Raw genomic sequence first — 55,438 nt, 5'->3', positions numbered from 1 at the left:
ACCGTGCCGGTCACGTCGCGCAGCGCGTACAGCTTCTTGTCCGCGGGCGCGAGCCCGTCACCGGCCGCGCAGATCACCGCGCCGACGTCCTCGAGCTGGCTCATCATCTCCGCGTTCGACAGCGCGGCCCGCCAACCCGGGATCGACTCCAGCTTGTCCAGCGTCCCACCGGTGTGCCCGAGCCCGCGCCCGGACAGCTGCGGTACGGCGACACCGCAGGCCGCGACCAACGGTGCCAGCGGCAACGTGATCTTGTCCCCGACCCCACCGGTCGAGTGCTTGTCCGCGGTCGGCCGGGACAGCTTCGCGAAGTCCATCCGCTCGCCGGACGCGATCATCGCCGCGGTCCAGCGGGCGATCTCGCGCCGGGTCATCCCGTTCAGCAGGATCGCCATCGCCAGCGACGACATCTGCTCGTCGGCGACCGCGCCGCGGGTGTAGGCGTCGATCACCCAGTCGATCTGCCCGTCGCTCAGCTCACCTCGATCACGCTTGGTCCGGATGACGTCCACCGCGTCGAAGCTCACTAGTCCTCCAGGTTCTCGGGCCCGAAGGCCTCCGGCAGCAACTCGCGGAGCGGTCGGCTGCCGGTCTTCGATTCGAGCAGCAGGTTCGGCCCGCCGTGCTCGTGCAGCAACTGCCGGCAGCGCCCGCACGGCGTCAGCAGCTCTTCGTCGTGGTCCACGCAGGTGAACGCGACCAGCCGTCCCCCACCGGTCGCGTGCAGTGCCGACACCAGTCCGCACTCGGCACACAGCGTCAGTCCGTACGACGCGTTCTCCACGTTGCACCCGGCAACCACCCGGCCGTCGTCCACCAGGGCGGCCGCTCCTACGGCGTACCCGGAGTACGGCGCGTAGGCGCGGCGCATGGCGTCGACCGCGGCCTGCCTGAGGGCAGGCCAGTCGACGTCCTCATTCCGTGACGTAGGGCTCACCATCCGCCTTCGGTGCTCTGACTCTGCCGACCAACCCCGCCACGGCGATGACGGTGGCCAGGTACGGGGCCATCAGCAACAACTCGCCGGGGATCGGCGTCTGGATGATCTGGAGCTGCGACTGCAGCTGCGTCGCGAAGCCGAAGAACAGGGCGGCGACCATCGCGCCGATCGGGTGCCAGCGGCCCATGATCAGCGCGGCGAGCGCGATGAAGCCGTTGCCCGCGGTCATCTCCTTGGAGAACGACCCGGCGTACCCGACGGTGAAGAACGCACCACCGAGACCGGCCAGCACGCCCGCCCACAGCACGGCCGAGTAGCGGACCCGCTTGACCCTGATGCCGACCGTGTCGGCGGCCTTCGGGTGCTCGCCGACCGCGCGGACCCGCAGGCCCCAGCGGGTCTGGAAGAGCACGAACGTGACGACGGCGACCGCGATGTAGGTCAGGTAGACCAGGATCGTCTGGTTGAACAGGATCGGCCCGATGAACGGGATGTCACCCAGCCCGGGGATCTTCACCGCCGAAAGGACGCTCGGCGTGTTCAGACTCTCCGCGTCCTCCTGCAGGAACTGGTCGAAGAGGTACCCGGTGATGCCCGAGGCGAAGACCACGAGCACGACGCCGAGCACGACCTGGTTCACCAGGTACTTGATCGAGAAGATCGCCAGCAGCCACGCCATCAGCACGCCACTGACAGCGGCAGCGATCAGCGCCGCGACCGCGCTGCCCGTCGTACTGGACACGACGGCTGCCGTGAACGCGCCGACCAGGAACTGTCCCTCGATCGCGATGTTGATCACGCCGGCCCGCTCGCACAGCACCCCGGCGAGCGCGCCCAGGACCAGCGGGGTCGCGAAGTTCAGCGTGCCCTGGAACTGGTTCGCCAGCGGGAAGGTCTTGCCCGCCGCCGCCCAGCACAGGAACGCACCGATGAAGCAGATCCCCAGTACGACGGCCAGCCAGCCCGAGTACTTCTGTGGCACCCGGCGCACCACGTAGGCGCCCGCGGCAACCAGTCCGAGCAGCCCGAGGAAGATGGCCACCGGCTGAGCCGGTACGCCGAGCAGGTTGTTCTGCAGGTCGCCCGAGACGAGCTGGAAGGTCGCCTTGCCGCCGTTGGTGAAGATCGCCAGCCCGAGCCCGATCAGCGCGAACACCAGCATCAGCCCACCGACGCGCAGCCGGCGCGTCCGGTCCGCCGGAGCCTCGATCGCCGCCGGTGCGGGCTCGCGGACCGCGTCCTGAACAGTGGAGGTCATCCGTTCCAGCCTTTCGCGAGGACGGCGCCGATCCCGCGTTCCTTGGGCAGGAAGCGGAAGACCGAGCGCACCAGCGCCGGGGCCGCGACGAACAGCACGATCACGGCCTGCAGGACGGTGGTCAGGGTGAGCGGGGTCTGCGTCTGCAACTGCATCTGCAGACCGCCGGCGTTCAGCGCACCGAAGAGCAGCCCGGCCAGGACCGTGCCCACCGGCGTACCGCGGCCGAGCAGTGCGACCGTGATCGCGTCGAACCCGATCGACGCGGCGACACCGTCGGTCAGCGGCAGGTCGGTGCCGAGCACCTGCTGCGTGCCGGCCAGACCGGCGAGCGCGCCGGCCACGACCATCGCGACCAGGTAGGCCCGGCCGACCGACATGCCCGCCGTACGGGATGCGTCGGCGTTGGCGCCGACCGCGCGCAGCTCGAAGCCGATCGTCGAGCGGTTCAGCAACCACCAGACGAAGACCGCGGCCAGCAGCGAGAGCAGGAACCCGACGTGCAGCCGGGTGTCGCCGAACTGCGGGTACTGCGCGTTGGCGTCGACGATCGGGCTGATCGGGTCCTCGCGGCCGGGCCGCTTGAACGTCGTTGTCGTCAGCAACCACTGGAGCAGGTAGATCGCGACGTAGTTGAGCATGATCGTGACGATCACCTCGTGCGCGCCGGTCCGGGCCTTCAGCAGGCCGACCACACCGCCCCAGATCGCGCCACCGACCAGACCGGCGACGATCGCCAGCACCAGGTGCAGGACCGGCGGCAGGTGCCACGCGAACCCGACGTACGCGGCCAGGATCGCGCCGATGATCAGCTGGCCCTGGGCACCGATGTTGAACAGCCCGGTCCGGAACGCCAGCGAGACCGCGAGGCCGCCGCAGATCAGCGGCGTCGCCTGGGTCAGCGACTCCGCGATCGGGTTCAGCCCGCCGAGGGCGCCGACGGCCAGCGCCTTGTACGCCTCGCCGACCGCGCTCACGGCGGCCGACAGGGTGTCCAGCGGCGCGGCGCCGAAGTACCCGACCGCGGTCTTCACCTGGTCGTCACCGACGATGATCAGGATCGCGCCGACGACCAGCGCCAGCACGATCGCGCTCAGCGAGACCAGCCCCTGCACCGCCCAGGACGGCAGCCCGCTCGCGGCCGGCTCCTTCACCGGGCTCGCGGGCGCCGGCGTCTGCTCCGGCTCGGTGGCCGTGTCGTTGCTCATCTAGATGGTTCCCAACGTGGTCGGGTTCTCGGTCGCCTCGACCTCGGCCTCGCGCTTGGACGCCCCGGCCATCATCAGGCCGAGCTCGTCGCGAGGGGTGTCGGACGGTACGACGCCGACCACCTTGCCGCGGTACATCACCGCGACCCGGTCGGACAGCGCGGCGATCTCGTCCAGCTCGGTGGACACGATCAGGACGGCGGTGCCGTTGTCCCGCTCCTCGACGATCCGGGTGTGCAGGAACTCGATCGAGCCGACGTCGACTCCGCGGGTCGGCTGGGAGGCGACCAGCAGCTTCAGCGGCCGGGACAGCTCCCGGGCCAGCACGACCTTCTGCTGGTTGCCGCCGGACAGCGACGAGACCGGCAGGTCCGCACCCTGCGTACGGATGTCGAACTCCGCGATCCGGGCGTGGGCGTTCTTCTCGATCTCGTCGGTGCGCAGCGACAGCCCGCGGCCGAACGGCTCGTTGCGGAACAGGTCGAGCACCAGGTTCTCGGCGACCGTGAAGCTGCCGACGAAACCGTCGTGGCCGCGGTCCTCGGGCACGTACCCGATCCCGGCGTCGAGCCGTTGCCGCGTGCTCCGGCCGGTCAGGTCGGCGCCGTCCAGCGAGATCTTGCCGGCCGCGATCGGGGTGAGCCCGAGCAGCGCCTCGGCGAGCTCGGTCTGACCGTTGCCCTGGACACCGGCCACCGCGAGGATCTCGCCGGCCCGGACCTCCAGGTCGACCCCGTCGACGGCGGTGAACCCCCGCTCGTCGATCACTGTCAGGCCCTCGATCGTGAGCACCGGCGCCCCCGGCTGGGCCGGTTCCTTGTCCACCACCAGATCGACCGCGCGACCGACCATCAGCTCGGCCAGCTCTTCCTCGGACGCCGACGGCTCGGCCTGCCCGACCACCTTGCCGCGGCGGATCACGGTGATCTTGTCCGCGATCGCCTTGACCTCCTTGAGCTTGTGGGTGATGAAGACGATCGAGGTGCCGTTCTCCTTCAGCTGCCGCATCACCGTGATCAGCTCGTCGATCTCGGCCGGGGTCAGGACCGCGGTCGGCTCGTCCAGGATCAGCACCCGGGCGTCGTTGGTGAGCGCCTTGATGATCTCGACCCGCTGCTGCACGCCGACCGGGATGTCCTCGACCAGTGCCTCGGGATCGACCTCGAACCCGTACCGGTCGGACAGCTCGCTGACCAGGGCGTGCGCCTTCTTGCGGTCCAGCACGCCGCCGGGGTGGGTGTTCTCCCGGCCGAGCATGATGTTCTCCGCGACGGTGAAGACCGGGACCAGCATGAAGTGCTGGTGCACCATGCCGATCCCGTGACCGATCGCGTCGCTCGGCGAGGTGATCGCGACCTTCTCGCCGTCGATCACGATCTCGCCGGAGTCGGGCTGCAGCAGCCCGTAGAGCATGTTCATCAGGGTCGACTTGCCGGCCCCGTTCTCACCGAGCAGGCAATGGATCTCACCCGGTTCGATGACCAGGTCGATGTGGTCGTTGGCGACCAGCGAGCCGAAGCTCTTGGTCAGGCCGGACAGCTCGAGATGCATGCGGGCAGCCTCTCTTCAGACGGCGAGCCAGGAAGGCGGCCCCGGTCTGGGGCCGTCGTCCTGGCTCGCACCGTACTACGCGGTCTTGCGGTAGGTCAGGAGGCCTTCGGCTGTGCCTTCGAGGCGACCGGGACCTTGCCGCTGACGATGTCCTTCTTCAGCTGGTCGATCTCGGTCTTCAGCTCGGCCGGGATCTTGCCGTCGAACTCGTGGTACGGCGACAGGCCGGTCCCGTTGTTCTCCAGCGTCCCGACGTACGGCGTGGTGTCGAACTTGTCGTCGACGGCCGCCTTGATCGCGTCCTGGACCGAGACGTCCATGCCCTTGAACACGCTGCTCAGCAGCACGCTGCAGTACTCCGCGGCGCTCTCGCAGCCGTCGGTGTCGACCCAGATCGCGTTGACCTTGCCGTTGCTGGCCTTGGCCGCCTGCAGACCGCCCAGACCTGCCGGACCGGCGACCGGGAAGATGATGTCGGCGCCCTGGGTGATCAGGTTCTGCGCGGTGTTCTGGCCCTTGGCCTTGTCCTCGAAGTCACCGGCGAACAGGCCGGCCTGCTTGGCGTCGTCCCAGCCGAGCACCTGGACGTTCTTGCCCTTGGCCTGGTTGTAGTAGCGCACGCCCTCGGCGTAGCCGTCCATGAAGATCGTCACGGTCGGGATCTTGATCCCGCCGAAGGTGCCGACCTTGCCGGTCTGGCTCATCCCGGCGGCCAGGTAGCCGGCCAGGAAGCTGGACTGCGCGGTGTTGAAGGCCAGCGGCTTGACGTTGTCGGCCTTCGGCAGCGTCGCCAGGTCACCCGGGTCGACCAGCGCGAACTTGATCGCGGTGTTCGCCTTGGCGGCCTCGAAGGTGGAGTCGTTCAGCTTGAAGCCGACCCCGACGATGATGTTGCACTTCTGCGTCACCATCGCCTGCATGTTGGTCGGGTAGTCGTTGTCCGACTTCGACTCCGCCTTGGCCTCGGTGACGCCGAGCGACTTGACCGCGTCCTCCAGGCCCTTGTACGACGTCTGGTTGAACGACTTGTCGTCGAAACCGCCCGAGTCGGAGACCATGCACGCCTTGAAGTCCTTGTTGGCGTCGTTCCCCCCGCCGGCGGTGTCCTCCGCCGGCTTGCTGCCACACGCGGCGACGGCGAGCGTCACCGCGCCCACGATCGCCAGTCCCCGCACGTACTTCTTCACCGGACGTCTCCTTCGTCGACCAAAACCTGTCCCCGGCACGCCTTCCCCAGCGTGCCGCATCCGCAGACTATAGGGGCCACCCCCGCTTTCTTTGAACGTCACGAGAGCCTCGATACCGGAAAGTGACCGGCCGCCGCGTCACACCGCCGCAATTCCTCCGGTCCGTCGCGGCCGGTCACCGTCCGTGATCATCTCCCAGTGACGATCTCATGACAGTTGATCACTCTGCGTAGTGCTTGCCTGCAGCAACGTGCAGAATCATTGCCTCAGGCCCATAACCCGGTGTGGGCTGATGCCTACTGGGTGCGACCGCGATCGGCGGTCGCCGGTTCGAGGGGAAACCACGATGAACGTACGCAGCAAACGACTCGGTGCCGCCGCGGCGGGCCTGATGGTCGCCGTCACCGGTCTCACGGTGGTCCAGGCGCCGGCCGCGAGCGCCGCCACCAGCTGCAAGTCAGGGACCCACTGGAAGGCCTGCAGCACGATCACGCAGCGCGTGCCGGTGTCGTTCGTGGTCGGCTACCGCGACTCCTTCCAGAACGGTCTGAGCCAGCAGGCGACCGGAAACTGTGCGGCGACGACCAGCAAGACCGTCTCGTTCGGGGTGAGCGTCGGCGTGAAGGCCGAGGTCAAGGCCGCGATCTTCGCGAGCATGGAGGTGTCGCTGAGCGCCGACATCTCCACGTCGATGGCGACCGGCTACACCGGTACCTTCACTTTCCCGGTCAAGGCCAAGACCACCGTGTACTGCGACCGCGGCGTGTACAGGGAGAACGTCAAGGGCACCAGCACCTACTCCTGGTACGGCGGCGGCGCGGGCACGACGCGGCAGTCGTGGACAGCGAGCGCCCCCAGCCGGGCGCAGTGGCGCATCTACCCGGTCTGAGGCCGGAGCAGCCATGACGATGAGGCGCCGGATCGGCTTCGGCGAGCATGCGGTCCGCACCGGCGCCGTGGTTGCCGTGCTGGCGCTGGTTGCCGCCTGCGGCAACCAGCGCGAACTGGGCGGGACGCCACCCACCGCCGAGTCCACGCCGCCACCTTCGGTGCCGGTCGAAGCCGGCCCGCCACCCGGTGACGACGTGACGCTCAGCCTTCCACCGACCGACCAGGCGGTGGTCACCCGCGGCGGCACCACCCCTGTGACGACGGTGATCAGCGGACGGTACGGGCCGGAGTACCAGCTCTACGCGCGCTGCCGCGGGCCGGTCGAGCTGAAGGTGACCGGTCTCCCGAACGGGCAGTGGGTGGCTCCGTGCGACGGCGTCCCGTCGCGAGTGACGGTGCTCACCGAGAGCCCGGCAGTGAGCCTTCGGCTGACCGTCCCGGCCGGGGCGACGTGGAGTTTTGTGGTCGCCCGAAGCAAGGCCGCGTCCGCTGGGTGATCCAGGTGTCCCATCGGCCGGATGAGATGATCGGCCGATGGGAAACTCGCGCCACCTGTTGCTGTCCGACGTCGCGGCTCGCGTCGAGGAGGTGCGGGAGCAGTCGATCGCCGTACGGCGTGACCTGCACGCGCACCCGGAGCTCGGGTGGCACGAGGTGCGCACGACCGAGGTGATCAGGCAACGACTTGTCGACGCGGGGTTGTCGCCGCAGGTGCTGCCGACGGGGACCGGGCTGATCTGCGACATCGGGGCGGGCGACTCCTGCGTGGCGCTGCGGGCGGACATCGACGCGCTGCCGGTGCCGGACGCGGTCGACAACCCGTGGCGCTCCACGATCAACGGCGTCGCGCACGCCTGCGGGCACGACATCCACACGTCGGCTCTCGTCGGTGCGGCGCTCGTGCTGGCCGGGATGGCCCGCGACGGGCTGCTCGACCGGCGGGTGCGGCTGATCTTCCAGCCCGCCGAGGAGGTGATGCCCGGCGGCGCGCTGGGTGTGATCGCCGCCGGCGGTCTGGACGGCGTACGGCGAATCTTCGGGCTGCACTGCGATCCGCGGCTGCAGGTCGGTCAGGTGGGCCTGCGGGTCGGCGCGTTGACCGCTGCGGCCGACCGGATCCTCGTCCGGCTGACCGGTCCGGGCGGGCACACGTCCCGCCCGCACCTGACCGGCGACCTCGTCTACGCCTTGGCGGCGCTGGTCACCGAGCTTCCCGCCGCGCTGTCCCGCCGGGTCGACCCGCGTGCGGGGATGTCGCTGGTCTGGGGCCGGATCACCTCCGGCTCGGCCGCGAACGCGATCCCGGCCCGCGGCGAGGCGGAAGGCACGCTGCGCTGCCTCGACGTGAGTGCCTGGCGGCTGGCCGCCGAGCTGATCCCGGGGCTCGCCGAGCAGCTGGTCGCGCCGTACGGCGTACAGGTGGACACCGAGGTCACCCACGGCGTCCCGCCGGTGATGAACGACGCGGCCGCGATCGAGGTGTTCCGCACCGCGGTCTCGCAGACGCTGGGGGAGGACGCGCTCGCGCAGACCGATCAGAGCCTCGGCGGCGAGGACTTCGCCTGGTACCTCGAGCACGTTCCGGGCGCGATGGCACGGCTCGGCGTACGGCCTGTTGGTCAGGACAGCGCGGCCGACCTGCACACGCCGGGCTTCGACCCGTCCGAGGACGCCATCACCCTCGGGACGAAGGTCCTGGTGTCCTCGGCGCTGCTCGACTAGAACGCATCGGTGGGGACGTAGACGCCCCAGACCTCGCGCAGCGCGTTGCACACCTCGCCGACCGTCGCGCGGGCCTGCAGGGCTTCCTTCATCGGGTAGAGGCAGTTGTCGTTGCCTCGGGCAGCGTTCTGCAGATCGGTCAGCGCCTTGTCGACGGCGGCCTGGTCGCGTTCGGCGCGCAGCTTCTCCAGCCGGGCGACCTGCTGGGCCTCGATCGCCGGGTCGACCCGCAGCGGCTCGTACGGCTCTTCCTCGGCGGCCTTGAACTTGTTGAGCCCGACAACGACCCGCTCGCCGCTGTCGATCTCCAGCGCGATCTTGTACGCCGACCGCTCGATCTCCTGCTTCTGGAAACCCTTCTCGATCGCGGCCACCGCGCCGCCGTACTCCTCGACCTGATCCATCAGCTCCCGCGCCGCGGCCTCGACCTCGTCGGTCAGCGCCTCGACGACGTACGAGCCGGCGAACGGGTCGACGGTCGCGGTCACGTCGGTCTCGTACGCGAGCACCTGCTGGGTGCGCAGCGCGAGCCGGGCCGCCTTCTCGGTCGGCAGGGCGATCGCCTCGTCGTACGAGTTGGTGTGCAGTGACTGCGTGCCACCCAGTACGGCGGCCAGGCCCTGCACGGCGACCCGGACCAGGTTGACCTCGGGCTGCTGCGCGGTGAGCTGCACGCCGGCCGTCTGGGTGTGGAAGCGGAGCATCAGCGACTTCGGGTTCTTGGCGCCGAACTCGTCCCGCATCACCTGCGCCCAGATCCGCCGGGCGGCGCGGAACTTCGCGACCTCCTCCAGCAGCGTCGTCCGGGCGACGAAGAAGAACGACAACCGTGGCGCGAACGTGTCGACGTCGAGCCCCGTGGCGACCGCGGCGCGGACATACTCGATCCCGTCGGCCAGCGTGAACGCGATCTCCTGCGCGGGCGTCGCCCCCGCCTCGGCCATGTGGTAGCCGGAGATCGAGATCGTGTTCCACCGCGGCAGCTCGGCCTGGCAGTAGCCGAAGATGTCGCTGATCAGCCGCAGCGACTCCTTCGGCGGGTAGATGTAGGTGCCGCGAGCGATGTACTCCTTGAGCACGTCGTTCTGGATCGTCCCGGTCAGCTTGTCCCCGCTGACCCCCTGCTCCTCGGCGACGAGTTGGTAGAGCAGCAGCAGCACGGACCCCGGCGCGTTGATCGTCATCGAGGTCGACACCTGGTCCAGCGGGATCTTGTCGAACAGGATCCGCATGTCGTCGATCGAGTCGATCGCGACCCCGACCTTGCCCACCTCGCCGTGCGCCAACTCCGCGTCAGAGTCGTACCCCATCTGCGTAGGCAGATCGAAGGCGACCGACAACCCCATAGTCCCCGCGTCGATCAGCTGGTGATACCGCTGATTCGACTCCTTGGCCGTCCCGAACCCGGCGTACTGCCGCATCGTCCACGGCCGCTGCGTGTACATCGTCGGGTACACACCCCGGGTGAACGGGTACTGCCCCGGCTCCCCCAGCTTCTCCGCCGGATCAAACCCGTCCAGCGGCCCGTACACGGGCTGAAAGTCCGATCCGGACTCGGTCTGATGGCTCATCCCCCCACGGTAAGCCGCCCAGTGCTCCCACTGGTACGCCCCACCCCGTGACATCCAGCACGCACGGTGAGCGGGGTCTCATCTCTGTCCACCCTGGCGAGCCAGCTCCCTGACCGCGAACTCGCGCACCACGGCGTCCTCGGAATCCAGCACCCGCTGGAGCGCCGCAAGGGCCTCTTGCCCCGGCACGGCACCGAGCGCACGTACCGCCTTCCGGGCCAGCGCGCGATTCTCGTCGAACTCCAAGTACGCAGGCACCCACCAGGTCGCGTGGTATAGCGGATCCACCGCAGCAGGATCCTGGAATCGCCCCAGCACCGCGACAACATCCTCATGCTTCACGTGCCAGTCCGCGCCGACCAGCCCAACGAGTAACTCGACATGCTCCGGTCCGAACCCGAACACGCGCACACAATCAATGCGGACTCGACCTCGACAGCGTCTTGACGCTCCATGGCGTCGCGCAACAGCGCCAGCCCAAGCCCGCGTCGGTCATCGGCCCCAAAGCGTCTCAAAAACTCCCCGGGTGACAGTGGGTCCCCTCCCCCAGGGACCCTCACCAGGGAGAACACCAGCCGCTCCTGTGCCGGCGTCACCGCAGTCTCCCCACGCCAGTGCCGCCGTCAGTTCCAAGTCCACGACAAGGGACAGAACCTACGCACCCCGGAAGCGGGCGGACGTCAGCACTCTTCTCTGTCACCCCAAGCCCCTCAGGAATCTCGTCGTTCAACCAGTACTGCGCTGTTCCAGGCGGGTTCGGTGTCGACCGGTACGCCGAGCTGCCGCAGGTAGTGATGAACCATCACGCCGGACAGCCGGTCGGACCTGCGGCGGCGCCGGTACGCGGCGAGATCCTCGAACGCGAACGGTGGGCCGCTCGTTTCGAACACCCAGCGTCCACCGTCGTTCGCGGCGCCGACGGAGCGCCGCAGGGCCAGCGGTGAGTCGGTGTCCGGACCGTAGACCTCGAAGATGCGTGCGGCGTACCCCGGATCGTCGTCGGCGACGTACACGGCACGTACCGCCCGGCAGCCGGACTCGCGTGCGGCGTAACTCGGCAGGATGCCGACATCGGTACCGTTCGGCCCGTTGTTCAGCATCAAGGTCCAGCCGCCTAGTTCCACGAAGGCGTAGCGACTGATGGGTGCCGCCGGAGTCAGCGAGGCAGCGGCGTCCTGAAGCGAGGTCCACTCCGGATCGAGGACTGACCATGCCTCGTCCGAGTCTGCGAACCAGTTGGCGAGCAGCACGTGATCTGCCCGGAAGTAGTCGACCTCCTGGGTCGTGGTTCCGGCAACGCTCGAGGGCAGGGGCGCACTGGTCACTCGAATTCCTTGGAATCGTAGAGGTGGTCGAGCCTAGAGGGCGTGGCCGACAAGTGTCAGTACCTTCGCGGGCGGTCGTGGCGCCCGGTGTTGGGGTGGGCGCTACCGGCGATCGTCTGGGTGTTACCGGGAAGTCACGCGGTGGCCCGGACAGTGTCGACCACCTATCGGCAGCCGGTCATGAAGCTGTCGCCGAGGGTTCACCGGGGGTGGGGAACCTTCGAGGCGTGCGCATCGTGATGGTCGCTGAGTCCTTCCTGCCGCAGATCAATGGCGTGGCGAACACGGTTCGTCATGTCGCCGACCGGTTGCTCGCGCGGGACCACGAGCTGCTGATCATTGCCGCCGGCCCCGGGCCGGACAGTTACCACGGGGTGCGGGTGCTGCGTGCCCGGAGCTTCGGGATCCCTGGGTACAAGGAGTTTCCGGTCGGGCTGCCGGATCCGGGGATCGAGCGGGCGATGGCCGAGTTCCGGCCGGATCTCGTGCATCTCGCGTCGCCGTTCATCTTGGGGGCGTACGGGCTGCGGGCCGCGCGCAAGCTCGGGCTGCCGACGGTGGCGATCTTCCAGACCGACATCGCCGGGTTCGCGCGGCAGTACCCGTGGTTCGCCAAGACCGACCGGGCTGTCTGGGCCTGGCTGCGGCGGACGCACTCGCGCGTCGACCGAACGCTCGCGCCTTCGTCCGCGGCGATGCAGCAGCTGGTCGAGGCCGGCGTACCGCGGGTGCAGCACTGGGGTCGTGGCGTGAACCTCGACCTCTTCGATCCCTCCCACCGGTCGGACCAGTGGCGCCGGGAGATCTCGCCCGACGGCCGGCCGATCGTCGGGTACGTCGGCCGGCTGGCCGCCGAGAAGAAGGTGCGCCGGCTCGCCGAGCTCACCGGGCTCGGTTGCCACGTGGTGGTCGTCGGCGACGGCCCGGACCGCACCTCACTGGAGCACAACTTGCCTGAGGCAACATTTCTGGGGATGCGTCGCGGCGCCGAGCTGGCGTCGATCTTCGCCGGGCTGGACGTGTTCGTGCACACCGGTGAGCACGAGACGTTCTGCCAGACCATCCAGGAGGCGCAGGCCTCCGGGGTCGCCGTGGTCGGCCCGGCCGCCGGTGGGCCGCTGGACCTCATTCAGCCGGGCGAGAACGGGCTGCTGTTCGAGCCGGGCAAGGCCGGTTCGCTCAGGGACGCGGTGGCGTTCCTGCTCGACAACCCCGACGCGCGGGCGTCGATGGCCGCGCACGGGCTGCGTCGCGTGCAGACCCGGACCTGGCCGGCGGTGGTCGACGACCTGGTCGACCGGCACTACGCGGAAGTCCTCGCCGCCCGCCACGAGGCGACCCATGACGACGCGGCCGGCCGTCGTACGGCGAAGGTCCGGTGGGTCGCATGACCCACCTCACGCCGTACGGCGAACGACCGCGCACCTCAGGCCTGCGCATCGCCCAGCTGGCGAACTTCGTCGGCCCCACGTCCGGCGGCATGCGGACCGCGATCGAGCACCTCGGCCAGGGCTACGTCGAGGCCGGCGCCGAACGGATCCTGATCACCCCGGGCGAACGCGACAGCGTGACCCGGACCGAGCACGGCACGATCGTCCGGATGAAGGCGCCGAAGGTCGGCGGCGGCTACCGCCTCATCACCGACCCGTGGCGGGTGATCGAGACGCTGGAGCGCTTCGAGCCGACCACGGTCGAGATCTCCGACAAGTCGACGCTGCTGCCGGTCGCGCGCTGGGCCAAGAAGAACGACATCGGCTCGGTGCTGTTCAGCCACGAACGCCTGGACGCGATGCTGTCGCTCAGGACCGGACGGCAACTAGGTGTTGCGGCCGGAGTCGGCGCGCTCTACAAGCTGCTCAGCCGTACGTACGACGCTGTAGTGGTCACGTCCAGATATGCCGCCGCCGAGTTCGACGAGGTCACCACCCCGCTGATCCGGATCCCGCTCGGCGTGGACCTGGAGACCTTCCACCCGTCCCGCGCCGAGCCGGCCGACGACGGCCTGCTCAAGCTCGTGCACGCCGGCCGTCTGTCGCGGGAGAAGAGCCCGCACCTCGCGGTCGCGACGGCCGCCGAGCTGCACCGCCGCGGCGTACCGCTGCGGATGGACGTGTACGGATCAGGCCCGCACCTCGACGAGCTGATCGCGATCGCCGGCAGCGCGCCCGTCCACTTCCACGGGTACGTCGACGGCCGGACGACGCTGGCCCGGCACCTCGCCGAGGCCGACATCGCCCTGTCCGTCTGCCCGGGCGAGACGTTCGGCCTGGCCGTGCTCGAAGCACTCGCGGCCGGCACCCCGGTCGTCACCGCGAACACCGGCGGTGCCCGCGAGCTGGTCGACCCGACCTGCGGCCGCTGGGCTCCGGCGAACCCGAAGGCACTCGCGGACGCCGTACAGGAACTGATGACCGTGCCCGGCCGCAGAGCCGCGGCCCGGAAGCGGGCCGAGCTCTACGGCTGGGACTCCTGCGTGCAGCACATGCTCAGGCTGCACACCCAGCTCACCCAGGGCAGGCTCGCGGCCTAGCGGCTGAGCCCGCTCCGGGCGGGCTCAGCACCTGCCCGGCTCAGGTCAGGTGGTCGTAGTCCCCGCGGACCCACGCAGCATGCCGGTCCGCGGAGAAGCGGACGACCTGCTTGGCGTCGACCGGGATCGCGCCGCCGAAGTTGCCGTACAGGCGGTCGTACGGGAAGACGTCCAGCGCCTTCGCGACCCGGTCGACCACGGCACCCGAGAGCGGGACCCGGTTCGGGTACGAGCGCATGAAGCTCACCGAGGTCCGGTCCGGGTTCGCGAACAAGGTGTCCCCGGCAAGGATCACACCCTTGCCCTCGGCCCCTTCCGCCCAGTGCACGACGGCGCTCCCCGGGAAGTGCCCACCGGGCTGGATCAGCGTCACACCCGGGAGCAGGTCGAGCTGCCCCGACCAGGTCCGGATCGCCGGGTCCTGCCGTGCGACCCACTCGGCATCGACTTCGGACACGTAAACCGGTACGCCGCCGAGGCGCTTGCTCCACTCCACCTGTACGCCGTACATGTGCGGGTGACTCGCCACGATCGCCTTCACCTCGCCGAGCGCCCGCACCGCCTCGACGGCCGCGTCGTCCACGTACCCGATCGGGTCCCAGAGCAGGTTGCCCTCACCGGTCTGCACGAGCATCGACTGCTGGCCGATCCCCGCGCCCGGCTCGGAGGTGATCCCGTGCAGGCCGGGCTCGACCTCCTCGAGCTTCACCGTGTAGCCGGCCGCGGCCAGCTCCTCCAGCGTGGTCCAGTGCTGGCCGTCGGCCGGCACCCACTGCCGCTCGTCGGCGCAGATCGCGCAGACCTCGACCTGCTCGCTGTGCTCGACCGCGCAGGTCGCACAGATCCAGAAGTTCACCGTTCGTCCCCTCTCCGTGGCTTCCCAGCCAACACCGTCCTGCCGACAGTAGGCCCGGAAAGGGCGCTTCGGCCGGGCCGATCCGGTGAGAATCACGCGGTCCAGTGAGCCCGATCACTGCCCGCGACACCTGGGAGATCGATGTCACATGAGGACCGTCAGGAAAGGGTTCGGCACAGCGATAGCATCAGAAACGGTCTGGTTCCCTTCCGGACCGAGCCGATCGCGGCCAGCTGCTGAGTCCCCCGCCCCCTGGAGTCGCGTCCGACGGCTCTCGGTCTGTCGTCCGATCGGAGGATCGGTTTGCCCAGCAAACCAGCCGGCACCCTGTACCGCGGCCGCGAGGGCATGTGGTCGTGGGTGGCGCACCGGATCACCGGCGTCGGGATCTTCTTCTTCCTGCTGGTGCACGTGCTCGACACCGCGCTGGTCCGGGTCTCCCCGGAGGCGTACAACGAGGTGATCGGCACCTACAAGAACCCGGTCGTCGGCGTGATGGAGGTCGGTCTGGTCGCGGCGATCCTGTTCCACGCCTTCAACGGCATCCGGCTGATCCTGGTGGACTTCTGGGCCAAGGGCCCGCGCTACCAGCGCCAGCTGATGATCGGCGTCGGCGTCGTCTGGGTCGTGCTGTTCGTGCCCTTCGTGATCCGTCACCTGATGCACGTCTTCGGAGGCTGAGCTGTGTCATTTCCTCGCCTCCGGCTCGGAGGGTCATCGGGCTTGGTCTCCCGGTCTTCCCTCGTCGCTTCAGTCGCTTCGCTCCCTACGCTCCTCAGTCCAGACCGGGAGGCCCGATGACCACGCCGGAAATCGCTCAGCCACGTTCTTCGAGTAGATCTCGCTCGCTCAAGGGCGGCGGCCGCAACCGGTCCGGACAGACCAACTTCGAGCTGTACGGCTGGCTGTTCATGCGGCTGTCCGGCCTGGCGCTCGTCGTACTGGTGCTCGGCCACCTGTTCGTCAACCTGATGCTCGGCGGCGGCATCACCGCGCTCGACTTCGGTTTCGTGGCCGGCAAGTGGGCCAACCCGCTGTGGCAGGTCTGGGACCTGCTGATGCTGTGGCTGGCGATGCTGCACGGCACCAACGGGATGCGCACGATCATCAACGACTACGCCGAGAAGGACCAGACCAGGTTCTGGCTGAAGGCCCTGCTGATCACCGCCTCGATCGTGATCGTCGTGCTCGGCACCCTGGTGATCTTCACCTTCGACCCCTGCCTAGACCCGAACAGCACGCTGTCGGTCTGCAAGTAAGGAAACCTTCGATATGCAGCGGCACCAGTACGACGTAGTGATCGTCGGTGCGGGCGGAGCGGGCATGCGCGCCGCCCTGGAGTCCAGCAAACGGACCCGGACCGCGGTGCTCACCAAGCTCTACCCGACCCGGTCGCACACCGGCGCGGCCCAGGGCGGCATGTGCGCCGCGCTGGCCAACGTCGAGGAGGACAACTGGGAGTGGCACACCTTCGACACGGTCAAGGGCGGTGACTTCCTGGTCGACCAGGATGCGGCCGAGGTGATGTGCCGCGAGGCCGTCGACGCGGTGCTCGACCTGGAGAAGATGGGCCTGCCGTTCAACCGGACGGCCGAGGGCAAGATCGACCAGCGCTTCTTCGGCGGCCACACCCGCAACCACGGCGAGGCCGTCGTACGGCGCTCCTGCTTCGCCGCGGACCGCACCGGCCACATGATCCTGCAGACGCTGTACCAGCAGTGCATCAAGCAGAACGTGGAGTTCTTCAACGAGTTCTACGTGCTCGACCTGCTGATGGTCGGCGGCCGCTCGACCGGTGTCGTGGCCTACGAGCTGGCCACCGGTGAGCTGCACATCTTCTCGGCCAAGTCGGTCATCTTCGCTTCCGGCGGCTTCGGCAAGGTCTTCCGTACGACGTCCAACGCGCACACCCTGACCGGCGACGGCATGGGCATCGTGTGGCGCAAGGGCCTGCCGCTGGAGGACATGGAGTTCTTCCAGTTCCACCCGACCGGCCTGGCCGGCCTCGGCGTGCTGCTGTCGGAGGCCGCTCGCGGTGAGGGCGGAATCCTGCGCAACAAGGACAACGAGCGCTTCATGGAACGCTACGCGCCGACCGTGAAGGACCTGGCGCCCCGCGACATGGTCGCTCGCGCGATGGCCAACGAGGTCCGCGAGGGGCGCGGCTGCGGCCCGGACGGCGCGTACGTGATGCTCGACCTGACCCACCTCGAGCCCGCGCACATCGACGCGAAGCTGCCCGACATCACCGAGTTCGCCCGGACCTACCTCGGCGTCGAGCCGTACACCGAGCAGATCCCGGTCTTCCCGACCGCGCACTACGCGATGGGCGGCATCCCGACCAACATCCGCGGCGAGGCGCTGGCCAACAACGACGACGTCATCCCCGGCCTGTACGCCGCCGGCGAGGTCGCCTGCGTGTCCGTGCACGGCGCGAACCGCCTCGGCACGAACTCGCTGCTCGACATCAACGTGTTCGGCCGCCGGGCCGGTATCGCGGCCGCGGAGTACGCCGAGACCGCCGAGTTCGAGGAGCTGCCGGAGCAGCCCGAGGACTTCGTCGTCGACCTGGTCGAGGGGCTGCGCAACGCCACCGGCGGGGAGCGGGTGGCCGCGATCCGGACCGACCTGCAAGCCACGATGGACATCAACGCGCAGGTGTACCGGACCGAGGGCTCGCTGAAACAGGCGCTGCTCGACATCGAGGGCCTGAAGACCCGGTTCGCCAACGTCGCCGTACAGGACAAGGGCAAGCGGTTCAACACCGATCTGCTCGAGGCCGTCGAGCTGGGCTTCCTGCTGGACCTGGCCGAGGTGCTGGTGTTCTCCGCGCTGGAGCGCAAGGAGTCCCGCGGCGGGCACTTCCGCGAGGACTACGACAAGCGCGACGACGTGAACTTCATGCGGCACACGATGGCCTACCGCGAAGTCGATGCCGAAGGCAACATCAACATCAGGCTGGACTACAAGCCGGTCGTCCAGACTCGCTACAAGCCGATGGAGCGCAAGTACTGATGGACGTCAAGGTCAAGATCCTCCGCTACAACCCGGAGGTCACCGAGGACTCCGAGTGGATCACCTACTCCGTCACCCTCCAGCCGGGCGACCGCGTGCTCGACGCGCTGCACAAGATCAAGTGGGAGCAGGACGGCACGCTGACCTTCCGCCGTTCCTGCGCGCACGGGGTCTGCGGCTCGGACGCGATGCGGATCAACGGCCGCAACCGGCTGGCCTGCAAGACCCTGATCAAGGACCTGAACCCGGACAAGGAGATCATTGTCGAGCCCATCAAGGGCCTGCCGGTGCTCAAGGACCTGGTCGTCGACATGGAGCCGTTCTTCGACGCCTACCGCGCCGTGATGCCGTTCCTGGTCACCGACGGGCACGAGCCGAGCCGGGAGCGGATCCAGTCCCAGTCCGACCGGGAGCGCTTCGACGACACCACCAAGTGCATCCTCTGCGCGGCCTGTACGACGTCCTGCCCGGTGTTCTGGTCCGACGGCCAGTACTTCGGCCCGCAGGCGATCGTCGGCGCGCACCGGTTCATCTTCGACAGCCGCGACGAGGGCACCGAGCAGCGGCTGGAGATCCTGAACGACAAGGAAGGCGTCTGGCGCTGCCGGACCACCTTCAACTGCACCGACGCCTGTCCCCGCGGCATCGAGGTCACCAAGGCGATCCAGGAGGTCAAGCGCGCGCTGATCTTCCGCCGCGTCTGAGCTGTCCTTTCCAGCGGCCGGCTCCCGTCGTACGGCGGGAACCGGCCGTTGCGCATTTGTGAGGTTTGCCGGGGACGGCAGCTGGTAACCATGTCCCGTTGGGTACAGAACTGTCGCCCGCTGCACCTTTTGATGATGGGGAAGGTACTTCCCGTGCTCACGACGCTCGACGCTCGACCGTCCACTGCCACCGACCAGCCGGCCGCCCCGCACGCCGCCCTCTACGCCCTCGTGGACCGCCCGCGCCGCCACTGGCTCCGCCTCGACCGCCGCTGGCTCGCCGAGGTCCTGGTCGCCGCCGTCGCCCTGACGCTGGCCGTCACCGCGTTCGCCCTCGGCAGCCAGTTCTAGCCCTTCTCTTCCGACGACGGCCGGCCGGCCCTTGCCGGCCGGCCGGCCGTCGTACGTTCGGGACCTCTCAGTTGCGGATGACGTTCTGCTGCTCGCTGCAGTCCTTCGCGTCACCGATGCCGGTGTAGCAGATCTGGACCCGGACCCGGTCCGGGCTGCCGGCCATCACGAACCGGTAGGACTTGCTGAGGTGTTCCGAGGTCCGGGTCTGGGTGCCGATCTTCTTGCTGCCGCGGAAGGTCTCGAAGGAGACCGTCGCGTAGGCCGCCGAGTCGAAGTCGTACACGGTGCCGCTGATCGTCGCGTTCCGGCTGGTCCAGGCGACGCCGCCGTAGGCCCGCTGGTAGCAGTTGGACAGACAGACCGCGAACCTGTCGTTGGCGTACTGCGCGCTCTGCGTCGCGGCGGTCGCCACCGTCTGCCCGGTCACCGCCACCGCGGCCGCCGCCGCGAGCACCGCCACACCACGCCGTACTGATCCCGTCACTGCGACTCTCCCCTGCTCCGAGTTTGTTGCCGTCGGCCCCTAGTCTGCCTGCTGAGCACACCAGGTGACCACTCGATTGCAGGAAGTGACATCGACTGGGCTCTTTCACGCGCGCGTACCCCTCCGGGCGCGGGTGAACATGTCGACCAGGCAACGATCGGTCGGCGTCCGGATCTCGGGACGAGCACGGGCGTGTGCCGACAGTCAGCTGACAGTGGACTGACACCGGGAAGTCCTTGGCTGGAAGGCGTTCCGTTAGATCCGCTGACATGAAGGAGCGACATGTACCGCAAGCGTGTAGCAGCCACTCTGGTGTGTGGACTCGCCGTCGCGGGGTTCGGCGCCATCAGCCCGGCGAACGCCGCGGAGAACGCGCCGGCGGCCGGCAACGTCCGGATGTGGGAGGACCCGGACTTCACCGGCAGCCAGTACGTCGACGCGACGCCGGCCAACTGCCCGGACGGCTGCGACATCGACGGGTGGGACGGCGACAACGAGATCTCGTCGGTCCGCAACGAGACCACCTGCACGATCCGTCTGTACGCCGACGACAACTTCGGCGGCCGTTCGGTCGACCTGGCGCCGAACAAGTCCTACTCCAACCTGGAGCAGGTCGGCTTCGACAACGACGCGGAGAGCTTCCAGTTCGTCTGCTGACCTGATCAATGCGGCGCCCCGGAGACCCGTCGGTCTCCGGGGCGCGGTGCTGTGCTCCTGCAACAACCGGCAGTACCTGCAACCAACCTGCCACCCCCAGGAGTCGTCCCACCGTGAACAGCGAACAGGGGTGGGTGTGAATGACTCAGGACGAGAGCCTGCGGGACCTGTACGACGGCTGCTACCGCCGGCTGGTCGCGCAGCTGTACGCGATCTGCGGGAACCTCGGCGAGGCCGAGGACGCCGTCCAGGAGGCGTTCGTCCGGGCAGTGGAGAAGCCACGCCGGTTCGCCGCTGTCGACAACCCGGAGGCCTGGTTGCGGGTGGTCGCGCTGAACGTGGTGCGCAGCCGCTTCCGCCGGTTGAGCCGGTACCGCGGGCTGCTCGCCAAGGAGGCTGCCTCGACGCCGGCGACCGACGTACCGGGTCTGTCACCTGATCACGTCCACCTGGTCGACGCGCTGCGGCAACTGCCGCTGGAGCAGCGGGAGGCGATCACGCTGCACCACATCGTCGACCTGCCGGTCCGGGAGGTCGCGCTCCAGCTCGGGGTGCCGGAAGGCACGGTCAAAGCCCGGCTGACGCGGGGGCGGGCACGGCTCGCACCACTGGTCCAGGAGTTCGCCGACGACATCGAGGAGGTCGGTCATGTCTGAGCTGAAGGAACTGTCCTGGTCGGTGCAGGAGGCCGTTCGGCCGGTGCCGTTCGAGCAGCTCGTACGCCGCGGCGTACGGCGTCGACGCCGTCGGCAGGCCCTGACCGGAGCTGGGGTGGCGGCCGTCGTGGCGGCCGTCATCCTCTCGGTGGTGCTGCCGTTCAGTGGCGCGAACAAGACACAGCCGGTCGCACCGGCGCCGACCACACCGGGCACTGCATCGCCGGAGCCCGAGACGTTGATCCAGGGCAGGAACGCCAAGCTCGAGTCCGCCACCGTGGTGACGCCCCAGCGCTGGTCGTCCTCCTGGGCGGACTGCACCGGCGGCCCCTGCCGGTACGCCGCCAAGGTCACACGCGACGGGCAGTCCGCGACGACGCCGATCCGCCCGTCGAAGGTGACCACCCTGCGCATCGGTGACGAAGCCGTGGCCGTCGCCGGGCCGACCGGCCAGACGTTCACCGCCGAGGACCCGAGCTGGTCGCAGACGATCCTGCTCCGGCTCACCGGCCAGGAAGAGCTGCGCACCGTCCTGCGGTACGCCGTACCGACCAGGACCTTCACGGCCGGCGAGATCCTCACCGGCGAACTCCGTCCCGGCGGGCAGCTGCTTGTCCTCAACCTCAAGAACTCGACCCTGCGCCGGCTCGAGATCGACGGGCAGACCAATCCCCGCTCGCCGGTGCAGGACTCGACCGGGCGCTGGTGGGTGATCACCGGTGAGTTCCCCAGCGGGTCGCGCAGCGAGGTCGCCTGGACCGACGACGGCGGCCGGACCTGGGAGCACGCGCTCCTGGACTCCCAGAACCCGGGCACCGCGCTGTCCGTCAGCGAGAACGGGCAGACGGTGGTCGCGACCTCGTGGGGTGACGGCGCGACGCTGGAGAAGATCGAGGCCGTGCGCCTGTCCACCGACGCCGGCCGGACCTGGCGAACGGTGCAGGACCCGCCGGACTTCCGGGACGGCGGCCCGGTGGCCTTCAACGACGGCACAGCGCTGCTGATCGCTCGCGAGAGAGACGAGAACAAGCCGTCCGGCTACCGGATCGACCCGAGTGGCAGCTTCAGCCAACCGTCCGCGGTCGCGACCCTGAGCACTCTGCAGGGCGACGGCAAGTTCCTCTACGGACTGACAGCCACCGGTCCGTTGAACTGGGACCCCGGCCAGTCGGTTGCCACCAGCACCGACCGGGGCGCCCACTGGACGACCTTCTCCCCAAGGTGACTCAGGGGTGCATGCGCGCGCCCTTGAGGACCTTGTCCACCGCGTTCTTCGGGCCGTGCAGGGCGATACCGACCAGGTCGAGTTCGCCCTGCCGGACCGCCTTCACGGCCGCGCGGTTGTCGCGGTCGTTGCCGGTGGTGAAGAGGTCGGCGGTGAAGACCGAGTGGGCGATCTCCCGGCCGAGGGCTCGGCCGTGCGAGAGGGCCATCTGTTCCTTGGAACCTTCGAAGACGAGCACGGGCTGCCGGAACATCGGGAGGTACGGCGTACCGTCGGCGTCCTCGTACGGCAGTCCCATCAGCTCGGGCTGGGTCGCGGCCAGGCCGGAAACCAGGAACGCGGTGACGTTCAGCCGCTGCCAGGTCGCCAGGTCGTCGCGCAGGAGCACCGCGATCTTGGTGCCGAATCTGATCTGTTCTTCATCCACAGGCTCCAACTTGCCGTGCCGAACGGCCCTGCGGCTTGTACGTTCTTAGCGAGTGGCCGGTACGGGGTGTCAGCAGTACGGCGGGTTGCTCGTGACCGCGGTGGCGACGCGGAGGTAGAGGTTGAAGAGGCGGTAGAGGTGGAGCATGTCGCCTTCGGTGGTGATGGTGCGGTCGTCGGTCTTCTCGAGGCCGGGGATCGCGAGCAGGTGGGAGGCGACGGAGGCTGACTGCCAGCGGACGGTCAGTCGGTGGGCGGTTGTGGAGGGGACCGGGAAATTACCCTCCGCGGCGGCGGGGGCGGGGGCGGGCCCGGTAGGGAGAGTTGTGAGGGCTGTCCGGACGGTTTGCTCGATGCCTGCGCGGGACTCGGCGACCGGGACCAGTTGGGCGGCGAAGCGGTCCTTGGCCTGCTTGACCGGGTAGGCGTGGATCTTCGGGTCCCAGGCGGTGGCCTCGGCACAGGCGGTGTCGTCGCCGGTCAGGGCTGCGACAGGGACGCCGTACGCCGCCGCGGCCGCGTGCAGCAGGCCGATCTCGCCGGTGAGCTGGTCGTCGAGCCAGATGTCCTCGATCTCGTGGCCCATGAAGCTGTGGCTCAGCACGCCCAAGACGCCGGCCCGCGAGTGGAAGCCGACGCAGACGACCGCGTCGAAGTCGGGGGTCAGACCCTCGATCATGCCCATCGGCTTCGGGCGGCCCTTGATCAGCAGGGCGCGGGAGTCGAGCAGCTCGGGCAGCAGGTTGCGCATCGGCCCGTGGGCATCGTTGACCAGCACGTACGACGCGCCGGCGGCGTACGCACCGCGGACCGCGGCGTTGACGTCCTCGGTCATCAGCCCGCGGCCGCGCTCGTAGTCGCGGCCCGGTGGCTGGACGTCCTCCGCGTCGACCAGACCGGTGATGCCTTCCATGTCCGCGCTGATGTAGACCCTCACCCGTTACCCCAACCCTCTTCACCGTCGATGCACGCCCCGGCGGCCCTTCTGACCCCATGCAGTACGGGCCGGCGCCCACTCGTACCGCCTCAGCGGGCAAGCGTAGTGTTCTGGAGGGTGAGCGCGAGTGCGCAGGTACGGGCCTGGCGACCGGAACTGAACGGTGTCGTCGAGGTCCTGCACGCCTACTTCCCGTCGCACGCCTACCCGAGCCACACCCACGACGCCTGGACCATCCTGCTCGTCGACGAGGGCATCGTCCGGTACGACCTGGACCATCGCGAGCACGGCCTGAGCCGCGCGCAGGTGTCGATCCTGCCGCCCAACGTGCCGCACGACGGCCGCTCGGTCCGCCCGGAGGGCTTCCGTAAGCGGGTGCTCTACCTCGAGCCCGACCGGCTCGGCACCGACCTGACCGGCGCAGCGGTCGACCGGCCCGAGTTGCTGGACCCCCTGCTCCGGCAGCGCATCGAGCAGTTGCACGGCGTACTGGCTGTTGGGCAGGAGCCGCTGGAGGCCGAGAGCCGACTGACGCTGATCGAGGAACGCCTGCGGCAGCACCTGCGCCGCCAGGTCATCACCCCGCCGGACCGCCGGGAGGCAGGAGTCGCCACCCGGCTACGGGAGGTGCTGGACGCGCACCTGCCCGGCGGGATCACGCTGGACCAGGCATCGACGCTGGTGCACGCGCACCCGGCGCACCTGGTGCGCGCGTTCAGCCGGGAGTTCGGCATGCCACCCCACCGGTACCTGACCGGCCGCCGCGTCGACCTGGCCCGCCGCTACCTGCTGGAGGGCCGCCCGGCCGCGGAGGTCGCGACACTGGCCGGCTTCTACGACCAGTCCCACCTGACCAGGCACTTCCGCCGCATGCTCGGCGTGACGCCCAGCCGGTTCGTCAAACCCTGACGGCCGTACGGCGTACTACAGCGCGTCGACCTTCGCGGGCGACGCCTTCGAAGCCTTGTACGCCTTCACACCCCACGTGCCGAGCAGCCCGGCGATCCCGAGGTTGACCACGATCAGCACCGTGTGCGCGACGTAGTACCCGGTCGGGCGGTCGTCGGTGGCAGCCAGGTTCTTGATGAAGGTCACGTACGTGACGACGTTCCAGACCGCGATCGCGACGAGCACCAGGGCATGTTTGCGTTCCAGTTTCACCCTGCCAGTGTGCACGTAGGGGGCGGCCGCGCCTCACTCGGCCGCCCCACAGAGGGGCGAGCTCTCTACGTGAGACCGACCCTGCTCGACGGCCGCGCCGACTAGCAAGCGAAAGAAGCTACTCACGGGTCACATCAAGGGTTTACCTGTGCCCGAGGCCCTAGGCCGTCTCCCACGGACAGGTGTTCAGGCGGCCGCACGCTCGCCGCGGGGCCGCCGCCGCTCGGCCAGGTTCACGCTGGGGACGTAGGCGACGTCGTTCGGGCCGGCGTCGGTCCCCGGCGGGGCGATCTCGTCGATCCGGTCCAGGACGTCGTCGTCCAGGGTGACGTCGGCTCCCGCGAGCAGGTCGTCGAGCTGTTCCCCGGTGCGCGGCCCGATGATCGCCGACGTGACGCCGGGATGAGCGATCGCGAAGGCCATCGACAGGTGGGTCATCGACAGGCCCGCCTGCTCGGCGAGCGGAACGAGCTGCTCGACCACGTCGAGCTTGCGCTGGTCGGTGAAGTGCTGCGGCATCGCGCCGGCTCGCTGCGTCCCGGCCGGCTGCCCGCTCCGGACCCGGCCCGTGAGCAGACCCTGGCCGAGCGGACTCCAGACCAGCGCGCCCATCCCGTAGCGCTGGACAACGGGCAGGATCTCGCGCTCGATGCCGCGGTTGACGATCGAGTACGGCGGCTGCTCCGTGCGGTAGCGCTCCAGACCACGCCGTTCCGCGATCCACTGGGCCTCGACGATGTCCGAGGCCGGGAAGCTCGAGGTCCCGATCGCGCGGACCTTGCCGCTGTGGATCAGGTCGGACAGCGCCGACAGGGTCTCCTCCGGATCGACCGACGGATCCGGGCGGTGCACCTGGTAGAGGTCGAGGTGGTCGGTCCGCAGCCGGCGCAGGGAGTCTTCGACCGCGGTGACGATCCAGCGCCGCGAATTGCCCCCGCGGTTCGGGCCCTCCCCCATCGGGTAGTGCAGCTTGCTCGCCAGTACGACGTCGTCGCGCCGGCCCTGAAGCGCCTTGCCCAGGATCTCCTCGGACTCGCCGGCCGAGTAGACGTCGGCGGTGTCGACGAAGTTGATGCCGGCCTCGAGTGCCCGGTGGACGATCCGGATCGAGTCGTCGTGGTCGGCGTTGCCCATGGCCCCGAAATTCATCGCGCCCAGGCAGTAGGCGCTGACCTCGATGCCGGTGCGTCCCAGCGTGCGGTACTTCATCGTTCTCCTTCGGAAGGGTGCCGGTTCGGCCTACTTCCAGGGAACCAAGGGCGTGATCACCGGACCAGCAAGTTCCTCTCGCCGGCTTGCACGATCCTGGCGATGGTCACGGCAGTACGGCGAGGCCGCCGCGCAGCCGGGCCGCGTCGATGCTGGGTGGGGCGCCGAACTCGCGGCGGTACTCACGGCTGAACTGGGACGGGCTGTCGTAACCGACCTCGTGACCGACCCCGGTGACATCGTTCGGCCGGTTCACCAGGAGCAGCCGCGCCGCCTGCAGGCGGATCTGCTTCTGGAAACGGATCGGGCTCATCCCCGTCACCACCTGGAAGTTCCGGTGGAAGGCGGAGGCGCTCATCCCGGACCGGCCCGCGACCTCCTCGACCCGGAACGGCTCGGTGTAGTGGTCCCGGATCCAGCGCACCGCCCGCGTGACATGAGTCAGGTTGCTGTCGGCGAGACCGAGCTGGCGGACGGCGTCACCCTGCTCACCGGTCATCAGCAGCCACAGGATCTCGCGTTTGATCAGCGGGGCCAGCGTCCTGCGGTCCCGCGGCCGGTCGAGCAGACGCAGCAGCCGTACGACGGCGTCGAGCAACTCGGCCGGTGCGTCACTGACCGCGAGCCCCGGCCGGGCGGCCTCCGAGGTCTCGGGCAGGTCCGCCGGTCCGGCCTGCAGCAGCAGGTCCGCGATGACGGCGGGCTCGAGCGTCATCCCGAACGCCAGCGCGGGACCGGCCGGCGTGGCTTCGACGAAGTGCCCGGTCACCGGGAGGTCGAGCGAGGCGACCAGGTACTGGCCGGCACCGTACTCGAAGAGGTCTTCCCCGAGCGCCAGCCGCTTGGTGCCCTGGGCAACGATCGCCAGGACCGTGCCGGTGGTGCCGGACTCCGGCGCCACCTCGCGGTCGGCCCTGCACAACCGGACACCGTCGATGGCCGTCGTCAGGTCAGGTCGCGCATGCCGCTGCACCAGGTCCCGAAACTCCTTCACGGCACCATTTCAGCACGCGCTCAAAGGCAGCGACTCACGAGTTCGGGCCCCGGTCCACCGTCCGCAGCAGCTGCGTACGGTTCGCGACGCCGAAGCGGCGGTAGAGGCGGGTGAGCTGGGACTCGACGGCCTTCACGCTCAGGTAGAGCGCGGCGGCGATCTCGCGGTTGGTGGAACCGTCGCGGACCATCGCGACGATCTGCAGCTCGTTGTCGGTCAGCTCGGACGGCTGCCGGCTGCGGCTGGGGACGTCGAGGCGGGCGAGCTCGGTCTCGGCGACCTCGCGCCAGGCGGGGGCGCCGTACTGCTCGAACTGCTCGATCGCGTCCAGGAACGCTGTCCTGGCCACCGAGCGCCGCCGGGCCTGACGGGCGACCCGGCCTCGGGTGAGCTCGCAGCGGGCGAGGTCGAGCGGGTACACGTGGTCGCCCGCGGTCGCGATCGTCTTCTCCAGCAGGTCGAGCGCCGCCGCCGGGTCGCCCTGCTTGGCGATCAGCAGCGCCTCGGACCGCGCCAGCCCGACCCGGACCACCTCGCGGTCGAGCGTGTCGGCCCGCTCGCGGATCTCCGCGATCAGCGCCGCCGCGTCGTCTAGCCGCCCGGACGCGACCAGCGCCTCGGCGTAGTCCGCGTGCCAAGGGATCACCGCCGGGTCGTACGGCATCGCGGCCTCGCCCGACTCCGCGATCGCGTCGAACGCCTCGACCGCGCGCTGCGGATCACCGACCAGTACGCCGACCAGCCCGACCGCCGACAGCGCCGGACCGGTCCACTCGTCGTTGCCGATCACGCGGACCGCCTCGAGCGACGCCTCGGCCATCTCGCGCGCCATCGCCGCCGTACCGCCGGCCCATTCGGCGCGGGCCGCGATCACCATGCCGACCTCGGGCTCGTCGCCCAGGTCCTGCATCAGCTGGAGGCACTCGTGCCCGGACGCCAACGCGGCGGCGCCACGGCCGCTGCGCTCGTAGATCGCGGTCGCCGAGATCAGGATCCCGGCCAGCCAGCGCACCGCGCCGCCGACCCGGACCTCCTCGACGAGCGTGCTGATGCCCTCGATCGCCGCCGCGTTGTTGCCGCGGAACAGCTCCCGCATCGCGGCCATCTGCCGCGCGTGCACGACGCTCTTGGTCAGCGGCAGCCCGATCGCCAGCTCGCCGGCCTGACCGAGCAGCCGGTCCGACGCCTGACCGCCGCCGACCGCGATCTCGACCGGGTGCGCCGCGCTCAACGCGTCGACCAGCGCCTCGGTATCGCCGCTGCGACGGGCCAGCTCCTGCGCGACCCGGGCGTCCTCGCGGGCGTCGTCGAGCCGACGGTCGAAGTACGCGCTGTGGCTGCGCATGATCCGCACCCGCGCCTCGAGCCGGTCGTTGCCCTGGGCAGCTTCGAAGGCCTCGGCGAGCAGCTCGATCCGCTGGTCCTGCTCCGGCCAGGCAGCGTCGACGAGCAGCAGCAGCGCCGGCACCTTGACCTCGGCAACCGTCGCAGCCTGTACGGCGAGCCGAGCCATCTCCGCCGACTCCACCAGGTGCCCGGCCGCGGCCGCGTCGTCAGCGGCTCGGGTCAGCCGCCGACCTCGGTCGTCCGGCGCGTCGGCCGGAGTCCTGTCGGCAGCCAGCTTCCAGAGTGTCGCGGCGGCGCCCAGCGCTCCGCGAGCGCCTGCCGTCGTACCGGCTTCCTCCAGTGCGGCCGCGAGGTCCGCGTCGGCCTCCTGGGTCGCCAGGGCCCGGTGGGTCGCGTTCTCGACCGGCTCCTCGACCACAGCGGCCAGCCGGGCGTGCGCCTGGCGTCGCGCGGCGGACGTCGCCTCGGCGTACACGAACTCGCGCAGCAGCGGGTGGTTGAACCGCAGCCGCTCCGACGAGACATCGATCAGCCCGAGCGCCTCCGCCTCCGCGAGCTCGGTGTCGACCGAGTGGCCGAGTGACGCGGCCAGCTGCGAGGTGGTCGGGCGCGGCGAGGCGGAGGCGTGCAGGAGCAGCTCGTGCGTCGCTGGGCTCAGGTCGGCGAGGCGGTCGCCGAGCAGCGTCTTCAGCCGGCTCGACACCGGGAGCGGGTCGTTCGGCGAGACGCCCTGTGGGTGCCGCAGCACCGCACGGCCCAGCTCGAGCGCCATGAACGGGTTGCCCCCGCTGGCCGTGTGGATGCGCCGGGCGGTCCGCACCGGGAGCGGACTGGACAGCCGGTTGCGCAGCAGAGCCAGTACGTCGGGCTCGGCCAGCGGCGTGACCTCCAGCTGCAGCACCGGCTCCGGGCAGGCCTCGGCCATCGCCGGGAGGTCACCGTCGGCCACCTGCTCGGTCGCCAGCATGTGCACGCCCTCGGTCAGCCGGCGGGCGCAGAAGGTCAGCACTTCGAGACTGGACGGGTCGACCCACTGGATGTCGTCCACGACGAGCAGCACCGGCCCGGACGCCGCCAGGCGCCGTAGTACGTGCAGTACGGCGAGGCGCACGGCCAGCTCGTCCCGGACGGTGTCCGGCGCGCTGGCCTTGAGCAGGGCGACCTCCAGCGGCTGGCGCAGGTGGTCGGGCAGCACCTGCCAGGCCAGCTCGAGCTGGTTGGACAGCAGGTCCAGCAGCGTGACATAGGGCAGGCCGGCCTCGCTCTGGGACGGCGCGGCGCTCAGCACGCGCCAGCCGGAGCGGGCCCGGTCGGCGACGAGCGCCCGGCCGAGTGCGGACTTGCCGATTCCGGTCGGGCCGTAGAGCAGCACGGAGCCACTGGTCTCGAGCTGCGTCCGCGCACGCTCGACCAGTCCGGCGCGCCCGACCAGCTCGTCGTCAGTCATCGATCAACATTCTCCCCGAAGGATTACATTCGCGGACATCACAGTCGAGTGCCACTGGACACGGCGAGTGTCACACACGGATATCCGGTCGCCACCCCTTCGTTACCCATCTGTTCACGCCGGGCCCCGTTCGGCCGTGCACAAACGTCCGGCGTGTCGCCCGTGAGCACGCCACATTTTCCTGTTCCACGGTCAGCTCAGAAAGGCCCGGAGCAGCGCCGCGGTCCCGGCCAGGTGCAGCTGCATCGCCGCGCGCGCCGCGGCGGGATCGCCGGCGAGGATCGCGTCGACGATCTGCTGGTGCTGCTCGTCGGAGTGCACGATGTTGCGTTCGAGCAGCGGGATCGCGTCCAGCAGCGCGTTCAGGCGCATCCGTACGTCGGCGACCGCCGAGGTGAGCGACGGCGAGCCGCTGACCTCGGCGACCGCGAGGTGCAGGCGGGAGTCCATGCGGCGGTAATCGGTCAGCTTGGCGGCCGCGGTATCGGCGAGGCAGCGGGTGAGATGGTCGCGCTCCTCGACACCGAGAGCGCGAGAGGCCGCCGCCTCGGCCGCACCGACTTCCAGTGCACCGCGAAGGACCAGGGCGTCTTCGAGGCCGTCACCGAGCTCTCTGACCAGCTTCTTCGCCCCGACGCGCTTCGGCCTCGGCAGGCGGGTGTTGACGAACGTTCCGCCGTACCGGCCGCGGCGGGACTCGACGTACCCGGCCTCGGTGAGCGCACGGATCGCCTCGCGCAGGGTCTCCCGGGAGACGTTCAGCCGGGCGGCGAGGTCGCGCTCGGACGGCAGCCGCTCCCCCGGGCCGACCACGCCGAGCTTGATCGACTGCAACAACCGCTCGACGGTCTCCTCGAACGGGTTCCCGGCCCGCACCGGCCGGAACAGCGCCTCACCGGCCCGCGCCTCCTCGACCACACCGCCACCTCTCCCCGTCAGACCCCTCACCCTAGATCGCCCGCCTCCCCGACTTTGTGCACCGGCCAGCCGCTCTCCCCGCGATTTCGTGGCCGGCCGGTGCTCAAAGTCGGCTTCAGAGCGGTGTCACGTAGGCGCCGGAGATGCCGCCGTCGACCAGGAAGGTGTTGGCGGTGATGAACGACGAGTCGTCGGAGGCCAGGAACGCGACCGCGGCGGCGATCTCCTCGGGTTCGCCGAACCGGCCCATCGGGACGTGCACGAGCCGGCGCTCGGCGCGTTCGGGGTCGGCGGCGAACAGCTCCTGCAGCAGCGGCGTGTTCACCGGGCCGGGGCACAGCGCGTTGACGCGGATCCCCTGCCGGGCGAACTCGACGCCCAGCTCGCGGCTCATCGCGAGCACGCCGCCCTTGGACGCCGAGTACGAGATCTGCGACGTCGCCGCACCCATCACCGCCACGAACGACGCGGTGTTGACGATCGAGCCCTTGCCCTGGCGCTGCATGTACGGGATCGCCGCCTTGCAGCACAGGTAGACCGAGGTCAGGTTGACCTCCTGCACCTTGCGCCACGCCTCCAGCCCGGTGTCCAGGATCGAGGCGTCCTCCGGCGGCGAGATGCCCGCGTTGTTGAACGCGATGTCGACCGAGCCGTAGGTGTCGAAGGCCTGCTGGAAAAGGTTGTCGACCGCGGCGGCGTCGGTGACGTCGGTCGGCACGAACAGCCCGCCGACCTCGTCGGCCGCGGTCTTGCCGGCCACCGGGTCGAGGTCGCCGATCACGACCCGCGCGCCCTCGGCCGCGAGCCGCCGTACGCTCGCCAGACCGATGCCGCTCGCGCCGCCGGTCACCACCGCGACCCGGCCCTCGAGGCGGTGCGCGTGCACGTCTGTCATAGGTCAGTCCTCCGTGGAGATGAAGATGTTCTTGGTCTCGGTGAACGCGGCCAGCGCGTCCGGGCCGAGCTCGCGGCCGAACCCGGACTGCTTGAAGCCGCCGAACGGCGTGGAGTAGCGCACCGACGAGTGCGAGTTGACCGACAGGTTGCCGGCCTCGATCCCGCGGCTGACCCGCAGCGCGCGCCCGACGTCCCGGGTCCAGATCGAGCCGGACAGCCCGTACGCCGAGTCGTTGGCCCGGCGGATCGCGTCGGCCTCGTCGTCGAACGGGACCACCACGACGACCGGGCCGAAGATCTCCTCCGTCAGCGCCGGCGAGTCCTCGGCGAGCCCGGTCAGGACGGTGGGCGGGAACCAGTACCCCGGCCCGTCCGGCGCCGTACCGCGAAAGGCGACCGACTCGGAGTCGACGTACGACGCCACCCGCTCGCGCTGCCGCGCGGAGATCAGCGGACCCATCTCGGTCCGGTCGTTGCTCGGGTCACCCACCCGAACGCCCTTCACCGCGGGCTCGAGCAGCTCCAGGAACCGGTCGTGCACCGACCGCTCGACCAGGATCCGCGAGCGTGCGCAGCAGTCCTGCCCGGCGTTGTCGAACACCCCGTACGGCGCCTGCGCCGCGGCTTTCTCCAGGTCGGCGTCGGCGAAGACCACGTTCGCGGACTTGCCGCCGAGCTCCAGCGTCACCCGCTTCACCTGGTCGGCGCAGCCCGCCATCACCCGCTTGCCGACGCCGGTCGAGCCGGTGAACACGACCTTGCGGACCGCGGGATGCATGACGAAGCGCTGCCCGACAACCTGGCCCGCACCGGGCACGATCTCCAGCACGCCCGGCGGGATCCCCGCCTCCAGCGCGAGTTCGCCGAGACGCAGAGCGGTCAGCGGGGTGAGCTCCGCGGGCTTCAGTACGACGGTGTTGCCGGCTGCCAGCGCCGGCGCGAAGCCCCAGCCGGCGATCGGCATCGGGAAGTTCCACGGCACGATCACGCCGACCACGCCGAGCGGCTCGGCCACGGTCAGGTCGATGCCTCCGGCAACGGGAATCTGCCGGCCGAAGAGGCGTTCGGGCGCGGCCGCGTAGTAGTGCAGGACGTCGCGCACGTTGCCCGCCTCCCAGCGGGCGTTGCCGATCGTGTGGCCGGCGTTCTCGACCTCGAGCGCGGCCAGGTTCTCCAGGTCGGCGTCGACCGCGTCGGCGAACCGGCGCAGCAGCCGGCCGCGGTCCGCCGGAGCGACCGCGCGCCAGGTGGTGAACGCCTCGGCGGCGCGTCGGATGGCCGCGTCGGTCTGCTCGACGCTTGCGAGCTCGATGGTGCGGACCACCTTCTCGGTGGCCGGGTTGATCACGTCGTACGTCACGGGGTTCTTCTCCTCGCTGCTTCGGCGACCAGGGCGGTGAACAGCCGCAGGTCGTCGGGGTTCTCCTCGGGGTGCCACTGGACGCCGAGCGCGAAGGCCTTGCCCTCGACCTCGGCGGCTTCGACCGTGCCGTCGCCTGCGCGGGCCGTCACGTGCAGGTCGTCGGCCACGACGTCGAGGGCCTGGTGGTGGTAGCAGTGCACGGTCGTTCGGTCGCCGAACAGTTCGGCGGTGCGGGAGCCGGGGTCGATCTTCACGTCGGTACGGCCGAAGATCGCCGGTGACGGCCGGTGCTCGTCGTGGCCCACCGCCTCGGGCAGGTGCTGCTGCAGGGTCCCGCCGAGCGTGACGTTGAGCATCTGCAGGCCGCGGCAGATCGCGAGCAGCGGGAGATCTCTGTCGAGGGCGGCTTCGATGAGGACCTTCTCGTGGTCGTCGCGGCCGGGTCTGGTGTCGACGGTCTCCGAGTGCGGCACAGCGCCGTACGAGGTGGGGTCGACGTCGCAGCCGCCCGCGATCACGAGTCCGTCGAGGATGTCGAGGATCGACGGGTCGGTGCCGACCGGTGGAAGCAGGATCGGTGTGCCGCCGGCAGCGACGACGGAGTCGAGATAGACCCTCGGGAGAAGTGCGGCGTCACGTTCCCACACACCCCAGATGGTCGGCTCGAGGTAGGTGGTGATGCCGATCCTCGGCCTCTCAGAGCCGTTCGAAGCCACGGACGCGCTCCCAGTCGGTGACGGCGGCGTCGTACGCATCCAGCTCCACCCGGGCCGCGTTGACGTAGTGGTCGACCATCTCGTCGCCGAACGCCTCGCGGGCCATCTTCGACCCGCCGAACAGCGCCGAGGCCTCGCGCAGCGTCGTGGCGACGTGCGGTTTGTCGCTGGTGTAGGCGTTTCCGGCGAGCAGCGGCTCGAGCTCCAGCTCGTTCTCGATGCCGTGCAGGCCGGACGCGATCAGCGCGGCGACGGCGAGGTACGGGTTCACATCGCCGCCAGGCAAGCGGTTCTCGACCCGGAGCGACTGGCCGTGACCGACGACGCGGAGCGCGCAGGTGCGGTTGTCGAGGCCCCAGGCGACCGCGGTCGGCGCGAAGCTGCCGGGCTGGAAACGCTTGTAGGAGTTGATGTTCGGCGCGAGCAGGTAGGTGAGCTCGGGCAGGCACGCGAGCTGGCCGGCAATGAACTGCTCCATCAGCACGCTGAACCCGTGCTCGCGATCGCCCGCCAGCACCGGATCTCCGTCGGCCCCGCGAAACGAAAGGTGGATGTGGCACGAGTTGCCCTCGCGCTCGTCGTACTTGGCCATGAAGGTCAGGCTCTTGCCGTGCTTGACCGCGATCTCCTTCGCGCCGGTCTTGTAGATCGAGTGGTTGTCGCAGGTCTTCAGCGCTTCGTCGTACCGGAAGGCGATCTCCTGCTGGCCGAGGTTGCACTCACCCTTGGCCGACTCGACGTACAGGCCGGCGCCCTCCATCGAGTTGCGGATGTCGCGCAGCAGCGGCTCGATCCGCGCGGTGCCGAGCAGCGAGTAGTCGACGTTGTACTGGTTCGCGGGATCGAGGTCCTTGTAGGTCTTGGACCAGGCCTGCTCGAAGGTGTCGTTGAACACGATGAACTCGAGCTCGGTGCCGACGTACGCCGTGAGGCCGCGCGCGGCGAGCCGGTCGAGCTGTGCCTTGAGGATCTGCCGCGGGCTGGCCGGCATCGGCTTGCCGTCGAGCCACTGGACGTCGCAGAGCACGAGCGCGGTGCCGTCGAGCCAGGGCAGCAGCCTGAGTGTGTCGAGATCGGGAGCCATCAGCAGGTCGCCGTACCCGCTCTCCCACGACGACATCGCGTAGCCGTCGACCGTGTTCATGTCGACGTCGACCGCGAGCAGGTAGTTGCAGCCTTCGGTGCCGTGCTGCAGCACCTCCTCGAGGAAGTAGCGCGCACCGCAGCGTTTGCCCTGCAGGCGGCCCTGCATGTCGGTGATCGCGACCAGCACGGTGTCGATCGCGCCTTCCGCCACCAGGTCCCGCAGTTGCTGCACGGTCAGCTTGCCGGTGCTTGAGGCCACGGTCTCTCTCCCGGAGTTCTATTGGTCTGCGGTCAGTCCATTGACGCAAGGCTCCGGCGCGATGTCAATGCGGAGTTTCCCTTGACAGCGGGTCGCGGCGCGAGGAACCTCGTGGCCATTCCTAGTGGTATGCCCATAGACCATTGGAGCCACGATGAGCCGGAAGACCTCGCGCGTCGACTACCAGCAGGTGGGCAAGGAGTACCTGGAGCAACGCCAGCTCCGCCGGGGCGCGGCGGGCTGGGTGCTGCTGGCCGGGCTGGGCGTCGCCTACGTCATCTCCGGCGACTTCGCCGGCTGGAACTTCGGCCTGGCCGAGGGCGGCTGGGGCGGGCTGCTGATCGCGACCGTGCTGATGGCGACGATGTACACCTGCATGGTGTTCGGGCTGGCCGAGCTCGCGTCGGCGATCCCGGTCGCCGGGGCGGGCTACGGTTTCGCCCGGCGGGCGCTCGGGCCGTTGGGCGGCTTCGCCACCGGTACGGCGATCCTGATCGAGTACGCGATCGCACCGGCCGCGATCGCGACGTTCATCGGCGGGTACATCGAGGCGCTCGGGCTGTTCGGGCTCACGTCGAGCTGGCCGGTCTACCTGGGCTGCTACGTGATCTTCATCGGCATTCACCTGTACGGCGTGGGCGAGGCGCTGCGGCTCACGCTCGGCATCACCGCGGTCGCGGTGGTCGCGCTGGTGGTGTTCGTGGTCGCGATGGTCCCGCAGTTCGACGCCGACAAGCTGTTCGACATCGTGCCGAACGACGCCGCGGGGGCGAGCGAGTTCATCCCGTTCGGGTACGCCGGCGTACTCGCTGCTCTGGTCTACGGGATCTGGTTCTTCCTCGCCGTCGAGGGGGTGCCGCTGGCCGCTGAGGAAGCTCGCGATCCGGTCCGCGACATGCCGCGCGGGATCATCACCGCGATGGGCATCCTGCTCGTCTTCGCCGCGCTGATGCTGGTCTTCACCGCCGGCGGAGCTGGATCGTCTGTTGTCGCCGACTCGGACAACCCGCTGCCGCTAGCCCTTCGTACGGCGCTGGGCGGTGACCCGTGGGTCGCCGACTTCGTCAACTACGTCGGCCTCGCCGGGTTGGTCGCGAGCTTCTTCTCCATCGTCTACGCCTACTCCCGCCAGCTCTTCGCGCTCTCCCGCGCCGGCTACCTCCCGCGCTTCCTGTCGGTCACCGGCAAGCGCAAGACGCCGTACCTGGCCCTGCTCGTCCCCGGCGCCATCGGCTTCCTGCTCGCCGCCATCACCCAGGACGGCGCCCTCCTGATCAACATCGCGGTCTTCGGCGCGACGGTCTCGTACGTCCTGATGACCCTGTCCCACATCGTCCTGCGCGTCCGCGAACCCGACCTCGCCCGCCCCTACCGCACCCCCGGCGGCGTCGTCACCACCGGCATCGCCCTGTTCCTGGCCGTCATCGCCGTCGTCGCCACCTTCTTCGTCGACAAACTCGCCGCCGGCATCACCGCCGCCCTGTTCGTCGTAGCCCTCGCCTACTTCTGGTTCTACAGCCGCCACCACCTGGTCGCCACCGCCCCCGAGGAGGAGTTCGCCGCCATCCACCAGGCGGAATCCGAGCTGTCGTAGAATTGAATAGAAAGAAGAAAAAGCAGAACAACAACAAGCGACATAGAAATTGAGATAATAGAAAGTATAAATAAGATTCTGTGGCTGAGGTCTGCGAAATACCACGACGGACAGCTGCACGAACGCCGCCACAAAGCCCACATTCCTCAGAGGGAAGATTGACGAGGAGGCTGTCCAGACAGGGACTGGGGAGTCAGCTACCGAGTCGCGACAGTCCACTCACCCACGCACGGAATCCCGCCCTCGGTCCAGCGGCCGTCGATCTTGACGGTACCCGCACCTTGGATCGGAATCAGAAGCCACTGCATCTCCGAGCGAGGGTGAACCGTCACCGGCCCATCCGGTCCATCGAAGTGAAAGAGACCCTCCTCGCCAGCCAACGATTTGACAGTGAAGGTTAAATCTTCAGCTGCAACGCTGGACTCATTCACAACAATCAGGTCATTAACTCTAGTTCGATACTTGGCTTTGCCGTTCCGATCTGTACCGGTGAGCTCGCGCTCCTGCCGATGACTCCATCGGAGTTGGGCCCCCACTCGCGAAGTACTCGCCAACTGCCCCGCCCAGCCATGCTCCGTAATATCGTGCTGCACTGCGTACTCAATCTGCCCCGCAAGATCAGCCGGGTCGCTGTACTCACCCAGAAGGCCCGCCTGCTGCAGTTCGCCCTTGAACGCTCGCAGGGCGGCAAGCTGATCCAAGTCCGCTTCGCGCGGGAGGGGCTCAGTCGAGAAGTACACGTGTACCGGCTTACCAGCCCCCACAGCGCGGCGAATCTCTTCGGCTGTGCCTGAGACGTCGACGCCGGTGCTCGACCCGAGCCTAGAGTCGAAGAAAGCAACGACTATGTCCGCTTGGTCTACTGCCTGCGCGTTGATCAGCGCCTGAGGACGACCACCCATCGCCGGGACCGCATGCCGTTCGTAGAGCCAGGGCATGAGAACTACGCCTTGCCTACGGCCGTGCTTGATGCTCCAGTCGTTCAGCGATTCGCGGACAGCAGCACGCTCCTCAGCTGCGTCGCCGGGTGATGCGACGACAACGAGAACGGAGTTCACCGGCTCTGGCATACGACCTCCCCTACCATGGCGCGCCCAGCCGCCATCCGCGGCGACCGTGCAGCACCACCGTAGCTGTTCTTGGTCGGGCAACAGATTGGCGAGACAGATGGGCCGGCGGTGCGGGGCCGAGAGGATCGTCTTGACCTCAGCCGGCCGCTTGCTGCAGGTCGGCGTGGGCCTTAGCCACTGACTGCGCTCCGAACTCTCTCTTTGTCCTTGTCCTTGTCCTTGGTTGTTGGTTCTTGTTCTTGTCTCTCCTGGATCTCTCTTCTTCTGTGTCTGTGGCGGGCTTTCCCTTTTAGCGGCGCAGTACTGCCGTGGCACTGGCGGGTCTTGGAGTGACCCGGGATGGTGCTGAAAATCGGGGGATTCGGCCGCACCGCCCAAGCGGCCCGATCTGGAGGAGCGCGTCATGCGATCTTTCGTCACCCGTCCCCGCGCGTTCGCCGTACTGCTGGCCGGTACGGCGCTCGTGTTCAGTCCGCTCGGCGGTCAGGCAGAAGCGAAGCTGCCGGCCGACGCGACCGGTACGCCGTGCTACAGCCCGGCCGAGGCGACCTCGGCGCGAGGTGGTCAGGAGGCCGACCACCGGGAGCTGAGCCTGGCCGAGCAGAAGTCCATCGACGCGCGGACCGCCGAGCTGGTCGCGGCCAAGCGGGCCCGCGGGCTGGCTCCGGCGCCCGGCAAGCTGGCCGCGGCGAGCGTGCCGGTCTACATCCACGTCATGCGCAGCAGCTCCGGCGCCGGTGACGTGACCGCGAGCCAGATCACCCAGCAGATCGCCGAGCTGAACCAGAACTTCGCCGGTGGCGAGTCGAGCGCGGCCGCGAACACCGGGTTCAGCTTCTACCTGGCCGGTACCTATCGGTACAACAACAACACCTGGCACACCGACGGCCAGAGCACGACGTACCGGTCGCAGACCCGCAAGGGCGGCAAGAACGCGCTCAACATCTGGCTGGTCAACTTCAGCTACCTCGGCATCGCCACCTTCCCGTGGGACTACTCCGGCAACCCGTCGATCGACGGGATCCGGGTGCAGTACAGCTCGCTGCCCGGCGGCTCGTCGACGAACTTCAACCTCGGCAAGACCGCGACCCACGAGGCCGGTCACTGGTTCGGGCTTTACCACACGTTCCAGGGCGGCTGCACGTCCACGAACGACTCGGTCTCCGACACCCCGGCGCAGGGCAGCGCGAGCAGCGGCTGCCCGACCGGCCGGAACTCGTGCTCGCTGCCCGGCGTGGACCCGATCCACAACTACATGGACTACTCCTACGACTCCTGCTACAACCAGTTCACGCCGGGCCAGAGCAGCCGGATCAGCAGCATGTGGACGGCGTACCGCGCCTGATGCCGACGGCCGCGGGCTTCCTCGTCGTACAACCTTTCGCCGGTACCGTCGCGTCAGGACGGGTAAGTGACCACCGAACGAAGGAGAAATGCCTTGAGGAAGTCCGCAGTCTTCGTGTCCGTCCTGGCCGCGAGCGCGCTGGCCGCCGTACCGGTCGCGGCGCACGCCGCTCCGGCCGCGGCGGGGACCACCCAGCCGTACACCCACCTCGTGACGGGCAAGACCTGGACCACGGGTGGCACGTACGTCGCCAAGGGCGGCGAGATCAAGCTCACGCTGAAGACGCTGCCCAAGGCGACCGACGTCTTCGTCGAGGAGTGCGAGAGCGCGGACCTGGGCGACGTCAAGACCTTCACCCCGCAGGCGAACAGCCAGGTCCTGGCCACGGGAGTGGCCAAGGGCACGTGCTTCGTGGTGCTCCTGAAGCCGCACGCGGGCACCGGCGACTACCAGGTCCGCGGGACGCTCGGCTACTGATCCGAGGGGCCCGTACGGCGCCTGATATGCCAACCTTCGCGTGACTGATGGCCTGGAGGTTGTCTAGAGTGCCGCCGATGCGTGTGCTCCTGACGGCGTGCGCGACCACCGTGATGCTGGTGGCCGGCCCGCTCACAGCGACCGCCGCCGCCCAGGGCTCCCGGAGCCCGGTCGGTGGCCTCCAGCTGACCTCGGAGTCGACGGTCGTCGCCGTCGGCGCGACCCCGCCTGCGGTGCAGGCGGGGTCGTTCGTCGTCGCCGACCTCGACACCGGGCGGGTACTGGCCGCCAAGGCGCCGCACGCGAAGCTGCGGCCGGCCAGCACGCTGAAGACGCTGACGGCGCTGGTGCTGCTGCCGCGGCTGAACAAGGCCGACGTCGTGGTCGGGTCGGACCGCGACGCGGGGATCGAGGGCAGCAAGGTCGGGGTGTACCCGGGGCTGCGGTACTCGGTCGATCTGCTGTTCCAGGGGATGTTCCTGGCGTCCGGGAACGATGCCGTGCACGCGCTGGCCGAGCACGACCAGGGCGGGACCGCGGCGACCATCGACCGGATGAACAAGAAGGCCACCGAGATCGGTGCGCTCGACACGCACGTGACGGACCCGACGGGGCTGGACGCGGACGGGCAGGTGTCCTCGGCGTACGACCTGGCGCTGTTCGCGCAGGCCGGGCTGGGGCGGCCGGACTTCGCGAAGTACGCGTCGACGAAGTACACGAACTTTCCGCTGGCCAAGGCGGGGACCTACCAGGTCGCGAACCAGAACAAGCTGCTGTTCAACTACGACGGCGCGCTGGGGATCAAGACCGGCTACACAACGCTGGCCCGCAACACGTTCATCGGCGCCGCTCGGCGCGGCGGGCACACGCTGGTCGTCACGTTGATGAACGCCCCGCACGGCATCACCGAGGACGCCACGAGGCTGCTCGACTGGTCCTTCAGCCACTACACGGCGCTCAGCCCGGTCGGCACGCTGGTCAGGCCGGCGACGGCGGCCAAGACCGGCCCCAACGTGTCGAAGAAGTCCGCCGCCGGTACGCCGCTGCCGAAGCGTACGCAAGCGGCTCTGATGCCGGCCCTGGCCGTGCAGTCGCTGGCGTTGAGGATCCCGTCCTGGGCGTACGCCGCGCCGCTGTTCCTGCTGCTGGCCCTCTTCCTGCGCAGACCCAGAGCGCTGAAAATCCACACCAAGCGACGCAGGAGCAGAAGGCACTAGCTGCCGAGCACGTGGTTCAGGGAGGGGGGCGCCGTCCCGGCCGCTGCCTCCGGCGCGGGAGCACGGCGGCGCGGGGCTGCCGTACGCATGCGTCCGACGAAGCCGCATGCGTCCGACGAAGCCGAGGCTATAGCGCACCCTTCTTCGGACGCACGCGAGTTCTTCGGACGCTGCGCTGCGGAGATCGGCGCCCGCGTCAGCGGCGGAGGGAGCGGGCTGCTTTGGCCAGCTGGAGTGTGATGGCGGAGGCTGTGACGCCCAGGAGGGCGCCGGCGGCTACTGCGACCGTGTCGGCCTTGCGGGCGGGGATGGGGACGACCTTGAACTTCTTGCCGGGTGGGCCGGGCAGGAAGCCGTTCTCGTCGGGCTCGGGGTTGGTGGAGCCGTTCGTACGGCGGCGCGGGACGACCTGCTCGGTCTCGAACGGCATCGCGGCGCGGGCCGCCTCCTCGGCCTCGCCGGTGTGCCAGCGGTGGTCGAGCGTGGCTTCCTTGGTCCAGGCGGCGATCAGCATGATCACCCGGGTCATCAGGTAGATCCACACCAGCAGCGCCAGCGGCAGCGCGAGCGCGCCGTACGCCGCGTTGTTGCCGATCACGTTCTTCACGTAGGCGTTCCCGAGCCTCTGGGCGGCGAAGAACACGATGCCGCCGGCAACTGCCGCGATCAGCGCGACCTTGCGGGGCAGGATGATCCGCGGCATCGCCGTCTGCAGGTACAGGAACAGCACCGCGCCGGCCGCGATGCCGACCACCACGCTGATCAGGCCGAGGCCCCAGTGCGCCAGCCAGGTGCCGTCCAGCTGGACCCACTCCACGATCTTCTCCGACAGCCCGGACAGCACCGACGAGGCCAGCGTGGCGAAGACACCGATCAGCCCGAGACCGACCAGGGCGCCGAGGTCGGTCGCCTTCAGCTTGATCGCGTTGCCCGGCTGGTCGTCCAGCTCGTGCATCGACCGGATCGAGGCGCGCAACGAGTCGATCCAGCCGAGGCCGGTGAGCAGCAGCGAGACGCCGGAGATCAGCCCGATGGTGCCCGCGTTGGCGATCAGCGAGTCGATGTCGATCTGGTCGCCGATGCCCGGCAGGTTCTTCGCCAGGGCCTTCTTCATCACGTCGATCGCTTTCGGCGGCAGCAACTTCCCGACGACGGCCGCGGCCAGCACGATCAGCGGGAACATCGACAGGAACCCGAAGAAGCTCGTTGCCCCGGCCAACCGGTTGCCGCGACGGTCGCCGTACCGCTTCCAGGCCCGCCACAGCTGCGTGCGGCTGAACCGCGCCCAGACCGCCTTGCCCCGTTCCTTGACGCCCATTGCTCTCCTGTACCCGTCCTGCCGGCCTGTACGCCGTACAGCCTGGCAGGTGGTTCAGCCCTTGAGCGGGAAGGCGCGCTGCGGGCGCCAGACGCCGTCGGCGCCGTGCTCGTACCGGCTGAACGCGGACACGTCGAAGGCGCAGTCGTAGTCCGCGAGCGTGTCGTACGCGCGGTCCAGCGACTCCTTGTCGAGGTCGTGCGCGACCGTCACGTGCGGGTGGTACGGGAAGCGCAGGTCGACCGCGAGCGGGCCGGAACGGACCTGCGACTGCAGAACCTCGCAGGAGGAGATGCCTTCGGCGAGCGTGACGAAGACCACGGGTGAGATCGGGCGGAACGTCGCCGTCCCGCGCAGACGGATCCGGAAGCTCGGGAACCGCGCGGCGAGCTCGAGCAGGTGCTCGTCGATCCGCGCGAGGTCCTCGTCGGGGACCTCGGTCGGCGGGAGCAGGGTCACGTGGGTCGGGATCGAGCTGGCCATCGGGTCGCCGAAGTCGGCCCGGTACTTCTGCAGCTCCGAGCCGAAGGGTTCGGCGATCGGAATCGCGACACCGATCGTCGCCATCCGCCTACCGCCCCGACGCCTGGGCGGCGGTGGGGTGCGCGGGAGTGAGGTCGAGGACGGCTGCTGGCATACCTCGATTCTGACACCGCTCCGGGTCTGAGCCGTAGCCGGGACGGTGTCTGATTGCTCATAGTAATTGGGTTATGAGCTGGCTACAGGCTGGTGGGCCTGTGTGGTCGTAGGGTCGGGGGATGAGTTCTCGTCAGGCTGTGGTGGTTCCCGGTGGGGAGTACGGGCCTCAGGGGCCGTTGCTGATGTTTGCGGGGGAGGCCGCTGAGCGGCGGGGGGCGACGGTTCATCCGGTGGAGTGGCAGAACCGGGAGGCTGCGGCGACGCTGACCGAGGGGCAGTTGCTGGCGTGGGTGATCGGGCAGGTGTCGCCGCATCTTCCGGTCGGGGTTGCCGGGTCCGGGCTGTTGCTGATCGGGAAGTCGCTGGGGACGCATGCGGCGGCGCTGGCGGCCGAGCGCGGGCATCCCGCGGTGTGGCTGACGCCGTTGCTGAAGCGCAGGCAGGTTGTGGAAGCTCTGGAGCGCTCCAGAGCGCCGTTCCTGCTGGTGGGCGGGACCAACGACCCGCTGTGGGACGGCGACGTGGCGCGGCAGTTGACGCCGTACGTACTGGAGGTCCCGGAAGCCGACCACGGGATGTACGTCCCGGGCCGGCTCGCGGCGTCTGCCGAGGTGCTTGGCCAGGTGGCTACCGCTGTTGAGAACTTCCTCGACGAGGTGGTCTGGGTCTAGGCCGTTCAGTAACTTCTCGCAACATCGCTAACACGCGACACTGGGGAACCCCAGACTGAGCGACGCAGGTCTGATCATGTGGCAAACGGGCGAGCCGTACGGCGAGCAAAGATCGTCTCCGAACCGCTGAGTGACTATCAGCGCTGGGCGTACCCCCTGGTCGGCCCGATGGTCGACGCCGCCGAAGACATCCGGCGGACGAGGTCAAGGTTCGAGCGGATCGGATTCTCCGCCCAGCTCGGCCCGAGGCCTTCAGCCCAGGCGTGGTCAGCTTCTGCAACGCTTCCCACTGCCGGGTACCAGAGACTCTTCCGGTAGTCATGGTCCCCAAGCATGATCTCAACGGGGACGTTCTCCGCGCTGCGAAGCTCCAGATAGGCGGAGAGTAGATCGCGAGCGAAACCCCTCAGTCAGAGGTCACCGAAACCGTCGTCCTCCTCCTGCCCCAATGCCTCGTCAGGCCAGGAAGCCCAGCGTGCGCCATTGGGGCGGTACTCGGCTCCAGCCGCCAGGAAGTCTGTGATCACCGCGACGAGGACGTCTAGGCCGACCAGTGAGTCCGCGGGGAACAGTTCTTCGTGTCCCATGTACTGATAGCTGACTGGGTCCGGTCCGTCCTGGGCGCCGACGGCATACCAGGCGTCTAGGCCGTTGACGTAGCGGATGCTGCCGAGTTTGCGGTTCGGCAGGATACCGAAGCGTAATTCGTGGTCGGGTACGCCGATCTCGTGGCGGGGCCGTTCCGCGATGTAGAGCGCGGCGGTCGAGTTCTCAACGGGCTGTCGCAGCATGACGTCGACGAGCGCTTGGGCATCCTCGGCGGTAGTGATCACAACGGGGTTGTCGTCGTGCCCGTGTTGGTAGTACGCCCTTGCCGTGAAGCTCATGTCTCATCCCTTCCCGTGAATGTCCATGGTCCGCCGCCGGGCCAGTGAACGGTGAGTTCCGCACCCTTGGGCAGAAAGGTCTCGATCCACTCCGGGCAACTTGCTTCGCCCTCGCAGGGGCGATTGTTGATGTAGATGGTCTCATCGCGTAGTCCTCGCTCTCGCATGAAGAGGGCAAACTTGATCTCGACGTGCGAGGTGTTGCTCATTGGCCTCAGGCCAAGCCGCCGCGCGTGCTGGTCGGCCAGTTGTTGGTAGCGGCCGCGACCGCTGGCCAGCGGCTTCTCTTCACCATCGGGCGCCTTCCAGAAGCCTCGAGTCTTGCCGGAGTCGTTCTCGCGGACTGGCAAGCGACGGATGACATCTTGTGCGTCCGGCTCGCCGCCGTCTTCTGGTGGACGAGGAACTGACGGACCTTGCACGGGGTCCGGACCCTTTGAGGGACGCGACTGGCCCGCCGGCCCACGCTCCGGCACCGTGGGACCTTTCGGGCGCCCGACTCCCCCACCTCCCACTCCCGCTGACCCGCCGCTCGCGTTGCTCACCATCTGCACGGCCCAGTCCCTGCCGCGCTGCCATGCGATCTCGCAGAAGTGGGCCGCCTCCTCGCAGTCCTTCGCGGCGGCATCAAGCTGGAGCGCCGCTGCCTGTAGTACCGCGCTTCCGCTCGACAGGCCACCGACGTATCCGGCCACCTCACGACTCCGGCGGGCTCGCTCGTGCAGGGCCGCGACCACCCGAGGCATCATGTCCAGGCATGCCGCTAGGTCTCCGGCGACTCGCTGCAACTCGGACGGCATCGGCAGCTAGATCTGCTGGCGTACTGCCCGCACTTGTGGGACGCGATCTGCAGTGAGTCACCGCTGAGGCGAGCGATTTCGATGCAGCGTCCAGCACCTCGGCGATGTCGCGATCGGCGCCGGTCGCCGAGCCTTGAATCAGAGCGAGTACCTGCTGGCTGGCCTGGCTGAACTTGTTTTGGAAACCACCGAGGCTGGCGGCTCCCTGGTTCGCGTCCTGGGCGACCGCGTGTAGCTGCCCGCGCAGTTGTTCGACTACCGACATTCCCCGCTCCTCACTACTGAAGATGCTGTTAGGTGAGCGGCCCCGACCTACAGGGCGAAGCCGGGGCCGCTCTTTCGCCTGGACGCCGTACGCGCAGGGACTGGCGTCAGGTGGTGACGACCCGCAGTCCTGCTGGGTCGTCGCTTCCGCCGCGAGGCATGGCAGCTCGGTGGGCGGAAGGTTGGAAGGCGAGACGTACGCGGACGCGCATGAATCAGCGCGTACGCCCCGCCGGTCTTTGGGAGTGGGTATGGCGGCACTCCGGGCCTACTCATCGTCAAGCCACCTCGTCCCGACGACATCGCGGTGGTAGCCCTTGTGATAGCCGATGACACATGCGCGGCCGGTCGCCGGATTCGCGCCTTCGCACGGTTGAGTGCCGTCCGAAAACCGCAGTACCGGCCATGCCTGCGCGTCGCCTTCGGCTGCGGGCTGCTCATCCGCGTCGCCCCGCCAAGCGCTCTTGCGCTCGCCGCCACCGCAGTTGGTCATGCAATGAGATTCCCGCGAGTGGCCGGACGACGACACTGCGTCAAGGGACGCGTACTGGACGTCTTATGCTGAAAAGACGTCCCATAGGAGTGAGTATGCGTAACGAGCGACTACGAGCCACGATGACGGCCCGAGGCATGACGTCCCAGGCTCTGGCAGAGAAGACGGGCGTCGACGCCAAGACCGTCGAGCGCTGGATCAGTACCGGACGGGTGCCGTATGTACGGGCCGCCGTCGCTGCTGCTGGCGTGTTGGAGGAAGACCCCGTGTATCTCTGGCCGACACTTCATCGCGGGCGCTCAGCGCGCGCGCTCTCGTCCGAGGTTGTGGCTGTCCACGAGCAGCGCTCTCAGATCTCCCCCCGCCCAGTGGAAGAGCTTCTTCGACTCGGGCAACAACCACATAGACATCCTTGTCTATGCAGCCGTCTTCCTGCACGAGCAGATCCTCGGCTTCAACGATCTCCTCATCAGCAAGGCAAAGGCTGGGTGCCAGATTCGGATTGCCCTGGGTGACGCGCATTCAGCGAACGTTCGAGCACGCGGCCTCGAAGAGAAGTTTGGTCACGGCATCGAGACGCGATGCGAGCTCGCTCTCATCCACTACCGACCCGTCATCGGGACGAAGAACATCGAGGTCCGAACCCATGGGACGACCCTCTACAACTCCATCTACCGCGCCGACGACGAGATGTTCGTGAACGCCCACATCTTCGGAGTCAACGCATTCTCCGCACCGCTCTGGCACTACCGGAAAGCGGCGACCGGCACGCTGATCGCCAGCTATCAAGAATCCTTCGACACTGTTTGGGAAACTGCGAAGGTGGTCGGCGACGAATGAGGAAAGATTTCTACAACGACCCGGACGCCCCGATGCCGAACTCGCTGGTCGTGGCCGCGTCGGCCGTCATCGAAGAGTCGGGGAAAGTCCTCATGGTTCGCCGCTCGGACTCGGGCAACTGGGCGCTTCCCGGTGGGCGGCTGGAGCTGGGTGAATCGCTGGCCGCGTGCGCTCGCCGGGAGGTCTTGGAGGAAACCGGCCTCACCGTAGAAGTCACGGGCATCGTGGGCATCTATAGCGACCCCAACCATGTTATCCAATACTCGGACGGCGAGGTTCGGCAGCAGTTCAATGTCTGTCTCACCGCCCGTCGGACCGCCGGCCAAGCGAAGGTTGGCGACGCGGAATCCACCTCGGTCGGGTACTTCTCCTCCGCCGAGATCGAAAGCCTGTCACTGCATCCGACTCAGCAAATCCGCCTGCGCGACTACTTCTGCGGCAACCTCAGCTTGCTTTGAAACTCTCCACTGCGAGGCGTGTTTGACACGATCTCAGCCACACGCAAGCAGCCTTCGAGTACTGGACCGAGTTCCTCGGGGCACACCGAACGATCTGGACGAGACGATCGCGGCGCGAAGGGCACGGCAGTCAGTTCTGCACGAGGGGCACGAACGTTCGCGATCTGCACTCGTCTGATCCCCAGAACAACCCACCGCAACTGTTAATCTGTTCTTCTCTCTGTTCTTCTCTCTGTTCTTCTCTCTGTTCTTCTCTCTGTTCTTCTCTCTGTTCTTCTCTCTGTTCTTCTCTAGGCCGTCGTCGCGGGGTCGCCGTCGACCGCGGCCTTCAGCTTGGGGACGAGCTGGTCGAGCACGGTCGGCAGGCTGAGGACCGAGACGAAGCTGGTCGCGCCGTACAGCGGGTCGTCGTAGTTCTCCTCGACGAAGACGTCGCGGCCCTGGGTGCGCACCGGCAGGTTCTTGTACAACGGGTCGCTCTGCAGCTTCGCGGTGCCACCCTTGGTCGGGAACCAGACCAGCGCCTGCTGGTCGAGCAGCTTGATCTGTTCCTTGCTGATGTTGGCGCCGAACTTGTCGCCGATCAGACCGTCCAGGCCGCTCGGCAGCGTGAAGCCCAGGTCGGTCAGCAGCCGCGAGCGCGGGTCCTGGCTGCCGTAGATGAAGTACCCCTCGTACGGCGTCGCCATCAGCGCCGGCTTGTCCTTGAACTCGGGGTGCTCGGAGCGCACGGTCGCGAAGCGCGTCTCGATGCCCTTGACCAGCTCGTCGGCCTGCTTCGGCTTGCCGACCGCCTGGCCGACCGTGCGGGCCACGTCCTGCCAGGCCACGCCGTAGTCCGGTACGCCGGGCAGCTGCGCCACCGTCGGGGCGATCGCGGTCAGCTTCTTGTAGTCGTCAGCGGTGATGCCGGAGTACAGCCCGATGATCAGGTCCGGCCGCAGCGCGGCGACCTTCTCGAACTGGATGCCGTCCTTGTCGCTCAGCACGGTCGGCACCGGCCGGTCGCCGAGCTTGTCCTTGGCCCACGGGAACAGCGCGCCAGGCTTCTCGCCGAACCACTCGGTGGTACCGACCGGCGCGACGTCGAGCGCGAGCAGCGCGTCCTGCTCGATCAGGCCGACCGAGACGACCCGCTGCGGCGCGGCCTTGACCTCGGTGGTGCCGAACTTGTTCTTGATCGACACCGGGAAGGCGCCGGCCTCGGAACCGGCCGACGGCCCGCTCTGCGCGGCGGGCTCGTCGGAGCCGGACCCGCAGGCGGCGAGAGCGAACGGGACGACGGCCAGCACCGCGAGCGGTCGCAGGAGGGAGCGCATGAAGACCTCACAGAAGGACAGGAAGTACTTAGGTTGCCCTTACCTTACGAGGTCCGTCAGTCCCGGTGGTACTTGGTGACGGATTTGTCCTGCTTCACCTGGTCGGCCGCTGCCTGCAGGCGGGCGGTCCACTCGTCGGCGCGGAAGGCGCCGGCCAGGAACTGGCCGGTCAGGTCCCCGGCGGCCTTGCCCAGCGTCGGGTACCAGTCGGCGAAGTACCAGCTGATCGCCTGGTCCCCCGCGGCCGTCAGCAGGTCCCGCGCCGAGCGCAGCGCCGTACTGATCTCCTGCCCGTCAGCAGCACCCCGTACGACGGTCAGCCGGTTGGCCTCCTTGGTCACCTGCCCGGCGACCTCGCGCGACAGCATCGCCCGCAGGTACTCGAGCCCGCCCGAGGCGTTCGGCCCCTGCTGCGGCACCAGCAGCGGCGAGCCCGGCGCCACGTGCACGCCCCGCGGCAGCGCCGGCGACCCGTCCAGCGGCGGCAGCGTGAACATGGTCAGCCCGAAGCCGGCCGGGATGGCCGGCTTCATCTCGTTCTCCAGCCAGTTCCCGCACGGCAGCAGCCCGGCCTTCGACTGCAGCAGCCGGGTCTGGGAGGCGGTGTGGTCGAGCTCGGCGGTCCCGGTCGCGATCAGCCCGCGCTTGGCGAGCTCACCGAAGGCGGTGATCGCCCGAGTGACGCTCTTGTCCTTCCAGGCGCCGTCCTCGAGGTTGTCGATCCGCTGGGCGACCTCGTGCCCGCCGGTCTTCACCGCGAGCGTCATGACGGCTTCGAACACGTAGTACGGGTGCGCTCCGGCGTACGTGAAGGGCCCGAGCCCGGCGGCCCGCATCTCGGCGCCCAGCGCGAGCAGCTCGGGCCAGGTGCGCGGCACGTCCCAGTTGCGCTGCTGGAAGAGCCGGGCGGAGTACCAGAGGCCGTAGACGTCGACCAGATAGTTCAGCGAGCGCAGCGTTCCGTCGTACCGGCCGTAGTCGAGCAGGCCGGGCAGTACGACGTCCTTGACCTTCGCGTCCTGGTTCTCCCAGGAGGGCGCGTCCAGCAGCGGCCCGAGATCGGCCAGGTGCCCGTCGGCGACCAGGCGGCTCACGGTCAGCGCCTTGTCCCCGGTGTTCAGTACGACGTCCGGCGGGCTGCCCGCGGCGAACCGCGACTGCAGCAGGTCCCGCAGCTGCTTGGTCGGCGTGACGGTGACGACCGCCTGTTCGTACTTGGTCCGGTACTGCGGCGCGCCGAAGCCGCCGTACTCCTCGGCGACGACCACCTCGAGCGGCCGATCGGCGACCACACCGAACGGATTGTCCTGCGTCTGGGCCGGTCCGCTGGGCTTCCCGGTCGAGCAACCGGCCAGCAGGGCGCTCGTGAGAGCGCCCTGCAGTACCGTACGCCGCTTCAGCACGACCCGAAGGCTACTTCACGCCTCCGGCGGTCACGGAGACCTGCAGCTGGCGCTGGAAGATGATGTAGACGACCAGCACCGGCGCCACCGTGATCACCACGGCCGCGAACAGGGCACCGAAGTCCACCGCGTAGCCGGCCTGCGACGCGAACGACGCCATGCCCTGGGAGAGCACGTAGTTGTTCGAGTCGGTGTTCAGGGCGACCGGGAGCAGGAACTGGTTCCACAGCCCCAGGAAGTTGAAGATCGCGACCGACGCCATGCCCGGCCGCGCCATCGGCAGCATCACCGAGAAGAACGTGCGCCACTCCCCGGCGCCGTCGATCTGCGCCGCCTCGTAGATCTCACCCGGCAGCGCCTTGAAGAAGCTGTGCAGGAAGAAGACCGTGAACGGCAGCGCGAACGCGACGTAGGTGATGATCAGCCCTGGCAGGGTGTTCAGCAGTGCGAGGTTCTTCAGCACGAAGAACAGCGGCACGATCGCCAGGAAGACCGGGAACGTCAGACCGGCCAGCATGCTGTAGTAGATCAGCCGGTTGCCGGGGAACGTGAACCTGGCCAGCACGTATGCGCACATGGCGCCGAGGACCATCACCAGCACCAGCGCGACGCCCACGACGATCACCGTGTTCGCGAAGTAGCGGCCGATCCCGGCCGTCGTCCAGGCGTTCGCGTAGTTCTCGAACCGCAGCTTGCCCGGCAGCGACAGCGGGTTGCCCAGGACCTCCTGCGTCGACTTGAACGAGGACAGCACGGTCCACACCAGCGGCAGGATCACCAGCAGCGACCACAGGATCAGCGCGATGTGGGCGGCGGTGGCCACGCCTCTGCCCTCCGGGGCCCGTTGGCGGGGCACGCGGGCACCGGCCATGACGCGCCGGTCGGCGGTGGTTGTGGTCATCGGCGTTTCACCTTCCGCTCACGTCCGCCGGTCAGGGCGTTCACCGTGAACACCAGGAGCGCGAACAGCATCGTCACCGCGGCCAGGATCACGCCCATCGCCGTCGAGTAGCCGAACTGGCCCTTGGTGAAGGCCGTGGTGAACAGTTGCTGGGGCATCACGAGGGTCGAGTTCTGCGGCCCGCCGCCGGGGTTCAGCGCCTGCATGTAGACGAAGGCGTCCAGGGCGGCGATGCCGAGGTAGATGTACGCCGTCTGCACGTTGTCGCGGATCAGCGGCACCGTGATGGAGACCGCGGTCCGGAACCGGCCGGCGCCGTCGATCCGGGCCGCCTCGAAGATCTCCGGCTCGATGCCCCGGATGGCGGCGATGAACAGCACCATGTAGAAGCCGACGAAGCCCCAGATCATCACGAACATCGAGGCCGGCATCGCGGTCCGCGCGTCACCGAGCCAGGCGTAGTTCTCGAACCCGTGCAGCCCGATCTTCGACAGCACCGCGTCCAGCACGCCCGAGCCCGGAGTGAACACCTGGGCCCAGATCAGTCCGATCACGATCGCCGGGATCACGTACGGGAAGAACGAGACGATCCGGTAGAACCCGGCGTTGCGCAGTCCCCGGACGGTCCCGGTGCCCGAGCCGCCGACGGTCACGAGCGTGGCCAGCGTCAGCGCCAGCACGATCGTCACGACCGGTACGACGATCGCGAGCAGGACGTTGTTGCGCACGGCCTTGAGGAAGATGTCGTCGTGGAACAGCTTCACGTAGTTGTCGAAGCCGACGAAGTTCATCCCCGAGCTGAACCCGGACCAGTCGGTCAACGAGTACCACAGCGCCTGCACGAACGGCGAGACCACGAAGATCACGAAGACCGCCAGCGGCAGGCCGAGAAACACGACCATGAAGCTGGCGCGGTCGAACGTCAGCGGCCGGCGGCGCCGCCGGACGGCGGGCCGGTGAGGCCCGCCGTCCGGCACGACATCTGGCGTCATGGTCACTTGGTGACCGGGATCTTCTTGACGGAGCTGTCGTTGCGCACCTTGTCCGTGATCTGCTGCAGGCCCTTGGTCAGGCCGGCCGCGTCGGTCTGACCGGACAGGAACGAGTTCCAGACCACGAGGTTGTCGGTGTTCATCCCGTACAGGGTGACGAACTGGTAGTCGAAGATGTTCGTACCGGCCGCGTCCAGCATCGCGGTCTGCGACTGCAGCGCGGTCGAGCCGAACCCGTCGGCCGGGACCAGGCCCTTGACGATGGTCGGCGCGAGCCGGGTCTTGGCGAAGTTGGTCGCCGCGTCCTTGGACAGCATCGCCCGCAGGAGCTCCTTGCCGCCGGCAACGTTCTTGCCCTTGGCCGGGACGATGAACGGCTCGCCGGCCGCGCTGCGCAGCGACTCGTACGGCAGCTTCGGGCTGGCCGTCAGCGTCGGCTCCGGGATGCCCTTCATCTGGAACCCGCTCTTGGTGGCCTTCTTCATCTCGTTCTCGATCCACGAGCCCGAGGGGTAGAGCACGGCCTGCTGGTCGTTGCTCCACTTGGCCTGCGCGGCGGTGAACTGGGTGCCGGCGCCGCCGGGCACGAAGTAGCCGCTCTTGACCATCGTCTCCAGGGCCTTGAACACGGCCTGGATCTGCGGCTTGGACCAGCAGTCGCCCTCGAGGTTCTCCAGCGGCAGCCGGACGTCGTCGCCACCCTCCTTGATCGCCGAGTCGACGGCCATCGTGTGGTAGTAGGTGGCGGCTTCCTTGCCCCAGACGAACAGGTACTTGCCCTTGGCCTTGGCCTTGGCGCCGAGGTCGAGCAGCGCGTCGTAGGTCTTCGGCGGCTCCCAGCCGTTCTCCTTGAACAGCGCCTCGGAGTACCACAGGCCGTAGAGCGTGAGCACGTAGTTCATCGCGACGAACTTGCCGTCGTAGGTGCCGGGAACCTTGGCACCGGGGTACAGCGTGTCGGCGATCTTCGTGCCCTCGTAGTTGTTGGCCTCGAAGACGTCGTCCAGCGGCGCCAGCTGGTCCAGGATCGTGTTGAAGCCGATCTGGTTCGCGCCGGAGTTGTCGATCAGGTCCGGCGGGTTGCCGCCGACGAAGCGCGGCTGCAGCTGCTGGGCGATCTGGGTGGACGGCGCGACCTTGAAGGCCGAGCCGGCGAACTTCTTCTGCGCGATGTCGGCCGCGAACTGCACGTAGTCGTAACCGTAGCCGCCGTTGAAGATCACCGCGTCGACGGTGGCCTTGTCCGCCAGGCCGAACGGGTTGTCCGCGGTCTTGTCCGCGTCACTGCCGCCGGACCCGGTGTCGTCACTGCCGCTGCCGGCGCAGGCCGCCAGCAGCGTGCTGCCGCCGGTGGCCAGCAGGGTGCCGACCGCCGCGCGCTGCAGGAACAGCCGCCGCGACACTTTGTTGGGAGTACTCATGGTCCCGCCTTCCGAGAGTGTTTCAGGCAGTACGACGGATCCGGCCGGCGTACTTTGCTTCCAGGGCGTGATTGTGGTCGTCGCCGCCGGGAATGTTCGCGGACAGGTAGACCGGTGGTGTTTCGCCTGCCTCGGCCAGCCGGCGCAGGACCTCAGCAACCAGCATCTGCGCGATCAGCGCGGCGGTGATGGACGACACGGCGCAAACCTTGCCGAATCCCGGCAGTTCGAGCACGGAGTCGCCGTACGGCGCGTGGTTGTCGAGCACCACGTCGGCGAAGTCGATCAGTTTCTTGCCCGACGGGTGCCGTGACTCGACACCGGCGGTGTGCTGCAGCGAGGTGATCGCGATCAGCGGGTGACCGTGCTCCTTGACGACGCTGGCCAGCTCCACGATCGAGCCGTTGACGCCGGAGTTGGAGGCGATCACGAACAGGTCGTTCTTCTGCGCGGCGCTGAGCTCGTACAGCCGGCGGGAGATCGACGGGTCGCGCTCGAGCTCGCCGCCGCGCAGCAGCTCGACCGGCTCACCGCCGAGCAGGACCAGGTCGCGCAGGGCGAGCCGGTTGGTGGCGATCAGGCCACCGGCGCGGCCGGCGATCTCCATCGCGAGGGCCTCGGAGTGGCCGGACCCGAAGGCCTGGATCACGCCGTCGCCCCGCAGCGAGGTGACGAAGAGGTCCGCGGCGTCCTGGATCGGGCCGTCGATCTGCTCGGTGACCGCGGCCAGGATCGGTGTCAGCGTGTGAACATACGACTGCGCACTGACGCCACCGGTGTCCGTCCCCGATCCCGCGTGTGCGCCCGTGCTGCCGCCCGTCGTACTGGCCATCAGAGGCCCCACCCCTCGACTAATCTGTTCGCCGCGACACACCTGGTGCCGACAAGTGCGCAAGTTTGCGGTTTGCTGGACAGAACTTTTCTCACCTGACAGCTAAAGTCAAGGCTCATCTCACTCTTCCTTCCAGATCGGGACCGTTGCGTAACCTTGCACGTTATTGTCCATAAACGCTCTGATTGAGCAGTTTGGAGCACCGCCTATGTCCGTCGACCACGCCCTTCCGGAACCACAGGACGCAGTGGTCCTGCGACCTGTCACCACACTGGTCCTGGGCGGGGACCTCGGCGGCACGTCCACCCGGATCGTGATCGCCGATATGGAAGGCAACGTAGTCGGTCGAGGGGCTGCCGCGGGCGGAAACCCGACCAGTCACCCCGCGAGTGCCGCGGCGAACTTCGGCCAGGCGATCCGCCAGGCGCTCACCGGCCTCGATCCGGCCCTGGTGAAGGCGGCCGTGATCGGCGCGGCGGGCGGGTCCGCACTGTCCAAGCCGGAGGTCGCCGCCCAGTTCGACGCCGCCTGGTCGGGCGCCGGGCTGGTCTGCGTCCCCCGCTACATCGGCGACCTGGAGGTCGCGTTCGCATCCGGTACGCCGGAAGCGGACGGCGCCGTGCTGATCGCGGGCACGGGCAGCGCGGCCGGACTGGTCCGCGACCACCGTCTGGTCGGTACGGCGGACGGCCACGGCTGGCTGCTCGGCGACGACGGGTCCGGCTTCTGGCTCGGCCGCGAGGCGCTGCGCAGTCTGTTGCGCGCGCTCGACCTGGGCGAGCCGATCGGGCTGCTCGGCGACGCCGTGGTCCAGGCCGTCCTGCCGGGCTGGGACCCGGGCGCTGTCGCGGAACGTGAAGGCTACGATCTGCTCCGTGACGACCTGATCAGGACCGTGAACTCGCGCCCACCGGTGCTGCTGGCCGAACTGGCCCGGACGGTGGTGGCGGCGTACGACCAGAACGACAAGACGGCGCACGCGCTGGTGAAACGCGCAGCCGAACTGCTCACAGAAACGGTCAGCCGGCTGCGGACAACGTCGGACAACGGTCCGCTGGTGCTCGCGGGCAGTGTCGCGGGCGAGTCGTCGCCGGTCGGCCGGTTGCTGCGTCAGAGCATCCGCGACCACTTCCACGGTGAGGTCCTCACCGCCCACGACGGCGTCGGCGGCGCCACCTGGCTGGCGCTGGGCGCGCTGGACCCGGCCCTCGCCACTCGCGACAACCACACCCGCCTGGTCGCACCGCCCACCTGAGCGTCTTCGGGCACCGGCCGGTCGGTGCCCGAAGTGAGGCTTGCGGGGGCGGTGGGATGATGGCGGGCGTGACTGCTCTCACCGCTGCGACGACTCGGGTGACACCGCGACGTTGTGCGCAGTGGGCGCTCGACCTGTTCGCGGTGCTGGTCGTGTCGACCCTGATCACGGTCGGGAGCCTGTTCCTCCTGGTCAAGGCGGGCGCGCACGGTCGCGGCCTCGGAAACGTCCTGGGTGGCGTCTTCCTCGGCTCGGCCTTCGTGCTGCAGGTCGTGAACGAGATCCTGCTCCCCCGCCGCAACGGCGGCCGGACCGTCGGGATGCTGGCGTTCGGGCTCCGCACGCTCA

Annotated in this window: 57 protein-coding genes and 1 pseudogene (2 of these 58 cut by a window edge); 24 read left to right on the top strand and 34 right to left on the bottom strand. The window is 68.7% G+C overall.

The features are described 5' to 3' along the window. The 6 genes from ACLQ2O_RS31350 to ACLQ2O_RS31325 form a co-directional block, all read right to left on the bottom strand. Positions 1-527 carry the start of a thymidine phosphorylase gene (locus tag ACLQ2O_RS31350; protein WP_425838613.1) on the bottom strand. 751 nt of this gene lie to the left of the window's left edge, so only the first 527 of its 1,278 coding nucleotides appear in the window; it begins with the start codon at positions 525-527; its stop codon lies off the left edge, out of view. After that, the gene (locus ACLQ2O_RS31345; protein ID WP_425838610.1) at positions 527-940 is read right to left on the bottom strand and encodes a cytidine deaminase; all 414 of its coding nucleotides are present in this window, start codon (positions 938-940) and stop codon (positions 527-529) included. Before ACLQ2O_RS31345 ends, ACLQ2O_RS31350 begins: the two co-directional genes overlap by 1 nt. After that, positions 915-2,198: an ABC transporter permease gene (locus ACLQ2O_RS31340; protein WP_425838607.1), complete on the bottom strand. Its 1,284-nt coding sequence runs from the start codon at positions 2,196-2,198 to the stop codon at positions 915-917. The genes ACLQ2O_RS31345 and ACLQ2O_RS31340 overlap by 26 nt, the downstream gene beginning before the upstream one ends. Continuing rightward, positions 2,195-3,406, bottom strand: coding sequence for an ABC transporter permease (locus ACLQ2O_RS31335; protein WP_425838604.1), 1,212 nt, complete (start codon positions 3,404-3,406; stop codon positions 2,195-2,197). Before ACLQ2O_RS31335 ends, ACLQ2O_RS31340 begins: the two co-directional genes overlap by 4 nt. Next, on the bottom strand, positions 3,407-4,957 hold the full coding sequence (locus tag ACLQ2O_RS31330) for an ABC transporter ATP-binding protein (RefSeq protein ID WP_425838601.1): 1,551 nt from the start codon (positions 4,955-4,957) through the stop codon (positions 3,407-3,409). A 95-nt stretch (positions 4,958-5,052) separates the two neighbouring features. Then, the gene (locus ACLQ2O_RS31325) at positions 5,053-6,144 is read right to left on the bottom strand and encodes a BMP family lipoprotein (RefSeq protein ID WP_425838598.1); all 1,092 of its coding nucleotides are present in this window, start codon (positions 6,142-6,144) and stop codon (positions 5,053-5,055) included. 346 nt (positions 6,145-6,490) lie between these two features. Here ACLQ2O_RS31325 and ACLQ2O_RS31320 point away from each other — a divergent pair, with 346 nt between their 5' ends. The 3 genes from ACLQ2O_RS31320 to ACLQ2O_RS31310 are packed head-to-tail and all read left to right on the top strand — an operon-like array spanning position 6,491 to position 8,757. Further along, positions 6,491-7,033, top strand: a complete 543-nt coding sequence (locus ACLQ2O_RS31320) for a hypothetical protein (protein WP_425838595.1) — start codon at positions 6,491-6,493, stop codon at positions 7,031-7,033. 13 nt (positions 7,034-7,046) lie between these two features. After that, positions 7,047-7,532 (top strand): hypothetical protein, encoded by a 486-nt coding sequence (locus tag ACLQ2O_RS31315; RefSeq protein WP_425838592.1) that lies wholly within the window; start codon positions 7,047-7,049, stop codon positions 7,530-7,532. Positions 7,533-7,569: 37 nt separating this feature from the next. Beyond that, on the top strand, positions 7,570-8,757 hold the full coding sequence (locus tag ACLQ2O_RS31310) for an amidohydrolase (protein ID WP_425838589.1): 1,188 nt from the start codon (positions 7,570-7,572) through the stop codon (positions 8,755-8,757). Here ACLQ2O_RS31310 and ACLQ2O_RS31305 read toward each other — a convergent pair. From ACLQ2O_RS31305 to ACLQ2O_RS31295, 3 genes are all read right to left on the bottom strand, one after another. After that, complete coding sequence (locus ACLQ2O_RS31305) at positions 8,754-10,328, bottom strand: acyl-CoA mutase large subunit family protein (RefSeq protein WP_425838586.1); 1,575 nt, start codon at positions 10,326-10,328, stop codon at positions 8,754-8,756. The genes ACLQ2O_RS31310 and ACLQ2O_RS31305 overlap by 4 nt on opposite strands. Before the next feature lie 78 nt (positions 10,329-10,406). Then, a complete protein-coding gene (locus ACLQ2O_RS31300; RefSeq protein ID WP_425838583.1) occupies positions 10,407-10,733 on the bottom strand; it encodes a HEAT repeat domain-containing protein in 327 nt (108 codons plus the stop codon). A gap of 305 nt (positions 10,734-11,038) precedes the next feature. After that, positions 11,039-11,653 (bottom strand): hypothetical protein, encoded by a 615-nt coding sequence (locus tag ACLQ2O_RS31295; RefSeq protein WP_425838581.1) that lies wholly within the window; start codon positions 11,651-11,653, stop codon positions 11,039-11,041. 227 nt (positions 11,654-11,880) lie between these two features. Between ACLQ2O_RS31295 and ACLQ2O_RS31290 the strand changes: the two genes are divergently transcribed. Both ACLQ2O_RS31290 and ACLQ2O_RS31285 read left to right on the top strand, forming a co-directional pair. Continuing rightward, positions 11,881-13,044, top strand: coding sequence for a glycosyltransferase family 4 protein (locus ACLQ2O_RS31290; RefSeq protein WP_425838578.1), 1,164 nt, complete (start codon positions 11,881-11,883; stop codon positions 13,042-13,044). Then, positions 13,041-14,183 carry a glycosyltransferase gene (locus tag ACLQ2O_RS31285; protein ID WP_425838575.1) on the top strand — a complete coding sequence of 381 codons (1,143 nt, stop codon included), beginning with the start codon at positions 13,041-13,043 and terminating at the stop codon, positions 14,181-14,183. Before ACLQ2O_RS31290 ends, ACLQ2O_RS31285 begins: the two co-directional genes overlap by 4 nt. Positions 14,184-14,223: 40 nt before the next feature. Here the strand turns inward: ACLQ2O_RS31285 and ACLQ2O_RS31280 are convergent, their stop codons facing one another. Further along, positions 14,224-15,039 carry an MBL fold metallo-hydrolase gene (locus ACLQ2O_RS31280; RefSeq protein ID WP_425838572.1) on the bottom strand — a complete coding sequence of 272 codons (816 nt, stop codon included), beginning with the start codon at positions 15,037-15,039 and terminating at the stop codon, positions 14,224-14,226. A gap of 303 nt (positions 15,040-15,342) precedes the next feature. Between ACLQ2O_RS31280 and sdhC the strand changes: the two genes are divergently transcribed. From sdhC to ACLQ2O_RS31255, 5 genes are all read left to right on the top strand, one after another. Next, positions 15,343-15,720 carry a succinate dehydrogenase, cytochrome b556 subunit gene (gene sdhC, locus ACLQ2O_RS31275; protein WP_425838569.1) on the top strand — a complete coding sequence of 126 codons (378 nt, stop codon included), beginning with the start codon at positions 15,343-15,345 and terminating at the stop codon, positions 15,718-15,720. Positions 15,721-15,836: 116 nt separating this feature from the next. After that, positions 15,837-16,298 carry a succinate dehydrogenase hydrophobic membrane anchor subunit gene (locus tag ACLQ2O_RS31270; protein ID WP_425838566.1) on the top strand — a complete coding sequence of 154 codons (462 nt, stop codon included), beginning with the start codon at positions 15,837-15,839 and terminating at the stop codon, positions 16,296-16,298. A 13-nt stretch (positions 16,299-16,311) separates the two neighbouring features. After that, complete coding sequence (gene sdhA / locus ACLQ2O_RS31265; RefSeq protein ID WP_425838564.1) at positions 16,312-18,054, top strand: succinate dehydrogenase flavoprotein subunit; 1,743 nt, start codon at positions 16,312-16,314, stop codon at positions 18,052-18,054. Further along, positions 18,054-18,758, top strand: a complete 705-nt coding sequence (locus ACLQ2O_RS31260; protein WP_425838561.1) for a succinate dehydrogenase iron-sulfur subunit — start codon at positions 18,054-18,056, stop codon at positions 18,756-18,758. Before sdhA ends, ACLQ2O_RS31260 begins: the two co-directional genes overlap by 1 nt. A 135-nt stretch (positions 18,759-18,893) precedes the next feature. Next, on the top strand, positions 18,894-19,109 hold the full coding sequence (locus ACLQ2O_RS31255; RefSeq protein ID WP_425838558.1) for a hypothetical protein: 216 nt from the start codon (positions 18,894-18,896) through the stop codon (positions 19,107-19,109). 67 nt (positions 19,110-19,176) lie between these two features. On the opposite strand, the gene ACLQ2O_RS31250 is transcribed toward ACLQ2O_RS31255, so the two are convergent. After that, positions 19,177-19,596 (bottom strand): hypothetical protein, encoded by a 420-nt coding sequence (locus tag ACLQ2O_RS31250; RefSeq protein WP_425838555.1) that lies wholly within the window; start codon positions 19,594-19,596, stop codon positions 19,177-19,179. A gap of 282 nt (positions 19,597-19,878) precedes the next feature. Between ACLQ2O_RS31250 and ACLQ2O_RS31245 the strand changes: the two genes are divergently transcribed. From ACLQ2O_RS31245 to ACLQ2O_RS31235, 3 genes are all read left to right on the top strand, one after another. Continuing rightward, a complete protein-coding gene (locus ACLQ2O_RS31245) occupies positions 19,879-20,253 on the top strand; it encodes a peptidase inhibitor family I36 protein (RefSeq protein WP_425838552.1) in 375 nt (124 codons plus the stop codon). Positions 20,254-20,393: 140 nt separating this feature from the next. Continuing rightward, positions 20,394-20,909 (top strand): RNA polymerase sigma factor, encoded by a 516-nt coding sequence (locus tag ACLQ2O_RS31240; protein ID WP_425838549.1) that lies wholly within the window; start codon positions 20,394-20,396, stop codon positions 20,907-20,909. Continuing rightward, a complete protein-coding gene (locus ACLQ2O_RS31235) occupies positions 20,902-22,134 on the top strand; it encodes a WD40/YVTN/BNR-like repeat-containing protein (protein WP_425838546.1) in 1,233 nt (410 codons plus the stop codon). The genes ACLQ2O_RS31240 and ACLQ2O_RS31235 overlap by 8 nt, the downstream gene beginning before the upstream one ends. A gap of 1 nt (position 22,135) precedes the next feature. Here the strand turns inward: ACLQ2O_RS31235 and ACLQ2O_RS31230 are convergent, their stop codons facing one another. Next, a complete protein-coding gene (locus ACLQ2O_RS31230; RefSeq protein ID WP_425838543.1) occupies positions 22,136-22,561 on the bottom strand; it encodes a DUF2000 family protein in 426 nt (141 codons plus the stop codon). A gap of 69 nt (positions 22,562-22,630) precedes the next feature. Then, positions 22,631-23,497, bottom strand: a complete 867-nt coding sequence (locus ACLQ2O_RS31225; protein WP_425838541.1) for a M55 family metallopeptidase — start codon at positions 23,495-23,497, stop codon at positions 22,631-22,633. Positions 23,498-23,614: 117 nt separating this feature from the next. On the opposite strand from ACLQ2O_RS31225, the gene ACLQ2O_RS31220 reads away from it, so the two are divergent. Beyond that, positions 23,615-24,406, top strand: coding sequence for an AraC family transcriptional regulator (locus ACLQ2O_RS31220; RefSeq protein ID WP_425838538.1), 792 nt, complete (start codon positions 23,615-23,617; stop codon positions 24,404-24,406). Positions 24,407-24,421: 15 nt separating this feature from the next. On the opposite strand, the gene ACLQ2O_RS31215 is transcribed toward ACLQ2O_RS31220, so the two are convergent. The 9 genes from ACLQ2O_RS31215 to ACLQ2O_RS31175 all read right to left on the bottom strand — a co-directional run bounded on the left by ACLQ2O_RS31215 (position 24,422) and on the right by ACLQ2O_RS31175 (position 34,894). Beyond that, positions 24,422-24,658: an SCO4848 family membrane protein gene (locus ACLQ2O_RS31215; protein WP_425838535.1), complete on the bottom strand. Its 237-nt coding sequence runs from the start codon at positions 24,656-24,658 to the stop codon at positions 24,422-24,424. A gap of 186 nt (positions 24,659-24,844) precedes the next feature. Then, complete coding sequence (locus tag ACLQ2O_RS31210; protein ID WP_425838532.1) at positions 24,845-25,867, bottom strand: aldo/keto reductase; 1,023 nt, start codon at positions 25,865-25,867, stop codon at positions 24,845-24,847. 106 nt (positions 25,868-25,973) lie between these two features. Continuing rightward, positions 25,974-26,861, bottom strand: coding sequence for an AraC family transcriptional regulator (locus tag ACLQ2O_RS31205; protein WP_425838529.1), 888 nt, complete (start codon positions 26,859-26,861; stop codon positions 25,974-25,976). Between the two features lie 34 nt (positions 26,862-26,895). Beyond that, complete coding sequence (locus ACLQ2O_RS31200) at positions 26,896-29,655, bottom strand: AAA family ATPase (protein ID WP_425838526.1); 2,760 nt, start codon at positions 29,653-29,655, stop codon at positions 26,896-26,898. Positions 29,656-29,847: 192 nt separating this feature from the next. Further along, positions 29,848-30,573: a FadR/GntR family transcriptional regulator gene (locus tag ACLQ2O_RS31195; RefSeq protein ID WP_425838523.1), complete on the bottom strand. Its 726-nt coding sequence runs from the start codon at positions 30,571-30,573 to the stop codon at positions 29,848-29,850. Positions 30,574-30,688: 115 nt separating this feature from the next. Further along, positions 30,689-31,468 carry a 3-oxoacyl-ACP reductase gene (locus tag ACLQ2O_RS31190; RefSeq protein ID WP_425838520.1) on the bottom strand — a complete coding sequence of 260 codons (780 nt, stop codon included), beginning with the start codon at positions 31,466-31,468 and terminating at the stop codon, positions 30,689-30,691. A 3-nt stretch (positions 31,469-31,471) separates the two neighbouring features. Then, positions 31,472-32,830, bottom strand: a complete 1,359-nt coding sequence (locus tag ACLQ2O_RS31185) for an aldehyde dehydrogenase family protein (protein WP_425838517.1) — start codon at positions 32,828-32,830, stop codon at positions 31,472-31,474. After that, complete coding sequence (locus tag ACLQ2O_RS31180; RefSeq protein ID WP_425838514.1) at positions 32,827-33,549, bottom strand: gamma-glutamyl-gamma-aminobutyrate hydrolase family protein; 723 nt, start codon at positions 33,547-33,549, stop codon at positions 32,827-32,829. The genes ACLQ2O_RS31185 and ACLQ2O_RS31180 overlap by 4 nt, the downstream gene beginning before the upstream one ends. Next, a complete protein-coding gene (locus tag ACLQ2O_RS31175; protein WP_425838511.1) occupies positions 33,530-34,894 on the bottom strand; it encodes a glutamine synthetase family protein in 1,365 nt (454 codons plus the stop codon). Before ACLQ2O_RS31175 ends, ACLQ2O_RS31180 begins: the two co-directional genes overlap by 20 nt. A 154-nt stretch (positions 34,895-35,048) precedes the next feature. Between ACLQ2O_RS31175 and eat the strand changes: the two genes are divergently transcribed. After that, positions 35,049-36,488: an ethanolamine permease gene (eat, locus tag ACLQ2O_RS31170; protein WP_425838508.1), complete on the top strand. Its 1,440-nt coding sequence runs from the start codon at positions 35,049-35,051 to the stop codon at positions 36,486-36,488. A gap of 197 nt (positions 36,489-36,685) precedes the next feature. Here eat and ACLQ2O_RS31165 read toward each other — a convergent pair whose 3' ends face one another. Next, positions 36,686-37,558 carry a DUF4062 domain-containing protein gene (locus ACLQ2O_RS31165; RefSeq protein ID WP_425838505.1) on the bottom strand — a complete coding sequence of 291 codons (873 nt, stop codon included), beginning with the start codon at positions 37,556-37,558 and terminating at the stop codon, positions 36,686-36,688. Positions 37,559-37,961: 403 nt separating this feature from the next. Between ACLQ2O_RS31165 and ACLQ2O_RS31160 the strand changes: the two genes are divergently transcribed. The 3 genes from ACLQ2O_RS31160 to ACLQ2O_RS31150 all read left to right on the top strand — a co-directional run bounded on the left by ACLQ2O_RS31160 (position 37,962) and on the right by ACLQ2O_RS31150 (position 40,597). Beyond that, positions 37,962-38,903, top strand: coding sequence for a zinc metalloprotease (locus ACLQ2O_RS31160; protein ID WP_425838502.1), 942 nt, complete (start codon positions 37,962-37,964; stop codon positions 38,901-38,903). A 93-nt stretch (positions 38,904-38,996) separates the two neighbouring features. Then, complete coding sequence (locus ACLQ2O_RS31155) at positions 38,997-39,380, top strand: hypothetical protein (protein ID WP_425838499.1); 384 nt, start codon at positions 38,997-38,999, stop codon at positions 39,378-39,380. Positions 39,381-39,457: 77 nt separating this feature from the next. Then, on the top strand, positions 39,458-40,597 hold the full coding sequence (locus ACLQ2O_RS31150; RefSeq protein ID WP_425838496.1) for a D-alanyl-D-alanine carboxypeptidase family protein: 1,140 nt from the start codon (positions 39,458-39,460) through the stop codon (positions 40,595-40,597). Positions 40,598-40,793: 196 nt separating this feature from the next. Here ACLQ2O_RS31150 and ACLQ2O_RS31145 read toward each other — a convergent pair whose 3' ends face one another. After that, on the bottom strand, positions 40,794-41,915 hold the full coding sequence (locus tag ACLQ2O_RS31145; RefSeq protein WP_425838493.1) for a YihY/virulence factor BrkB family protein: 1,122 nt from the start codon (positions 41,913-41,915) through the stop codon (positions 40,794-40,796). 54 nt (positions 41,916-41,969) lie between these two features. After that, a complete protein-coding gene (locus ACLQ2O_RS31140) occupies positions 41,970-42,482 on the bottom strand; it encodes a 2'-5' RNA ligase family protein (protein WP_425838490.1) in 513 nt (170 codons plus the stop codon). A gap of 191 nt (positions 42,483-42,673) precedes the next feature. Between ACLQ2O_RS31140 and ACLQ2O_RS31135 the strand changes: the two genes are divergently transcribed. Continuing rightward, positions 42,674-43,225 (top strand): alpha/beta fold hydrolase, encoded by a 552-nt coding sequence (locus tag ACLQ2O_RS31135; RefSeq protein ID WP_425838487.1) that lies wholly within the window; start codon positions 42,674-42,676, stop codon positions 43,223-43,225. Positions 43,226-43,288: 63 nt separating this feature from the next. Further along, positions 43,289-43,543: pseudogene (locus ACLQ2O_RS31130) on the top strand (DUF6879 family protein); the annotation flags it as partial. A gap of 92 nt (positions 43,544-43,635) precedes the next feature. On the opposite strand, the gene ACLQ2O_RS31125 reads toward ACLQ2O_RS31130, so the two are convergent. From ACLQ2O_RS31125 to ACLQ2O_RS31115, 3 genes are all read right to left on the bottom strand, one after another. Continuing rightward, positions 43,636-44,112: an Imm1 family immunity protein gene (locus tag ACLQ2O_RS31125; protein WP_425838484.1), complete on the bottom strand. Its 477-nt coding sequence runs from the start codon at positions 44,110-44,112 to the stop codon at positions 43,636-43,638. After that, the gene (locus tag ACLQ2O_RS31120; protein ID WP_425838481.1) at positions 44,109-44,849 is read right to left on the bottom strand and encodes a DddA-like double-stranded DNA deaminase toxin; all 741 of its coding nucleotides are present in this window, start codon (positions 44,847-44,849) and stop codon (positions 44,109-44,111) included. Before ACLQ2O_RS31120 ends, ACLQ2O_RS31125 begins: the two co-directional genes overlap by 4 nt. Positions 44,850-45,444: 595 nt before the next feature. After that, a complete protein-coding gene (locus ACLQ2O_RS31115) occupies positions 45,445-45,669 on the bottom strand; it encodes a hypothetical protein (RefSeq protein ID WP_425838478.1) in 225 nt (74 codons plus the stop codon). A gap of 324 nt (positions 45,670-45,993) precedes the next feature. Here ACLQ2O_RS31115 and ACLQ2O_RS31110 point away from each other — a divergent pair, with 324 nt between their 5' ends. Together ACLQ2O_RS31110 and ACLQ2O_RS31105 are read left to right on the top strand one after the other, a co-directional pair. Next, entirely contained in the window at positions 45,994-46,509 is a 516-nt protein-coding gene (locus ACLQ2O_RS31110) for a hypothetical protein (RefSeq protein ID WP_425838475.1), read from the top strand. After that, complete coding sequence (locus ACLQ2O_RS31105) at positions 46,506-46,967, top strand: NUDIX domain-containing protein (protein ID WP_425838472.1); 462 nt, start codon at positions 46,506-46,508, stop codon at positions 46,965-46,967. Before ACLQ2O_RS31110 ends, ACLQ2O_RS31105 begins: the two co-directional genes overlap by 4 nt. 290 nt (positions 46,968-47,257) lie before the next feature. On the opposite strand, the gene ACLQ2O_RS31100 is transcribed toward ACLQ2O_RS31105, so the two are convergent. From ACLQ2O_RS31100 to ACLQ2O_RS31075, 6 genes are read right to left on the bottom strand one after another with little or no spacing between them, the layout of a single operon-like run. Beyond that, positions 47,258-48,286 (bottom strand): iron-siderophore ABC transporter substrate-binding protein, encoded by a 1,029-nt coding sequence (locus ACLQ2O_RS31100; RefSeq protein WP_425838469.1) that lies wholly within the window; start codon positions 48,284-48,286, stop codon positions 47,258-47,260. A 56-nt stretch (positions 48,287-48,342) separates the two neighbouring features. Next, complete coding sequence (gene ngcE / locus ACLQ2O_RS31095) at positions 48,343-49,689, bottom strand: N-acetylglucosamine/diacetylchitobiose ABC transporter substrate-binding protein (RefSeq protein ID WP_425838466.1); 1,347 nt, start codon at positions 49,687-49,689, stop codon at positions 48,343-48,345. 10 nt (positions 49,690-49,699) lie between these two features. Then, a complete protein-coding gene (locus ACLQ2O_RS31090; RefSeq protein ID WP_425838463.1) occupies positions 49,700-50,590 on the bottom strand; it encodes a carbohydrate ABC transporter permease in 891 nt (296 codons plus the stop codon). Then, on the bottom strand, positions 50,587-51,582 hold the full coding sequence (locus ACLQ2O_RS31085; protein WP_425838461.1) for a carbohydrate ABC transporter permease: 996 nt from the start codon (positions 51,580-51,582) through the stop codon (positions 50,587-50,589). The genes ACLQ2O_RS31090 and ACLQ2O_RS31085 overlap by 4 nt, the downstream gene beginning before the upstream one ends. A 2-nt stretch (positions 51,583-51,584) precedes the next feature. After that, positions 51,585-53,003 carry an N-acetylglucosamine/diacetylchitobiose ABC transporter substrate-binding protein gene (gene ngcE / locus ACLQ2O_RS31080; protein ID WP_425838458.1) on the bottom strand — a complete coding sequence of 473 codons (1,419 nt, stop codon included), beginning with the start codon at positions 53,001-53,003 and terminating at the stop codon, positions 51,585-51,587. Positions 53,004-53,025: 22 nt separating this feature from the next. Continuing rightward, on the bottom strand, positions 53,026-53,835 hold the full coding sequence (locus ACLQ2O_RS31075; protein WP_425838456.1) for a sugar isomerase domain-containing protein: 810 nt from the start codon (positions 53,833-53,835) through the stop codon (positions 53,026-53,028). A 208-nt stretch (positions 53,836-54,043) separates the two neighbouring features. Between ACLQ2O_RS31075 and ACLQ2O_RS31070 the strand changes: the two genes are divergently transcribed. Both ACLQ2O_RS31070 and ACLQ2O_RS31065 read left to right on the top strand, forming a co-directional pair. Continuing rightward, positions 54,044-55,090 carry an N-acetylglucosamine kinase gene (locus tag ACLQ2O_RS31070; protein ID WP_425838453.1) on the top strand — a complete coding sequence of 349 codons (1,047 nt, stop codon included), beginning with the start codon at positions 54,044-54,046 and terminating at the stop codon, positions 55,088-55,090. Between the two features lie 68 nt (positions 55,091-55,158). Beyond that, positions 55,159-55,438 carry the 5' portion of an RDD family protein gene (locus ACLQ2O_RS31065; RefSeq protein WP_425838451.1) on the top strand. It continues 278 nt past the right edge of the window, so 280 of the gene's 558 nt are visible here — the first part of the coding sequence; it begins with the start codon at positions 55,159-55,161; the stop codon falls past the right edge of the window.

Origin of the sequence: Kribbella sp. DT2 (assembly GCF_049844575.1) — a bacterium.
GTDB lineage: Bacteria > Actinomycetota > Actinomycetes > Propionibacteriales > Kribbellaceae > Kribbella.
The sequence above is the reverse complement of the archived record's forward strand: the minus strand, read 5'-3'. Positions and strand labels throughout refer to the sequence as shown.

Coding starts and splice junctions, on each gene's coding strand:
- ACLQ2O_RS31150 (WP_425838496.1), top strand. CDS start 39,458: ATGCGTGTGCTCCTGACGGCGTGCGCGACCACCGTGATGCTGGTGGCC.
- ACLQ2O_RS31240 (WP_425838549.1), top strand. CDS start 20,394: ATGACTCAGGACGAGAGCCTGCGGGACCTGTACGACGGCTGCTACCGC.
- ACLQ2O_RS31255 (WP_425838558.1), top strand. CDS start 18,894: ATGGGGAAGGTACTTCCCGTGCTCACGACGCTCGACGCTCGACCGTCC.
- ACLQ2O_RS31190 (WP_425838520.1), bottom strand. CDS start 31,468: ATGACAGACGTGCACGCGCACCGCCTCGAGGGCCGGGTCGCGGTGGTG.
- eat (WP_425838508.1), top strand. CDS start 35,049: ATGAGCCGGAAGACCTCGCGCGTCGACTACCAGCAGGTGGGCAAGGAG.
- ACLQ2O_RS31260 (WP_425838561.1), top strand. CDS start 18,054: ATGGACGTCAAGGTCAAGATCCTCCGCTACAACCCGGAGGTCACCGAG.
- ACLQ2O_RS31070 (WP_425838453.1), top strand. CDS start 54,044: ATGTCCGTCGACCACGCCCTTCCGGAACCACAGGACGCAGTGGTCCTG.
- ACLQ2O_RS31200 (WP_425838526.1), bottom strand. CDS start 29,655: ATGACTGACGACGAGCTGGTCGGGCGCGCCGGACTGGTCGAGCGTGCG.
- ACLQ2O_RS31140 (WP_425838490.1), bottom strand. CDS start 42,482: ATGGCGACGATCGGTGTCGCGATTCCGATCGCCGAACCCTTCGGCTCG.
- ACLQ2O_RS31100 (WP_425838469.1), bottom strand. CDS start 48,286: ATGCGCTCCCTCCTGCGACCGCTCGCGGTGCTGGCCGTCGTCCCGTTC.
- ACLQ2O_RS31210 (WP_425838532.1), bottom strand. CDS start 25,867: ATGAAGTACCGCACGCTGGGACGCACCGGCATCGAGGTCAGCGCCTAC.
- ACLQ2O_RS31125 (WP_425838484.1), bottom strand. CDS start 44,112: ATGAGCTTCACGGCAAGGGCGTACTACCAACACGGGCACGACGACAAC.
- ACLQ2O_RS31165 (WP_425838505.1), bottom strand. CDS start 37,558: ATGCCAGAGCCGGTGAACTCCGTTCTCGTTGTCGTCGCATCACCCGGC.
- ACLQ2O_RS31160 (WP_425838502.1), top strand. CDS start 37,962: ATGCGATCTTTCGTCACCCGTCCCCGCGCGTTCGCCGTACTGCTGGCC.
- ACLQ2O_RS31305 (WP_425838586.1), bottom strand. CDS start 10,328: ATGAGCCATCAGACCGAGTCCGGATCGGACTTTCAGCCCGTGTACGGG.
- ngcE (WP_425838458.1), bottom strand. CDS start 53,003: ATGAGTACTCCCAACAAAGTGTCGCGGCGGCTGTTCCTGCAGCGCGCG.
- ACLQ2O_RS31135 (WP_425838487.1), top strand. CDS start 42,674: ATGAGTTCTCGTCAGGCTGTGGTGGTTCCCGGTGGGGAGTACGGGCCT.
- ACLQ2O_RS31320 (WP_425838595.1), top strand. CDS start 6,491: ATGAACGTACGCAGCAAACGACTCGGTGCCGCCGCGGCGGGCCTGATG.
- ACLQ2O_RS31115 (WP_425838478.1), bottom strand. CDS start 45,669: ATGACCAACTGCGGTGGCGGCGAGCGCAAGAGCGCTTGGCGGGGCGAC.
- ACLQ2O_RS31345 (WP_425838610.1), bottom strand. CDS start 940: ATGGTGAGCCCTACGTCACGGAATGAGGACGTCGACTGGCCTGCCCTC.
- ACLQ2O_RS31105 (WP_425838472.1), top strand. CDS start 46,506: ATGAGGAAAGATTTCTACAACGACCCGGACGCCCCGATGCCGAACTCG.
- ACLQ2O_RS31235 (WP_425838546.1), top strand. CDS start 20,902: ATGTCTGAGCTGAAGGAACTGTCCTGGTCGGTGCAGGAGGCCGTTCGG.
- ACLQ2O_RS31285 (WP_425838575.1), top strand. CDS start 13,041: ATGACCCACCTCACGCCGTACGGCGAACGACCGCGCACCTCAGGCCTG.
- ACLQ2O_RS31270 (WP_425838566.1), top strand. CDS start 15,837: ATGACCACGCCGGAAATCGCTCAGCCACGTTCTTCGAGTAGATCTCGC.
- ACLQ2O_RS31340 (WP_425838607.1), bottom strand. CDS start 2,198: ATGACCTCCACTGTTCAGGACGCGGTCCGCGAGCCCGCACCGGCGGCG.
- ACLQ2O_RS31335 (WP_425838604.1), bottom strand. CDS start 3,406: ATGAGCAACGACACGGCCACCGAGCCGGAGCAGACGCCGGCGCCCGCG.
- ACLQ2O_RS31090 (WP_425838463.1), bottom strand. CDS start 50,590: ATGACCACAACCACCGCCGACCGGCGCGTCATGGCCGGTGCCCGCGTG.
- ACLQ2O_RS31085 (WP_425838461.1), bottom strand. CDS start 51,582: ATGACGCCAGATGTCGTGCCGGACGGCGGGCCTCACCGGCCCGCCGTC.
- ACLQ2O_RS31245 (WP_425838552.1), top strand. CDS start 19,879: ATGTACCGCAAGCGTGTAGCAGCCACTCTGGTGTGTGGACTCGCCGTC.
- ACLQ2O_RS31330 (WP_425838601.1), bottom strand. CDS start 4,957: ATGCATCTCGAGCTGTCCGGCCTGACCAAGAGCTTCGGCTCGCTGGTC.
- ACLQ2O_RS31310 (WP_425838589.1), top strand. CDS start 7,570: ATGGGAAACTCGCGCCACCTGTTGCTGTCCGACGTCGCGGCTCGCGTC.
- ACLQ2O_RS31315 (WP_425838592.1), top strand. CDS start 7,047: ATGACGATGAGGCGCCGGATCGGCTTCGGCGAGCATGCGGTCCGCACC.
- ACLQ2O_RS31075 (WP_425838456.1), bottom strand. CDS start 53,835: ATGGCCAGTACGACGGGCGGCAGCACGGGCGCACACGCGGGATCGGGG.
- sdhA (WP_425838564.1), top strand. CDS start 16,312: ATGCAGCGGCACCAGTACGACGTAGTGATCGTCGGTGCGGGCGGAGCG.
- ACLQ2O_RS31145 (WP_425838493.1), bottom strand. CDS start 41,915: ATGGGCGTCAAGGAACGGGGCAAGGCGGTCTGGGCGCGGTTCAGCCGC.